This window comes from Alloacidobacterium dinghuense (genome assembly GCF_014274465.1).
Taxonomy (GTDB): Bacteria; Acidobacteriota; Terriglobia; order Terriglobales; family Acidobacteriaceae; genus Alloacidobacterium; species Alloacidobacterium dinghuense.
Genome location: NZ_CP060394.1, coordinates 749729 through 807399, shown reverse-complemented (window position 1 = coordinate 807399; position 57671 = coordinate 749729). Strand labels below are relative to the sequence as shown.

The following is a 57671-nucleotide window of genomic DNA, read 5'->3' as shown; positions in this document are numbered from 1 at the left end:
TGGTCTGGGCTAAAATTCGCACGGAGAAAGAGATAGCGCTGCTGCTGGCAACGTTTCCAGCCCTATTTGCCTCTGATATGGGGAAACCCTGATCAACGATCACAATCAGCGAAAGAGATTTGCGATATGCCAATGACGCTTCTTCCGGGTAGGCCTTACCCACTCGGCGCGAAGTGGGATGGAACGGGCGTAAATTTTGCTCTCTATTCCGAGATGGCTCAAGGAGTCGAGCTTTGCCTCTTTAATGAAGAGGATAAAGGCTGCGAAAAGATCCCGCTGAAAGAGACAACTGCTTTTGTCTGGCACGGCTATTTGCCGGGTATTCAACCGGGGCAAAAGTATGGATATCGCGTGCATGGGCCGTGGGAGCCGCAGAAGGGCCTGCGGTTCAATCCGGCGAAGCTGTTGGTTGACCCGTATGCACAGGCGGTGACGGGGCGTGTTGACTGGTCGCAGGCAATCTTTCCCTACGTCTTCGGAGGCGAGGACGCCGATTTGCATCGCGACGACCGTGACAGTGCACCGGGAATTCCGAAGAGCCTTGTGGTGAATCCTTATTTCGATTGGGAACAGGACCGCCCGCTGCGCACGCCGCTTTCGGACTCGATCATCTATGAAACGCATGTGAGGGGCTTCAGCATACAGAATCCGGACGTGCCGGAGCCTCTGCGTGGCACCTATGCGGGGATAGCATCACCGGCCAGCCTGCGCCACCTAAAACGGCTTGGCGTCACGGCTGTGGAACTAATGCCGGTCCATCACTTCATCAACGACAGTCACCTCGTTGAGAGCGGCTTGAGCAACTACTGGGGCTATAACACGCTTGCTTATTTCGCTCCGCACGGACGCTACTGCTCAACTGGCGATGGTGGTAATCAGGTTGCCGAGTTCAAGGCCATGGTGAAGATGCTGCACCGGGAAGGCATCGAGGTGATTCTCGATGTGGTTTACAACCATACAGCTGAGGGCAATCACATGGGGCCGATGCTTTCGCAGAAGGGCATCGACAACCTCACGTATTACCGGACCGTGGCGGATAATCCGCGTTTTTACATGGACTACACGGGCACTGGAAACAGCCTGAATGTGCGGCATCCGCAAGTGCTGAAGCTGATCATGGATTCGCTGCGCTATTGGGTGCTGGAGATGCACGTCGACGGATTTCGCTTTGATCTCGCCTCTGCGCTGGCGCGCGAACTGCATGATGTGGATCGACTGAGCGGCTTCTTTGACATCATTCATCAGGACCCGACCTTGGCCGATGTAAAGCTGATCGCGGAGCCGTGGGACGTTGGCGAGGGCGGCTATCAGGTGGGCAATTTTCCCGTGCAGTGGGCCGAGTGGAACGGGAAATATCGCGACACCGTGCGCCGTTATTGGAAAGGCGATGACGGACAGTTGTCGGACGTTGGCTATCGATTGACGGGATCAAGCGACCTCTATCAGCATGACGGGCGACGCCCCTACGCGAGCATTAATTTCGTCACGGCGCATGATGGCTTCACGCTGCGCGATCTGGTGAGCTACAACGACAAACACAATGAGGCCAACGGAGAAAACAATCAGGACGGCGCGAACGATAACAGCTCCTGGAACATGGGAGTCGAGGGGCCGACTGATCATCCGGAAATCAACCATGCCCGTGACCGGCAGATGCGGAATTTTCTGGCGACGCTGCTGCTTTCGCAAGGCGTTCCCATGATCTCGGGCGGCGACGAAATAGGGCGCACGCAAAGTGGAAACAACAATGCCTATTGCCAGGACAACGCGATCAGCTGGTATGACTGGACGCCAACGGAAGAAAAAGAATTATTGATTGACTTTACCTGCCGGCTGATTGCGCTGCGCAAGGAACATCCGAATTTGCGACGGCGAAAGTTTTTTCAGGATCGCGTGATTCACCACTCAGCTGCACGTGACATTGCATGGTTTGGCACCAACGGAAAAGAGTTGGGCGTGGAGGCATGGAATGCCGGGTGGATTCGCACGCTTGGCATGATGCTGAACGGCTCGACACTTGAGGCAACGGATCAACTGGGAAACTCTATTACAGACAACTCATTCCTGCTGCTTATGAATGCTTATCACCAGGCGGTGAATTTTCAGCTGCCGCCTCCTCCCCAGGATGGGATATGGCAGACGATTCTGAATACGAACAACTGCGCGACCCCGTTTAAGAAATCAACAGCGCGACGACGTGTTCGACTGGAAGGGCGCTCGCTGATTTTGCTGATGGAGCGGGAGCGTCAGAAGCCAGCCTTGGTAGAATCTCCGGATGAGCTTGCGGAGTAGCGCGCTTCGATAGAGAATGGGTGCGTCCCTCTCTGACAAGGATTCGCAACCGTGACAGATACGATTCGTGCCGGCGTTATCGGCTTTGGTCTTGCTGGCCGCATCTTTCATGCGGCCGTTATCCACGCAACCCCTGGGCTCGAGCTTGCAGCGATTGTGCAACGCACAGGAGACGAAGCAGCGAAGGCCTATCCTCAGGTCAAAATTTGCCGTTCCATCGAGGAATTGCTGGCCGATGAGAGCATTCGGCTCATCGCAGTGGGAACGCCCAGTTCTTCCCACTTTGAGGTTGCGGAACAATGCCTGCGCGCCGATCGGGATGTCGTGATCGACAAGCCGTTCGCGCTTACGTCCGATGATGCCGCGCAGTTGATTCGGCTGGCGCGCGAACGTAAGCGGCTTCTCACCGCCTATCAGAATCGGCGCTGGGATGGCGATTTCAAAACCGTAGAGAAGATGCTGGTCAGCGGATTACTCGGGCGGCTGGTCACGTTCGAATCACATTTTGACCGTTTCCGGCCTGAACCGCGACTCAGGGGCTGGCGCGAGAATGGCGGTCCTGGCGGGGGAACGCTTTTTGACCTGGGTTCACACTTAATTGATCAGGCACTCACCCTGTTCGGTAATCCGGAAAAGATTTTCGCTTCCGTGCGGATCGATCGCGACAATGGCGTAGTCGACGATGTGTTTGACATTACTTTGTTCTATAAGCGGCTTACTGCTTATCTCCGCGCTTCGACTCTCACGAAAGCGCCGGGAGCCCGTTTTACCCTGCACGGCACACAGGGCAGCTTTGTGAAGTTCGGGCTGGATCCCCAGGAAGATCAACTGAAGGGTGGCATCCTGTTTGATGCGCCTGGTTTCGGTCAGGAGCCGGAAGAGGCGTGGGGCAAGTTATACATGGAAGGAGCCGCACCTGAGAGGGTCGAAACCGAGGTAGGCGATTATCGCGGTATCTACGCGAACGTTCGCGATGCGCTGCTGGGCAAGGCAAAGCTGGTGGTTGCGCCGGAGCAAGCCTGGCGGACAACGAGGCTTATCGAACTGGCGCGCGAAAGCAGCAGCGAGGGACGCGTATTGCCTGTCGACCTCAGTAATAAGCCTTGACTCATCCGGGACCTTAGACACAGACATTGCCGTCTTCTTGGAGAAAGCCCACGGCTGGTTGACGCTCCTGCTCGCCGTCACGAATCGTATAGCGAAGATGCCGTTTGCGCCTTGCTCAGGCTTACTGGCGATAATAGTGCAGGAGCTGCGCGGCGGAAAATGCCACCAGCCATAAACCTGCTACCAGCGACCCGATGGTCATGACCCATCTGCGGGCCCTGTGCTCATCTGGGTGCAATGCGCGTTTCGTACGGGTAAAAAAGGTGTGGCCAAGAAGCCCCATACCAAGAAGAACAATGCCGATAATGAGAGTAACCACTGCCATGGCCAAACACTGTACTCCCTTTGCGTAACGATTGGAAAGTGGAGAGATGGACTCCTTCAGACGGAACGACTTATGACGACTGACGCGTTACACTGGTTGGGAATCATCCTCATCAAGGATCGGAAATGAAGCTGTTTCGCTGGCTATGGGTTGCTCTCACGCTCGGCCTACTCGCCCAGGGTTTTCGTGTGGCCATGTTTGTCGTCCCTCCGGACAGTAACCAGGGCGAAATTCAGCGGATTTTCTATTACCACGTCTCCGCCTGGTGCGGAATGAGCGTCTTTTTTGCCATCAATCTTCTGGCTTCGATCGCGTACCTCGTCTATCGCAACAGAAATTCCGTTCGAGCCATGAAAGCGGATGCGCTGGCAATTTCGACGGCAGAGATGGGCGTGGTTTTCTGCACCGTCGGGCTGATCACAGGATCACTGTGGGCGCGGCCGGTGTGGGGCATCTGGTGGACATGGGATGAGCGGTTGACTTCGACGCTGGTCCTTTACCTCATTTACGTCGCCTATCTGCTGCTGCGACGCTTTGCCGCAGGCCCGCAGATGCAGACGTTGGCCGCAGTGATGGCGATCTTTGGCTATGCCGATGTGCCCATCGTCTATATGTCGACGCGCTGGTGGCGCACGCAGCATCCCGCTCCCGTTTTCTTCGGTGGGCCGAATGCCGGGCTTGATCCCAGCATGTTGCCTGCAGTGTTTTGGAATCTGGCGGCGTGGCTGGCGTGGGGCGTCATGCTCGTCGCCTTCCGTTACGGTGTCGCTGTGCGTGATCAACTGAAAGAGCAACAGGCAGCGCTGCGCGCACTGGAAGCGGCAGGGTAACCACTATGAATCCAATGTTTCATCGCCATCTTGTGCTGGCCTATGCTGTCACCTGGGTCATCCAGCTTGGATATTTCGCCTACGTGGCGCTGAAGTGGCGATCCGGCCGGAACTAGCTCTTTCGGCGCCATTCACTCAGAGCATTTCAAAAAATATCTGAACAGCCTTCCTGCCTCCACCGTCTTTGCGTGTGAATGGGAGAGTTGAGCCAGCTTGGCAAAACGGGATGATGCGAAGTTCACGGAATGTGTCCGGCGCCACTCCCGCCTTGTCTTTCGCGTCGCGTATGCCGTGCTGCGTAATTCCCATGATGCCGAGGACGTGGTGCAGGAGGTGTTCTTGAAGCTCTACCGCGGTAATGCATGGGATGGCATGCGAGACGAAAAGGCCTATCTGGCCCGCGCGGCCTGGCGAGTCGCTCTCGATCACCTGCCGAAGCACGAGCCTGCACATGAGGTGGGCGAAATTGAGATTGAGTCCGGCCGCCCCAGCCCAGAGCAGACCGCGCTCGACGCCGACCTGCAACAGAAAGTGCATCGCCTGATCGATGGGCTGCCCGAAGAGCTTCGGCAGCCGCTCGCGCTTTCAACCATTCAAGAGTTGACCTCGTCCGAAGTTGCGCAGCTTCTCGGGATTCCGGAAGGTACAGTGCGAACGCGTGTGCTCCGCGCGCGCCAACTGCTACGGGAAAAGCTGGCTGCGCTGGAGGGAAAGAACCATGCCGCTCGACACGCCTGAATTCGAAGCCGAAGTGGAGCAGGCGATTGCCACCTACGCCGATCCCCGCGACGGCGGCCATCCCCCGGCGCTGACGGCGCGAGTTATGGCTGCGGTGGAGGCCCGACGCCGGAAGCATCGTTGGTGGCTGGGCATCGCTGTTGCTGTTCCCATGCTTAGCTGCCTGATAGCGGCGTTGTTCTACAGGCAGCAAGCTGAGACTCGGCCTCAAGTCGCAAACAATCCATCCGTTGCATCGAGCTCAACTCCCGTAGTCGTCCCCAGACAATCTTCGGCCCCAAAGTTGGAGGTCGCGCAACATGGGACGGCTCACCACAAGCCACGCGAGTTGCCTAAACTTGACCAATTCCCTACCCCTTCGGCTCCAACCGAGCAGGAGCAGTTGCTCATGCAATTCACAGCGCATGCACCGCCGAAGGCCCAGCAATTGGTTGCGAAAGCGCGAACGCAGCTCGACGAGCCTTTGCATATCGCGGAACTGAGCATTCCATATCTTGATTCAGATACCCAACCTTAAAGACAGGAGCCACCATGCGCCGAATTATCATCCTCTGCTTTGCGCTTGCCCTCTTCGCGGCACCGATCGATATGTCCGCACAACAGGAAGTAAAAACAGTGGAGAGTCCCGCACACTACTACCGGCTCACCTACTCCGTTCAGGAAGTTGGAGAGACGGGCAAAGTTACCAATAGCCGCACCTACGCTACTGCTATTGCAACTGGAAACGGTCCGTCCGCGCAGATCAGGATTGGGGACAAGGTTCCGGTCTTAACTGAGCGGGAGAAGGGTGAGGTGCAATATATCGACGTTGGCGTGAATATCGATTCCCTGCGCGCGCTGGAAGTCGACAACAAGCTCGCACTCTCAGTAACGGCTGAGATCAGCAGCACAACTAGAACCACCGAGCCAACTGCGACCACCGAGTCAACCGCGCTGCCAATCATTCGATCGAATAAGTGGTCCGCCAACGTGTTGGTTCCAATCACGAAACCTACCATCATCTTTTCTTCTGACAATCTTCAGGACAAAGGAAAGGTCCAGGTGGAGTTGACGGCGACGCGCATCGAATAATCTGCGCTGGGGCTGAAGAAAAAACAACGAGGCTACCGTCCGATAGCCTCGTTGTCCGAGGAGGGTTTGCTGCTATTCGAAGAAGCTGAGCACTTTAAAGTGTTGCCTCTCTCATAGCGAAGGTTAATCTGCTGGCGAGCTAGAAAAAAAAGCAACGAGACTATCTTTCGATAGCCTCGTTGTCCGAGGAGGGTTTACTGCTATTTGAAGAAGCTGAGCACTTTGGAGTGTTGCCTCTCTCATAGCGAAGACAGATTTTCTGAAAAAAAGTTTCGCGGAATCGAATTTTATTAATCGGGGCGCTTCCGGGTATCGCGTGAAACGGTCCGGAACAATGTGGACAGGTGACTCTCATTGCTTCCCCAACGGGGAAGTCGATACACTTGAAAGTTACAGAAAGGTCCGTCTCCATGCTCGTGGTCATGAAAGCGCAGGCAACGCCGGAGGAAATCCAGGCGGTCTGCGAACAGATTGAACAATTAGGCTTACGCCCCCATCCTCTGCCTGGTGCGCAGCGCACTGCAATTGGGATCACCGGCAACCAGGGAGAAATCGACCGCGGCAATATCGAGGATCTTTCCGGCGTCGCCGAAGTCATTCAAGTCTCAAAACCGTACAAACTGGTGAGCCGCGAGGTCAAGGAAGAGGACACGATTATCCGCTTCCCCGGCACAAATGCCACGATCGGCGGCCGCGATTTCGCGATGATCGCTGGTCCGTGCTCGATTGAAACGCGGGAACAGGCCTTTGCTGTGGCCGAGGAGGTTGCCAGCGCTGGTGCGCAGTTCTTTCGCGGCGGAGCCTATAAGCCGCGCACTTCTCCGTATGCGTTCCAAGGGCTAGGCGAAGAAGCGCTCAAGATTATGGCGGAGATTCGCGACAAATTTGGCCTGCGGATTGTTACAGAAGCCATCGACAACGAAGCGCTGGAGCTGGTCGACAAATATGCCGACGTGATCCAAATCGGCGCGCGTAATATGCAGAACTATTCCCTGCTGAAGGCGGCAGGCCGGAAGCGTAAGCCCGTTTTGCTGAAGCGCGGAATTGCCGCCACGCTCGAAGAGTTTCTCATGGCGGCTGAATACATTATGAGCGAGGGCAATTATCAGGTCATCCTGTGCGAGCGTGGGGTACGTACCTTTGCCGATCACACCCGCAATACGCTCGACCTGAGCATTGTGCCCGCCGTCCAGCGTCTGAGCCATCTGCCCATCGTCGTCGATCCAAGCCACGGCACAGGCAAGCGCAACAAGGTCATCCCTCTCGGCCGCGCCGCGGTTGCGGTGGGATGCGATGGCCTGATCGTCGAGGTGCATCACCAGCCGGACAAGGCTCTGTCTGATGGCATGCAGTCTTTGTACCCTGAGCAATATGTGCAGTTGATGAACGAGGCTGCGCAGATTGCGGCAGTGCTGGGACGCACCGTGCCGCGTGGCATTCAGATCACGGAAGGCATTGCTTCACGTTAGACGCATGCCATCCGGCCAGTCAGACCCAGCTTTTTCTGCAGATGAGATAGAGAGGGTTCGCAGTCTTCACCTTGCGAAGAAACAGCGGGCCTGTCTCATTTCTCTGCTCTTGCTGCTTGCGCCGCTGGCGTCCTGCCGCCGACGAGACTTTCCACAGTATCCGGCAGATTACCGCGAATATGCTTACGTAACCAGCGGCGGCAGCAATACCGTTACCGTTCTCGACCTGGTGAATCTGCGGCAGGACCGGGTGATTCGCGTGGGTGACAATCCTACGGGACTCGCAGCCAATCCAGTAAAGAACGAAATTTACGCCGTTAATACGAACAGTAGTTCAGTGAGCGTCATTGACGCGCAGAAGAACGCGGTTGTAGCGACGATTCCGGTTCACAGCAAGCCGTATTTCATTGATCTGGACGCGAGGGGTGAGCGCGGTTATGTTGCAAACTCCGGCTCCAACAATGTATCGGTCATTGACCTGACGAGGCGGCGAGAGATTGCACTGATCGGAGCGGGCGAAGGTCCGGGAATGGCGCGCATCTCTCCTGACGGCAAGAGTCTGGTCGTCACGAATCGAACGAGCGGAAGCGTTACCGTTGTTGACCCGCAGACCTATAAGGTTCGCAGCGTTTTCACCGGATGCCCGGCAGCAACGTATGCGGTCATTCTGCCCGATTCGTCGAAGGCGTTTGTTGCCTGCTCGGGTGGGCATCAGGTGATGGTGGTTGGCCTGGCACGGACTGACAGTCCGATTGCAATCGAGCACGCCGACCGCTTGCTCACCTTTCTTGATGTGGGCCAGACGCCAGTGCATCTGGCGTTGAAGCCGGATGGGGGTGAGATTTTTGTCTCGAACTTTGACAGCGACACAATTTCAGAAATTGCCACGCAGGCGAACGAAGTGGGCGGGGCTTATCTGGTTGGCGCGCATCCAGCGAGCGCAGTTGTAAGCGCGGACAACTCCACGTTGTGGATCAGCAAATTCAACACCGGATCCATTGAGGTGTACTCGATCGACGATGGCAAAACCATCAACACTGTCCATGTGGGCGATGGACCGGACGCGCTTGCTTTTTCAGCTGAAGGGCACCTGTTGCTTGTCGCCGATGCGAGGTCAAACGATGTTGCAGTCGTGCGCGTTATGAGCCGAACGCCGGGCGGAATCAATCGCGTTGGTACGCTCTTCACCCTGCTTCCGGCGGGCAAGCAGCCGAATGACATTGTGGTGAAGGCGTTTCATGTCAGATGACCACTTTCCCGGCTTCGGAGTGACAACTACTTCGCTTACTAACCGTTCAGCTCTTTCTCCTGCCAAGCGCATTTCCTACAAGGATGACGCATGGTGCGGACAGCGGGGAGCCAGAGGCTAAATTGCCTACAGTTGTGTGCCGGGTTTGCTCTTTTGCGGTAGCAACTTTCGAGATGATAATGCTGGGCGTTTCCGGACCGAATCCCGACGCTCTGATCTGTGCGCTAAGCCTCGCGTAGTCCGATCCCGGCATGTAGATGACCAGCGTCGCATCGGTGGGCAGTGGCCCCCAGCCGGGATCCTCAGGGCTGGCGCGATGGCCAGTGAGAAAGACGACCTTGGAAGCTAGCCGTCGATCCGTTAGGGAAGCATGGATGGTTGCCGCAGCGGCAAAGGCGGCGGTGATTCCCGGTACCACTTCAAACGGGACGGATGCGTGGTGCAGCGCGTCGATTTCTTCACCAGCACGCCCAAAGAGCATGGGATCACCGATCTTAAGGCGGACTACGCTATGACCTGCGCGTGCGTGGCGGATCAGGAGGGCGTTAATGCCCTCCTGAGTGATGGATTTGCTACCGCAGCGTTTGCCAACGTTCTGAATTGTCGCTTGCTTGTTCGCCAGTTTCAGGATCTCAGGAGCTACCAGATCGTCGTGAAAAAGAAGGTCCGCTGACTGGATCAGAGCGGCAGCGCGCACCGTCAGCAGATCCGGGTCGCCGGGCCCTCCACCTACCAGATAAACTCTTCCCTTCTCTGCTCTCTTCAACATAATTTGTCTGGCTACCCCTAACGCTGACGCGCGAGAACCAGCGTGATGTCGTCCGGCTGCTCCTGGCCGCCAATCCAGTTGCGCAGAGACTGCATCACCTGCTCGGAAATGGCATCGAGCGGCATGTGGCGATGACGCCGCACCACATCAATCAGGCGATCCTCTCCGAATTCGCCGAAGTCATTTTCCGGCTCGGTAACGCCGTCGCTGTAGGCAATGAGGATGTCGCCGCTCATCAGCCTCTCCACGCCCTGATCGTAGCTTGGATTCTCGAGCAGACCTACGACTGTTCCGCCGCAGCCCAGCTGCGTCACACTGTTATCGCAGCGCAGGATCAGCGGAGGAAGCTGGCCTCCACAGGAATATGTGAGCTGGCTGGTATGGCCGTCATAGTGTGCGAGGAAAAGCGTGGCGTATTTTTCCGGCTGGGTACTACGATAGAGATGGCGATTGAGCTGCGCGAGAATCCTTGCTGGCTTGAGAAATGGATCGCTGCCATTGCTGTTTCCGTTTGAGCCGTTGATTGCACCGATCTTTTCAGCAGCCATGGCGCTGAATTGATTTCCAACCGATACCATCTCTTCGCCGGCATAGCGATAGGCGCGCACGGCGGAGTGCAGCGTTGCCATCAGCAAGGCGGCGGAGATGCCCTTACCGCTGATGTCGCCCAGCGCAAGTCCCAGGCTGGAATCGTCAAAGGTGAGGAAATCATAATAATCGCCACTGACGGTACGCGCGGGATAGCAGGCACCGTGCAATTCGAGCATGGGAAGCGAGATGGCTCCCTGTGGAAAGAGGTTCGCCTGAACCTCCTGAGCGATGGCGAGTTCGCCCTGGAGGCGCTCTTTTTCGCGCTGCTCAGCGAGCAGGCGCTCGAGCGAGTACGACATGCGATTAAATGAGCGGCTCAGGGCCGCAAGCTGGTCGTTGCGCGTGACCTTAATGCGGTGGACAAGATTTCCTTGGTCAATTTCTATGGTCGCGTCATAGAGATCATTCACCGACCGCGTAATGGTGCGATTGAGACGCACGGCCATAATAAAGGCGATCAGCTCAAGCACAGCGAAGAAGGCGGCGATGGCGATCAGGATGTCCTGCACCACGGTGGCGATCTGCAGCGAAGTGATGAAGAGGCGCTGGTAAAGCAGTGACGGGCGCGAAGTCACAATCGTCGGCGTGTTGTGGGTTTTACCCGTCGCCCAGTCGGTTGTTCCGAGCGGGGCGTAGAAAGTAATCGGAATATCATAGAAACTCTGCGCGGAAGGCAAAGTGCCGCCTGTAATCGAGCTGGCGCGAATCTCCTCGCGAGTCAGCTCATGCTGATTGATCTTCGCCTTGATTCCCGGCGGTGATGGCTTGCTAAGGACCACTCGGGCTTGCTCACCGCCAGCAGAGGTCTCTTCACTCATAGGGAGGTTTGGCAGGACCTCGATTCTGCCGATTCCATGAGCGGCCTCATCAAGGCCCGCCTTATCGACCAGAGCGCTGGTGATCACGGTTGTCGTGTGGCCGTCGACTGTCTGCATGTTGATTGCACGGAGGTAAAGCCTTCCGTTGTCGAGGACTGCGCTGCGGAAGTGGTTCTGAGCCCACGAGGGAACTTCGGGGATGTCGGCCTGAAGTTCAGCGGGGACGATGGGAATGGCCTTGCCGTCCTGAAACGCTGCAAGACGTAGGTTGGCGTCACCCTTGCCGGGCGCTGTGCTCTCCAGTTCAGGAGGAGGCGAAATGGTCTTGCTCCCAGGATGGGTGGCAAGAAAGTGCGCTACGTGCACGCAAAAAGCGCGATTCTCGGCGCCGTAGCGTTCCATTTGCGCATCAATCGCGGATGCCGCGGCAAAGATCGCGAATTGCCCGCTGAATCCGTACAGGGCGATTAACGCCAGGAGGACGAAGAGCACCACCGGCGTCAGCCCCATCAGCAGGTAGTTAACGATGAGCCGGTTGCGCAGCTTCCAGAGAAAGCGACCGAAGATCCATCGCCAAACCAGGGGGATGCAGAACGCCAGCAGCAACAGGAGAATGAAAAAGCTGACCCACTGGAAGAAGGCTCCCGCGTTGCCGGGCAGAAGGCGCTCCGGGATCAATGCCAGATAAATGATCAGCAGCCAGAAGGCAAGGCGATGCACCTTGCTCTGAGGCGGCTCGCGATGAAGTGCGCGGAAGACGCGAGCCTCAAAATTTCTGACTTGTCCCATGGATTTATTCGCTGTTGCTTCGCCCGAACGCTCTGCTTGAGTGTAGCGCGACTGCTGTACGTTCCGGAAAAGAGCCTCAGTTTTCTGCTTTTTGCGCGGCTTCAACGTCGGCCTGGTGCGCTAAACGGAGGGTATATCTAGTCGCGGAAGATTGCGCCCCGGCAAGCAACAGCAATCCTGTGAGAAAGGCCCACATCATAAGGCTGACCGACACCGAAAAGGGTCCATAGACGGAACGCAGGTCAAGCCAGGGCAGCACCTTTACATAGATCACCTTAGCTCCTTCCCAAATGAGCCCAGTAACAATTCCTGCAGGCAGCACGGCGCTTACTGGCAGTTTGCGATTGGGCAAGACCCAGTAGATAACGAAAAATATCGCTACGCTCAGAAAAGCGGCAGAAATCTGCAAAAATGCGTGCTCAAAGAACGAATAAACGACGTTGTTTGTCTTTCCGAAGAAGAATATTCCGAGAACCCTGTTCTGCGTTGCGGTGAGTGCGATAGAAGTAATCGCCAGCAGGCCGACAGCCAGGGCCAATCCGATGGAGACCAACTGATTCATCCAGTAGGACCGATTCTTGTTGACACCCCATACTCGATTCAGAGCCACTTCCAGCGGCAGAAAAACGCCTGTAGAGGAAATAAGCAGCATGACAACCGAGGCGATCTGCACATTTCCACGTGGATTGACCAGGAGGCTCATATTGCGCACGACAAAGTCCTGATTTGCCGGCAAAAAGTAGCGCAACATGTCTCCAATGACGTCGACCATGGCTTGGGAGTGGAAGACGCGACGCGCAACCGTGAACATCATTACGATGAATGGGAAAAGCGACAGAATGGCATTCGCCGCGACACTGAAAGCGTAGGTGTGCACTTCGGTCTGCGTCAAGTACTTCACCAGTGAGGTAATCTGCTTCCAGAGGAGCGATCCAGAGAATACCTTGGCGAGCGACCCGGCCGAGGATTGAGTGTCCTGTTGTTTGATTTGAAAGGCTGGGGGCATATATCTTGCTTATTGCGAGACTACCAAACCTGGAGGGGTACAAGTTCGGCCCTGTCCTACCCTTCATCGGCCCGTAGAAGATACTTTTGGTTACCGCGGTACATTGTCCTCTCGTAACAACGTGCAACTCCTGCATTTACAACACATTTTTTACTTGCTTCCAAAACTGTTTCCTGCCATAACATAGGGACGATTAGACCGATTTTCGGCCGAATCGTTATCTGTTGGAAGGCCATTTTGTTTGTTTTGTGGTTTTACTCTCCAGGAAATCAGTGTCAATGCGTTGAGCTGCCGATGCAGTAACGGCGGCTCTTGGTGTTTACAGGGGTATTTCTGGAGCAAAAGCGGAAAGGAGTAGATGTGAAAGAGCATGGTGTTGTGAAGTGGTTCAATGGAGCTAAGGGCTATGGGTTTATCCAGCGTTCGACCGGAGAGGATGTTTTCGTTCACTTCTCTGCGATTCTGGACAATGGATACAAGACGTTAAATGAGGGTGAAGCAGTGGAGTTCGAGTGCCAGCAGGGGCCAAAAGGGCTGAACGCGGCCAACGTAACACGCAACGCCTAGACTCTACACAACTTCTTCTGCAAACGGCTCCCTGCTCACGATCCAGGGAGACCGTTTGCTACTCTTCGCGCAGCACCACCATCGGATCGACTGTAGCTGCCTGGCGGGCAGGGATGAAGCTGGCGATAATTACGATCACAGCCAGACACACCAGTGACGCACCGAGCGTCAGCGGATCATGCGCCTTCAATCCATACAGCATGGAAGCAGCAGCCACGCCGGCTGCCAAAGCGAGTCCAGTTCCAATCACCGCACCAATCGCCAGCAGGATCAGCGATTCCCTCAAGACCATCAGCAGAATTCGCGTCCGTGCAGCGCCAAGCGCCATGCGAACGCCAATCTCATTCCGGCGACGAAGCACCATGTAGGAAATCACCCCGTAAATCCCTATCATGGCGAGAACGATCGCCAGCACTCCGAAGAAGCCTGTGAGCGTGGCCATCAGCCGCTCTCCCATCAAATCATCCCGCACCTGAGCCCTGAACGTCGAAAAGTTCAGCACCATTGCCGGATTCATCGCCTGCGCAACGCGCTTGACTTCGGCAACAAGCGACTCCGTCAACTCGTTCGAGCGAATCACAAAAGTCTGCCCTTCCCCTGGCTCCTTCTCCTGTGAAGTGGCGACAAAGATGATCGGCTTGAAGTCCTCCCGCAGCGTGTGGTACTTCATGTCCTTCACCAGGCCGACAATCTGGTAAGTCTGGTCCGGCTTACCCGCATCGTCGACCACCTTGCCAACGGGATTGGCGCCCGCAAAAAATTTCCTGGCAAACGTCTCATTCACAATGGCCACACGCGGCGAATTGGGCAAGTCGGACTCGTTGAAATCGCGCCCCGCGAGCATCGGCACCCGCATCGTTTGAAAGTAGCCTGCTGAGACCGAATTGAATTGTGTGTCCTGCCGCTGCGGACCGCCGGGAACGTCAATGTTGTTGTCCCATCCGCTGTGACTGATCGGTACGATGAACACTCCGGCCACCGATTGAACACCCGGAATCGCGCGCATGCGCTCGTTCAGTTCCCGATTGAAAGCCGCACGCCGCTCCATCGGAATTTGTAGTGGCGAAAAGTCAAAGCCGGCGACGAGAACATGATCCTGCTCAAAGCCTGTGTCCACCGTCATCAGATTGCGGAAGCTTCTGGCAAACAGCAGCGCTCCTACCAGCAACACCAAAGAGAGCGCCACCTGCGACACAACCAGGAAACGGCGCAGGGCAAAGTGATGGCGCCCCGACGTCACGCCGCGGCCATTCGCTTTCATGGCAGATCCCGGATCCGTATGCGATGCTTGCAGCGCCGGAGTCAGTCCGAAAAGAATACAGGTGAAGATCGCCAGCCCCGCAGCAAACCCGAACACGCGCCAATCAGGCGTCATGTCGAGGAAAATGCTGTTCCCACTCGAAGTCAGCATGGAGATCAAACCGCGGCTCAACACTTGCGCAAGACACACGCCCACTAAAGTCCCAAAGATTGCCAGCAGCAGGCTCTCCGCCAGCACTTGCCGCATCAGACGCGCACGCGATGCCCCCAGCGTGAGCCGCAGCGCCATTTCCCGCTGCCGTGCGCTGGCGCGCGCCAGCAGAAGATTGGCGAGATTGGCACAGGCAAGCAGCAGAACCAGACCCGACAACCCCATCAGAATCGTCAGCGGGTCGCGCTTACCGCCGCGGAGAGACGACACGCCGTTATCCGCGCACAACGCGCCAAGCTGGAAACGCAGGTACTCCTTCTTGTCAATTGGGTCGAACTGCGCAGGCAAGGTCGCCGCAAAAATCCCGGGAGAGATCGTCTTCAGCTGCGCCGATGCGCTCTCGATTTTCCACCCCGGTTTGAGTCGGCCAATCACAGCAAGCCACCATGTTTGTGAGCTGTCAGTCCACGAGTCCTTTCCCGAGAACACTGGCTCAGAGCACATGGCTATGGCGACATCGAAGTCCCTGCCCACATCCACACCATGAAATGACGGCAGCGTCACGCCAATCACCTGGAATATCTGCCTGTCGAGCGTGATCTTCGAGCCCAGCACCGAGTCATGGCCACCATACGCCCTCTGCCAGAAGCCGTAGCTGAGAACCGCTCCCTGCGCGCCACATCCACGATAGTCATCCGATGGTGACAGCAATCTCCCGATGAGCGGTTGAAGACCCAGCATCGGAAAGAAATCACCGCTGACCATCAACGTATTCGCGTTGCGCGCCTCGCCTCCCTCGCTAAGATTGCGCCCAGCTGACGACCATGCCGCAATGCTTGAGAATCCCGCCTGCTGCGCGCGCAGCAGATTCCAGACGCCAAACGTCAGGTCCGCATGGTCCGACTGGAAGTTTCCAGTCCGACCGTTAGTTGCGTTCGTGATGCGCACCGCAACCAGTTGCTCCGGATGCTTTACCGGCAACAGACGCAGACGCACCGCGTCGAGCAGCTGAAAGACAGCCGTGTTCGCGCCAACGCCTAGCGCAAGCGAGAGGATGGCGACAATCGCAAATCCAGGGCTTTGCCTAAGCTGGCGCATCGCATAGCGCAGATCTCTGCCGATGCCGCCAAGAAACTTCGCCTGCCCGGTGCTTCCTGCAGCCAATGGCTCGCGCTCTCGCGCTACGGTGCTCGCCAGTCCTTTCAACAGTCGCCTGTCTTCAAGTTCGGAGTGCAGCGTTTGATACGCCTGATTCGCATCTACTCCCTTCGCCAGCATTTCCTCATAACGGTCGCGCAGGTGCTGGCTCAGCTCTTCAACAACATCGGCTTCGCGCGTTGGCTCAAGATTGAGCCCGGCAATGGCAGCGCGTATTTCCTTCGGCCAATCAGGCATTTTCCGCCTCCGTGATGCGGTGGATTGCGTTTACGAAATCGAGCCAGGTTGCCCGCTGTGTTTTCAGTACTTCCTTCCCCTGCGCCGTCAGGCGGTAATACCGCCGACGGCGCTGGCCCGCTTTTTCCACCCAACGTCCTGCAATCAGGCCGCGCTCCTCAAGCCGATACAGCAACGGATAAAACGAAGCGACGTTGAACTTAAGCACACCGCCCGAGCGCTCTTCAATCAACTTGCTGATCTCGTAGCCGTGCCTCGCTTTGTGCTCAATCAAAGAAAGAATCAGCAACTCGGCGCTTCCCTTTTTCAGCTCACGGTCGAAGACTTGCGCACCCATATATGTCATAGCAACATATGCTAGCGCTACATGCGGATCTGTCAAGCGACAAGAATATTGACCCGTCACTTGCGATAATGGGTCAAATGCCTCCCCCAAAAGACGAATATCTTTCGCGAATCAATAACCTCGCCACCGCCATCGCGCGTCATGAACAGCGCGACAGGCTCCTCGCAGGCGCGAAACTCACAGTCGTCTCTATCACGGTCATCCTTACCGTTTGGCTTGCGAAATATCACACCACCCAAATTGCCTACGTCTTCATCCCGATCGTAGTGCTTGTAGCGGTGTTTGTGTGGCACGAGCGCGTACTTCGCTCACTGCGCCGATGCACGCGTCTGCGAAGCTTCTACGAACAGGGCGTTGCGCGTCTCGAAGACCGCTGGGCCGGCACCGGACAGACGGGCGAGCAATATCTTGATCCCTCACATCCCTATGCGCGCGATCTCGACATCTTCGGCAAAGGCGGCCTCTTTGAACTGCTTTGCACGGCGCGCACCCGCGCAGGCGAGAGCACGCTCGCCGCATGGCTGCTCGACCGAGCTTCGCTCGAAGAGATCGCGCTGCGCCGCGAGTCCATTCAGGAGCTTGCTCCCAAGCTTGATTTCCGCGAGTGCCTGGCGCTCGCAGGCGAAGACGTTCGCGTCGGAGTTCACCCCGAGTCGCTGATTGCATGGAGCGAATCGAAAACGCGCCTCGAGGCGTATCGGGCTCTTCGAATCGTTCTGCCATTGCTGGCCGCGTGCTGGATTGCGAGCATTGCCGCCTGGTTTCTATGGGACTGGGGGATTGCGGCACTCACAGTGAGCCTGCTGAATCTCGCCATCACCTACAAGCTTCACCCGCGAGTAAAGCTTGCCATTGGCAAAATCGATGAGGCATCTCACAATCTCGATATTCTGGCCTCGGTCGTAAAGGAAATCGAAGCCGCGCAATTTACCTCACGTCAGCTCACAGATCTGCAAAAAGGACTGCGCTCGCATGCGATGTATCCATCGCATGCAATTCGCCGCCTGAGCAAGCGCGTCATCTGGCTCGATTCGCATGAGCACTGGATGGTCAAGGTCCTCGACCTCTTCGTCTTCTGGACACCGCAATGGGTGCTCGCCATCGAAGCGTGGCGTGCCCTGCACGGAGCCAATGTTCGCCGATGGATCGAAGTCACGGGCGAGGTGGAAGCTCTAACCTCCCTCGGTTGCTACGCCTACGAACACCCAGCGGATATTTTCCCGGAGTTCGTCGAGCAGGGACCGTTCCTTCACTCTGAGGCGATGGCGCATCCGTTGCTGCCGCGAGGCAAGAGCGTCGCAAATGATCTCGCGCTCGACCACAATCTGCAACTGATCGTCATCAGCGGGCCGAATATGGCGGGCAAAAGCACCTTCATTCGCTGCGTTGGAATCAATGTGGTTCTCGCCCAGGCGGGAGCGCCCATATGCGCGCGCCAGCTGAAACTCTCGCATCTGGCAGTTGCAGCATCGATCTGCATACTCGATTCGCTGCAAGGCGGCCTTTCGCGCTTTTACGCCGAAATTCTGCGGCTGAAAACCATCGACGAAATGACTGAAGGCGGCGTGCCGATTCTCTTTCTGCTTGATGAGCTGCTCTCTGGAACAAACTCCCATGACCGCCGCGTCGGCACCGAGTCGTTCGTGCGTCATCTACTGGCGCGGGGAGCGATCGGCCTCATCACCACGCACGATCTGGCGTTGGCCAAGATCGCTGACGACATGGCCGATCACGCTGCAAACTACCATTTTTCGGATCATCTTGAGGATGGACAGCTGCGTTTCGATTACAAGCTGACCCCGGGCATCGTGCAGACGACAAACGCCCTGAAGCTGATGCGCTCGATTGGCCTCGAAGTTTGAAATCAGAGACCGCCGTCGCCTTGTCAAGCCCCTGACAAGAAACAATTCTTCTATCCCCTGCCTTATCAATCACTTCTAAGGCTCTGTATTTGGCGTGTTTTTCTTCCAGATCCGCTATCCTGAATATAGGGGCTAATTTCCTCTGAGGGCGTTTAAGAAATGCTCTTCCGCAACCGGCGAATAAATAATAAGCTATTTAGAATCGCGAATTTAGAAAATAATCGATTGATTCTAAATAACTTACAACCATGCTCCGCGTAAGTAATTGAAAATGGCGAATTTAGAAAAATAGGGGGAGGGTTTGAACTCTCTTAGTTCCGGCCTTCAATCCGCCGAACAGCCCACGAAGCCGCCTCCGCCAGAACCCGATCATCGCTGGACTGCCATTCGCCGAGCTTCGGCAGAAATTGCCGCAGGCCGCTGTTCCCCATAGCAATGGCAACATTTCGCCGCAGCCCTTCAAACTTGGCCCGCTTAATGGGTGACCCGAAAAAGAGTCGCCCAAAACCCTCCTGGTCGAGTTCGGCAAGCCAATCCAACGCCGGGTTGACCAACTCGGTCCGGGGCTGCAATTCGGGATCGGAGGCGATGGGCGCCTTCCGGTTCCATGGACAGACGTCCTGGCAGATATCGCAACCGAAGACCTGCCGTCCGATTCCCTCTCGCAATTCGAGCGGAATGAGCCCACGTTTTTCAATCGTCAGGTAAGAGATGCAAAGGCTCGCATCCATCTGGCGCGGGGCCGTAAGCGCTCCCGTGGGGCAGGCGTCGATGCAACGCGTGCAGCTTCCACAACGGTCGGCGGCAAGCTGCGGATGCTGGTCGGCGGCAATTTCAAGTGAAGTGAGGATCACGCCCAGAAAAAGCCATGAGCCTAATTCTTGATTAAGAAGGCAGGTATTTTTTCCGATCCAGCCGAGTCCGGCATAACGCGCGTAGGTGCGCTCTACTATCGGCCCGGTGTCAACGTAACACTTCGACTCAAACGGCCCGAGTTCGCTTTTGAGCGCTGCATCGAGTCGCTCCAATCTCTTTAGCAGAACTTTGTGGTAGTCGCTCGGCGCTAACCCGCCATTGATGCTTTGCTGTCCTGTCCAGGCATAGCGTGCCACCCAGCCCGTTCCTTCGGGAGCGTGATCGATCGAAAGCGGCTTCGGCGCGTTGTAATTTGTAACACAGACGATGACAGATTTGACCCACGGAATGGCCACACGCAACGATGAGCGCACAAGTTCGCCCGACTCGTTGCGGCGCTTGAGATATTCCATCTCGCCAGCGCTTCCCTGCTCGACCCAGTCAGCAAACGCCTGACGATCGCTCTCATCTTCAGGAGATCCGAGTTCGGGAACAGCGGCTATGCCCGCGGCAGCGAAGCCGGCTGTCTTCGCTGCTGCCGTGATGAGCGAGTGCAGAGATGCATGTTGCATGAAAATTGACCGCTATCGATATGGTAGTCGAGCGCCGGCTCATGGATGCAGATAGACTAGGGCCTTACAGAAACGAGACGATGACTACCGCTAAACCAGCTCTATTCATAAGTGAAGTTCCGCGTCGCCGCTGGAGAATAGCCTTCCTGCTCGGCCTGGGTGTCCTCGTCAATTACTTCGACCGCGTGAACCTGTCGGTATCGCATAACGATCTCTACGCGACCTTCGGTATTTCAGACATCACCTTCGGTTATCTGCTTGCCGCTTACAACTGGAGCTATGCTCTCTGCCAATTGCCGATTGGGGTATTGCTGGATCGATTCGGAGTGCGACTGGTAGGACGCATCAGCACATTCGTGTGGAGTTTGGCGTCGTTCGCCGCTGCTATCACTCCAAGTATTGGCGGATTTTTTGCGGCGCGCCTTCTTTTGGGGATCGGAGAGGCACCGACGTTTCCTGCTAATGCCAAGGCGATTGGCTATTGGTTTCCCCCAAGGGAACGCAGTCTGGCTACGAGTATTTTCGATTCGGCTGCCAAATTTGCACCGGCGATTGGGGTGCCTTTGATTGGAATTCTGCTCCTGCATGTGGGCTGGCGGCTTAGCTTCGCTGCGACGGGCATGATCAGCTTTCTTTATTTTCTGCTGTTCTATTGGATCTATCGTGATCCTAAAGACGACCCGGAATTGAGCGCTGAAGAGCTGGCTTATATTCGCTCGGAAGATACGCTAAGGAACGTTGAGGTAGGAGACGCCGAGCAGGCTTCTCTAGGCTATTTGCTGGGAAAGCGGAAAGTGATCGGTCTGGCGCTTGGATTTGGATCTTACAATTACGTTTTTTATTTGCTGCTCACGTGGCTGCCGAGTTATCTGTCTCGCTCGTTGAATATCGATCTACTGCATTCTTTTCTCTACACCGGCGTGCCATGGCTTGTTGCGACTTTCACCGACCTGATCGTCGGGGGTTGGCTCGTGGATGCGCTTATTCAGCGAGGATGGAATGCAAGTTTGGTGCGCCGCGTGGTTTTAATTGGAGGGACCGCTCTTGGACTGGGGATTTTGGGCGCCGCGGATGCACATACTCCGATACAGGCGCTGTTTTGGATCAGCCTTTCGATTGGCGGACTCTCAGCGGCGGCTCCGGTTGGGTGGTCAATTCCATCTCTGATCGCGCCGAGAGCGAGCGTTGGTACGCTTGGCGGCATTCTTAATTTTGCGAATCAGATTTCCGGCATTGCGGCTCCGATTTTAACGGGCTACCTGGTGACCGCTCAGCATTCATTTGGGTTGGCGTTTGGTGTCGCAGCTGTCTACCTCGCGATTGGAATCGCTGGCTACGTATTTCTATTGGGAGATATACAGCGTATTCCGGGAGAATCTCATCTGGCGCTGTAGGATCTGCTGGCACCCGTGCGCGAATTTAGCACAGAGAAACTACCGTCCTCCATGGCCGTCAGTTCCAGGTCATTGCCGCTGTCGGGGCCTTGCGAATTGGCAATGTATGCGTCCTGGGTGTTGAGTGACGGGCCGCCTTCTTCGGAGTAGTGCAGTTGCCAGAGCGTTTCAAGGCCGGGAACATTCTTGAAGCTCTCAAGCGTTGCCTTCGAACCGCCCTTCTTGGCTCCGTTGTCCATAATGGCGACCTGCGGGTGAATGGCGTCTACTAGAGCCGGGCTGGAGCTTTGATACAAGCCGTGATGTGAGACGACAAGGATATTCACATGGCCGAGTTTGTTGGTGGGACACATGAGTTGCATTTCTTTGTCCCAGGTAAGATCGCCAAGATCAAGAATTCGCAGCTTTCCGAAGGTGATCAGCACACCGAGAGAGCGCGCATTTTCTGACTGATCCGCGGCGCGGGTTTCCGATGTCTTGCAGTAGTTGTTTGCTTCTCCTTCACCGGCAAGTGCGTGGTTAATCAGATTCCCGTCTGCACTGATGACCAGCGCATTGAAGCCTTTAATTGGAAGGGTATCGCCGGGCTTCGCCACGATGTGCTGGTATTTTCCAGTAGCGAGCAGCTTTTGATAGGCCTCATAGCCCTGCTCCGTGGAAGTGTCGGAGGTCTCGCGGTTTGGACCATGATCGATGAATGTACCGACGGGAATGCGTTCAACGAGTTGAGGCACACCTCCGACATGATCCATGTGGAAGTGAGTGATCAGAACATAGTCGATCTTGCTGATGCCGGCCTTTTTTGCTGCAGCAACAATGCGCTTGGCATCACGTCCATTGTTCCCCGGCCAACCTGTGTCGATAAGTAATGATTCACCTGCTGGCGTAACGAAGAGGGTAGCCTGTCCGCCTTCAACGTCAACGAAATATATCTGCAGTTTTTCTTTGTTCTGCGCACCCGCTGCGGCACTGACACAGATCAGAATGAGGCACAATATCCAGCTTTTGGCTTTGCTCATTTTTTTTCCTTTTGCGACACGGTGGCACGCAAGGCTCCCGTTGAAATGCCGCCGTCGACGAGGAGAGTCTGACCAGTAACGTAACGGCTTGACTCGGAGGCAAGGAAGACGATGGCTCCGTCCAGGTCATTCGGTTGGCCCGGTCTCTTGAGAGGAATGCGCTCCACGAGATATTCCACCCATCCTTCGTCTTCGTACATAACTCTGTTCTGCGCGGTTTTGAACCAGCCTGGCGCGAGGCAATTCACGGTGATGCCATGCTTGCCCCAGTCGGCAGCAAGGCTCATGGTGAGTTGCCTGATGCCGCCGCGGCTGGCAGTGTACGGGCCCAGGCCCGCGTAGCCAGCAACGCTCGTGACTGATCCGATATTGATGATGCGACCGTAGCCGTGGTGGATCATTCCGCGTGCAACGGATTGCGCGACAAAAAAGCTGCCGCGCAGGTTCGTGTCGAGCACGAGGTTCCAGTCGTCCCATGTCACATCGACTGCTGGCTTGCGAACGTTGCAGCCGGCGTTGTTCACAAGTATGTGGATTTGACCGAAAGCCGTTTCGGCTTCCGCTGCCATGCTCCTAATACTGGCTTCGTCGCGCACATCGAGTTCGAGTGAGACGACGCAGCGTCCGAGCGCTTTCATTTCTGCTTCAAAAAGCGCCAGGGTTTCAAGCTTGCGGCTGGTGAGGATCAGATCGGCTCCGGCATTGGCCAGAGCGCGGGCGAAGTACTGGCCTAGTCCGCGGCTGGTGCCGGTGACGAGCGCAACCTGACCTGTGAGATCGAAGAGTGGATTGCTCATTGGATAACCTTTGATTCCTGTGGCGCAAGGACGATCTTCATCAGGTTGGGCTCACCCGCATGCAGACGGTCGAACCAGTTCGGTCCTTCATCCAGTGGAGCGACGGCTGTGATGAGCGGCTTGACGCGAATCTTTCCAGAGGTCATCAACTCGATGGCCTGCGGATACTCGCCCGCAGATGCTGCTGTGCCCTGCAAGCGAATCTCGCGTGACACGACTTTCTGAAGTGGGAGCGTTATCTCAGGCTTTATGTTTCCGATCAGCGTTACGGTTCCGCCCTTGCGGACACAGTCAATTGCGGTAGAGATGGTCTCGTTGCGCCCTACAGCCTCTAGCACGACATCAACTCCTTTGCCTGCCGTGAGCCGCATTACTTCCGCGATCAATTCCGCTCCCGAGAGATGCAGCGCATCATCGGCGCCCATTTCTTTGGCCAGTTTGAGGCGTGTCGCGTCGAGGTCGGTGATCAGAACGCGTGCCGCTCCGGCGGCTCTCGCTGACTGGAGCGTGAGAAGCCCAATCATGCCTGCGCCGATGACGAGTGCGGTTTCACCGCCGCGCATTTCAGAAACGCGAACCGCGTGCAACGCCACGGAAACGGCTTCGAGCATCGCTGCCTCGGGAAAGGAAAGTGCATCAGGTAACCGGTAAACGATGCGTTGCGGGACGACGACATACTCAGCGAATGCTCCATACCGGCGATAGTCTCCGCATGAAACGCCGACGACCTGACGGAAATCGCAGAGATTAACTTGGCCGCTGAGACAGTAGTCGCATTTGCCGCAGTAGACCGTGGAATCAAAGGTTACACGATCGCCTTTCTTGAACGCGCTGACACCAGAGCCTATCTCCGCAACGGTGCCTGCCGCTTCGTGGCCCATGACGATTGGGGGAATGCGGCGGCCTGAGGTCCCGTCATAGCCATGAACGTCGCTACCGCAGATGCCGCATGCTGCGACCTGCACCAAAATCTCGTCGGGCCCAGGTGTGGGGCGTGGGAGATCCGCGAGTTCGAACTTCTTATATTCGGAGAGCAAAAGTGCCTTCATCGGGAGGTTCCTGTTCCTATTCGTTTTATTCCTTCACCGTTGCGTCGCGCAAAAAATCATAATTGCCGGAGGGAGAAAGATGTAGATTCTGGAGGCGACGGCTGTGCACCAACACTGTGTCGAGATACCAAAGATTAATGGCCGGCATGTCGTCGGCGAGAATCTTCTGCACTTCAGCATAGATTGATTGCTGCTGCGATCGGTCTGCAGTCGAAGCGGCGTCGGTAAGCAACTGGTCTACCTTAGTGTTCGCGTAAAAGCCACGATTTGCGCCGTGCGGAGGGAAGCTTGCCGTTGTAAAAGAGTAGCGGAAGATGTCCGGAGCTTCGTTGCCCCCGATCCAGCGCGACGGGGCGATTTGAAAAACACCGCGGCTGATGTCTGAATAGAAAGTCGCAAATTCGAAACTGCGCACGTCTAAAGCAATACCGACTGCGGTAAGCTGCTGCTGCACGACCATCGCTAACAAACGGCTGCCCTCATCGGTTGAAGTTTTCATGCCGAGGTGAAAGCGGTAGGCGTCCGCTTTGCGCGAATACCCTGCTTGATCGAGCAACGTGTTTGCTGATACAGGATCGTAGTTGTGACGCGCAACATTGCCATTCCATGCCCAGTGCTCCGGGGGCAAAGTGCTTTCTGCCAACCTTGCCTCGTCACGATAGAGCGAGTGGATGATCAACGGGCGGTTAATGGCGAGCGCGATGGCGTTGCGTACTCGCGCGTCGCGCAGAATTGGATCACGTGTGTTGAAAGTTAGATAGACGAGCGTAGTGCCAGGGCCTGAGTCGATCTGCAGGTTGGCGTCTCGTCGCAAAGCATAGACGGTGTCTGCTGGCAACGCGTTGATCGCAGCATCAGCGGAACCTTTTTGCAATTCCAGCGCTCGGGTGGTGGCATCGGGGACTACGGCGAAACGCAGACTTTGGATGGATGGTAACGGCTGCCAGGATTGCGCGGCGCGCATGAGGATTACGTCCTTGTCCTGTTCCTGACTGACAAATTGGAACGGGCCGCTGCCGATGGGATGTTTCCAGAAGTCGCGTCCGCTGCCTGCGGGAACGACGCCGAAGCCGCCGTCGCTGAGATTCCACAGCAATGCCGGGTCTGGCTTCTTGAGATGGATGACGAGGGTTTGTGCATCGGGTGCGTCCACACGATCGATGGTCTGATATGCATTCGCTTTTACGCTGATGACCTTGCCTTGCATGATGGTGTCCAGCGTGTACTTTGCGTCGGCCGCTGTGAGGTGTTTTCCATTGTGGAAATGGACGTCGTTGCGAAGATGAAAAATGTAGGTCAACGTGTCGGGATTATCCCAACTAGAAGCTAGCCACGGTTGTAAGTTGAAGTGTTCGTCTTTGCGGACCAGGGAGTCGAATATCAAAGAATCGATACGCTCGGATTGCGCGTCCACGCCGATGCGCGGATCGAGGTTCGTGGGGCTGCTTTCGATCAGGACGGTAACAGTGTTGGCCGATTCTCGTTTGTGCCGGCAGCCGAGTTGGAGGCAAGTGACGCCTATCGACAGAACGATCAACGCAAGCTTCTTAGGCATGAGTGATCTGACCTAGGATTGCTGGTCGCTTCGCTCCAGTTGCGGATGGAACGTTTGCCGGACGTCGATGCCATGTGTAATAGGCAAGCAACGCAAAGGCCATGGCCTCCTTTGCGTCTACCGGAATGCCGGCATCGGAGCTTTCCAGAAGATTGCACCCCAACGGTTCTAGCCTTTGCTGGAGCATCGCCATCAACGTTTTATTTTTTGCTCCTCCACCGGAAACAATGTAGTCGACAGGGATATTCGATTTGAGCCTTGGCTGGACAAATTCCTTGAATGCACGGGTGATGCTATCGGCCGTGAGAGCAGTCGCGGTTGTGATCGCATCTTCGTTGCTGCCACCGAATTCTTGGCAAAGCTGCAAAAGCCTTTCAGCAAAAGCTGCACCGAACTCCTCGCGCCCTGCAGATTTCGGTGGCTTTGCCCTGAAAAACGGATGCTTCAGAGTCGCCGACAGTACGCTTTCTATGACGTGGCCTCGGGAGGCAATTTTGCCACTGCGATCATAGGACTTCTGGAATAGCTGCTGCATCAGTGCGTCGATCACCATGTTTCCCGGACCAGTATCGAAGGCGATCAATTTGTTGATGCCAGAGGCTGGAGGTATCAACGTTAGATTCCCGATGCCTCCAATGTTCTGGAGAACGCGTGCACGCTTGTTGTCGGCGAACTGGACGTAGTCCAGCAGAGGCACGAGCGGCGCGCCTTGTCCGCCAGCGACCATATCGGCGGGACGGAAATTGCTCACGATGGGAACGCCCAGTTCCGCGGCAAGGAGCGCAGGCTCACCGATCTGCCATGTGCAGGCAACTGTGCGGCCTGCATACATGGCAGTCGCACCCTGGTGGTAAATTGTCTGTCCGTGACATCCGATGAGTTGCAGGTTGACGGGATGGCGCTTCACCGTTGCGCGAAGCGCTTCCACATAGGCCTGCCCGAGCCGCCAGTTGAGCCTCGCCAGGTCGGCCGTGGACGTGGATTTTGCGTCCATTGCAGACAAAATTACCTTGCGCAAAACAGGCGTAAATGGAAATGCCTCATGACCGATCAGCTCTAGTTTCAGGCCATTACCTTTGGGCCGGATTTGTACGAGCGCCACATCGATGCCGTCGGCGGAAGTGCCGCTCATAACACCTGCGACTGTCATTGGGACGAAAGGAACAGGCCTGGAACTGGAATGGGCTTTCGGGCTGCCGCGCAACAATTGGTCCTCTGATCTTTAGCCCTCATTGTATGTCCTTGCTGCGACAATTTCCGTCCAGGCATGTGACGAGCATGCTATTGAGGCGTTTGAACTGAATGCGCTCGACTATCTGCTGAAGCCGTTCGATGAAGATCGTTTGCAGCGTGCCCTTATCGCGCGCGCGAACGGCTTGCTTCGGACGGGCAGCAAGAAATCATAGCGCAATTGGAGAAGCTGGTTGCGAATTACCGTCCGGCTGGGCCGGAGCGGTTTGTTGTTCGGAAGACGAATCACCACGAGTTTGTTTCAGCAGACTCGGTGAACTGGATCGAATCGGCGGACAACTATATTGAGTTGCATTGCGGAAACAAAACCCATCTGCTGAACGAGACGATGAGCAGGATCGAGCAGCGGCTTGATCCTCATAAGTTCTTGCGGATTCATCGGCGGCATATTGTGAATGCCAGCCGGATTCTTGCCGTGCATCCCTTGGCTGGCGGCACCTATGAGATCGAGATGCAACATGGTGTGCGTCTCACTTCCGGACGGAATTTCACGCAGGCAGTCCGGTTGTTGATCGGGCGCTAAAATCGGAGGAATGCGAGCCGCTGTCCTTTATCAACCTGCTCCGATTGAACAGAATCCACTTCATCTTGAAAACCTGCCTGTACCGGAGCCGGGACCGGGCCAGGTTCTGCTTCGCGTCGAGGCTTGCGGCGTTTGCCGGACGGATCTGCATATCACCACTGGTGAGTTGAAGCCGCTGCTGGCGGCGGTCACTCCGGGGCATCAGATTGTAGGGCGTGTCGAAGAATTGGGTGCAGATGTCTTCGGAATGAAGATTGGTGAGCGGCTTGGCGTCTCCTGGCTTGGTGGCGTCGATGGGACTTGTCTGCTGTGCCGCAAGGGGATGGAAAATCTCTGCGACCATCCCACGTTTACCGGTTACTCGGTGAATGGCGGCTACGCCGAGTATGTGATTGCGCGCGCAGACTTCTGCATTCCATTGCCGGAAGAGGCCGCAGCGAAGGATCTGGCCCCGCTGCTGTGTGCGGGGATTATTGGGTTTCGGAGTCTGCTTGTAGCGGAGGTTGAGCCGGGGGATCGTGTTGGGCTGTTCGGGTTTGGGGCTTCGGCGCATCTGGCTATCAATGTTCTGAAGCATTGGGGTTGCGAGGCCTACGTGGCTACGCGCGGTGCTTCGCATCAGAAACTGGCGCACGAGTTGGGAGCTGTCTGGGTGGGCGAGGCTACGGAGCGGCCTCCCGTGCAGCTTGATCGAGCGGTTACGTTTGCTCCCAGCGGCGATGTGGTTCTTGCGGCGCTCGCTTCCCTGAGGAAGGGCGGGATTGTTGCGATCAATGCTATTCATCTCGATCGGATGCCTCAGTTTGATTACGACTCACTGCTTTGGGGCGAGCGGCAGCTGCGGAGCGTGGCGAACATGACGCGGCAGGATGCGCGCGACTTCGTCAAGCTGGCTACTGAGATTGGAATTCTGCCTCGGACTACATTGTTTTCGCTCGATCAGGTCAATGAGGCTTTGGCTGCGGTCTATCACGACTCGATTGATGGCGCTGCGGTTGTGCTCTGCTCTTAACTCCGTCGTACTTACGACTTAAGCATAGGGTTCTCGCTTTCCCACCCTGACTTAGTCAGGATGGAACATCTCTTTTCGTACCACTTCTGAGGCAAAGCAGGTCCTTCCACTTCACTCCGTTCAGCGTCAGGATGACAAGTCTCTCTAGTAGAATGGTTATGAGGAAATCTATGCCGGAAATACAGCGCAGGAAGACCGTCACGGTCAGGATCGGCCATGTTCGGGTCGGTTCGGACGTGCCGGTTATCGTCCAGTCGATGACCAATACCGATACCGCCGATGTTCAGGGGACGATTCAGCAGGTAGCGGCGCTCGCCGCGGCTGGGTCGGAGTTGGTGAGGGTGACGGTCAACAATGACGAGGCGGCCAAGGCTGTTCCTTACATTGTGGAAGGACTGGCGAAGCTGGGCATTCATGTTCCGATCATTGGCGATTTCCATTACAACGGGCACCTGCTGCTGAAGAAGTATCCGGACTGCGCGAAGGCGCTGGCCAAGTACCGCATCAATCCCGGTAACGTTTCGATTGGACGCAAGAACGACGACAACTTCCGCACGATGATTGAGTGCGCGATTGAAAACAACAAGCCAGTCCGCATTGGCGTGAACTGGGGCTCGCTCGACCAGGCGCTGCTGACGCGCTTGATGGACGAGAACTCGAAGCGGCCCGATCCGCTCGACGCCCGCGACGTAATGATGGAGGCGATGTGCCGCAGCGCGCTGGATTCGGCTGCTGCTGCCGAGAGCTATGGTCTCGGGCACGACAAGATCATCATCAGCGGCAAGGTCAGCGGCGTTCGCGACCTGATTGATGTTTACGAGATGCTCGCCAGCCGTTGCGATTACCCGCTGCATCTGGGCCTGACCGAGGCCGGGATGGGGATGAAGGGTATCGTCGCCTCCACTGCCGGGCTTTCGCCCCTGCTGCTCAAGGGCATTGGCGATACGATTCGCGTTTCGCTGACTCCGAAACCAGGCGGCGACCGCACGGAGGAAGTGCTTACGGGACAACAGATTCTGCAGTCGCTGGGCATCCGGAGCTTTACGCCGCAGGTGACGGCTTGCCCTGGCTGCGGGCGGACGACTTCGACCTTTTTCCAAGAATTGGCCCAGCAGATCCAGAACTATCTGCGGGACTCGATGCCTTCGTGGCGCGAGCGCTATCCGGGGGTTGAGGAGCTGAAGCTCGCCGTCATGGGCTGCGTGGTCAACGGTCCGGGTGAATCGAAGCATGCCAATATCGGCATCTCGCTTCCGGGGACGTTTGAGGAACCAAAAGCACCGGTTTACGTCGATGGGCGATTGATGACGACGCTGCGTGGCGATACGATTGTTCAGGACTTCCAGAAGATCCTCGACGAGTATGTGAAGACTCGTTACGGCAAGGGTTCGCCGAAAGAGGAACTGGTCGGAGTTCGGTGATCTTGGGCTTGGTGGGGCATGCAGTTCGCCCTGCCACCTCCCCCTCTCCCCCTCCCTCCAGGAATCGCCTTCTTTTATTTTCAATCGTTTACGAGGGGATCATCCCCTGCTATGCCGCTGATTCTAATCGGGTTAAGTGGTTTCTAGTGTTTTCAATAACTTAGCGGGGATCCTCTCTCCCGGAAATGAAAAAGCCTGCCGCAGGGCAGGCTTTTTCTTCTTATATTTAGAATAGCAGCTTTCGCGAAATAACACGCCAATTTTCGGTTGCTTTAAGTGGTTTGTTGTCTGTGGCTTGCAAAGTATTTTTGCGATTGCCCTCTTGACAGGGGGAAACGGCCCGGGGCTAAAGCCCCTTTTCTTGAACCCGTGACGCGGGGCTGAAGCCCCGCTCTTTCACCACCGCCGTCCTGCTGCGCAGGACAATCGGTATGCTCTGGGCTCCAGCATAGGAAGGAAGGTCGATTTTCTTGCTTCAGTAGGCGTTTTAGAGCAGGGCTTAGGAAAAATGTTGCGCGAAAGGGCTGTTTAAGGGAACAATTTGTGTCATTTTCGCGGGTCTTAGCGCATTTTCTTGACCTGTCTTTTCGCGCCTCTGCCTTTCGTAATCTTTTCCTCTTTTGGCGCTTGACCTAACTTGGCTTATCGGGAAAATGTTCATACGAACGCTCACTCTGTGTCTGGCCGTTCTGTGTCCGGTAGCTTCGTGGGCCGGAAAAACTTGTTATTCGCCGGAAGACGCGCTGGCGCACCAGAACAAAGACATCTGCGTATCTGCGCACGTTTATGACGTGGTGGAGCTGGCGGATGGGACGCGGTTTCTCGATGTCTGCAGTCCTGAGACGCCGGATGACAAGTGCCGGTTTACGGTGATGAGCGCGAACGGGGACCGAAAAACTGTTGGCGATCTGAATCAGTATCGGGAGCGGGATATTCAGGTTCGCGGCGTGGTTCGGCCTTTTGCCGGACGGGCGGAGATTCTGTTGAGTGATGCGCGGCAGTTTCATGGGGGCGCGGAGAAGTTTCGGCCCAATCCGGCGCTGTTACATGGATTCTCGGCGGAGGATGGGCGGACGGCATTCACTGATCCGGCTTTGAAGAGTGGGAAGCATCGGAGTGTGTTTCAGACGGCGCATTGAGTGGTGCTGCTTCAAGCCCTGCGGGATCTCTGCCTCGTAAGCACACGCTGCATCACGAAAGAAGCCACAAAAACTCCAATGAATGTAAGCCCACACTCGAGGGAGTGAACTACCTGAGCACTACGCACGGTTAGATACGGGTATGGGTAGGCTTTATGCGGAGCGAAGTAGAAATGATTGAATGATTCTGTAGCGATCTGGAGAAGCACACAGATTGCCGACAGGAGCGCCAGAACAAAAGCTATAACTGACTGTTTTGCTTTTGATTTGGGCCACGGCACGACTCCAATCCTCTCACGCAGCCACTACCGGAACAAATATTCAATACTTCGACATACTGCTCTCCCACCCTTCGCTTTGCGAAGGATGGGGCACCCGTTTCCGTGCCTCTGCTGGCAAAGACGGGCCTTGCTTTGCAAGGCTTCGCACGCACTTTGTTTGTGCGGGTCCTTCGACTACGTTTCCTTCGGTCACTTCGCTCAGGATGACGGTGGTTGTCTTAACGCTGCGGTCTCCCACCCTTTCGCAAACTGCGCGAAAGGATGGGGCACCCCTACTGATTTCTCTTTCTTGGCTGAAGATTGCTGGGTGTAATCGTAACTTGCGGGCATCGTATGGATTCCTCGCGCGGATTGCGCGCTCAGAATGACGGCTGGGTTGGGGGTGTGCTTTCCCACCCTTTGCTTCTCACACCATCACGCGAAACCCGCGCGTGCCGGGGACCCGATTTGCAAAGGATGGGGCACCCTTTTTCGTCCTGATGCTGCCGAAAGACGGGCCTTGCTTTGCAAGGCTTCGCACGAACTTTGTTCGTGCGGGTCCTTCGACTTCGTTTCCTTCGGTCACTTCGCTCAGGATGACGGTGGTTGTCTTAACACTGCGGTCTCCCACCCTTTCGCAAACTGCGCGAAAGGATGGGGCACCCTTTTTCGTGCCTCTGATTAGAAGCCGCAGGTCCTTCGACTGCGCTATGCGCTTCGCTCAGGATGACATCTTTAGGGGCGGAGTTGATGGTGATGGCAAAGTTCAGCGCAGGGGGCCGGCGTTTTTGCGGAGTTCGGCTAGGGGGTAGAAGGTGCCTCGCCAGACGATGCCGCGGCGGACCAGGGTAACGATCATTGACCGCCACATCATGTAGACGATGATGCAGGTTGCCACGGGAAGCAGGAGCACATAGACGGGGGAGATGCCGCTGATGTGGCGTTCGCAGCAGCGGTAGATTCCGAGGGCAGCTTCAAGGGCGAGGAGGCTGGCGGCGATGGTTTGCCATGGGCCGAAGAGTCCGCAGAATGGGGTAAGGCAGAAGGTGGCAACAAAGAGGCTCGCGGCGAGGAGCAGTGCAGGCTGGAAGCGGAAGGCGGCGAAGACGTTTTTCGTCAGGTTGCGGACGATGCCGAAGGCGCCGGAGGCCCAGTGCACGCGGGCCAGATCGCGTCCCAGGACGACGTGCTGGCGGTAGCCGTTGCGCTTGACCTGGTAGCCGAGTTTGAGATCTTCGCAGACCTCCATGCGATGGCCTTCATAGCCTCCGATGCCGCGGTAGACGTCGCTGCGGATGAGGTTGAAGGCTCCGATGCCAACGGCCTCGCGACTTTTGGTATCGCGGGTTTTCCAGGGGCGCGTTGCCAGGAAGGAGAGCGCCTGAATGGCGGAGAGCATCATGCGCTCGCCGAATGTTTTGTGAATGAGCGTCGGGATGAGGATGACGTGGTCGGCTTCCCTTTCCGCATAGAGGTGGGCGCGGCTGAGGCAGTCCTCGCGAAAGAAGATGTCGCCGTCGGTGAAGAGCAGCCAGGGCGCGGAGGCCTGGCGCGCGGCGAGAGCCATGGCGTGGGTTTTGCCGAGCCATCCTTCTGGCAGTTCCTTGATGTGGATGATGCTGATGCTTTTGTTCTGTGCGAGGCCTTCGGCGGCGATGCGGTCCATGATCTCGCCAGTTCTATCGGTCGAGCGGTCGTTGACGGCCAGGATTTCCAGGGTGATGTTCTGCTGTCCGAGCAGTGAGCGCAGGGTTTGCTCGATGGCTTGGTCTTCGTTGCGGGCGGGGACGATGACGGTGATCTGCGGGGTTGTTGCTGGTTGGTTCGAGTCGGACTCGTTGAGTAGGTTGGGGAGCTTGGGGAGATTGCGGCGGGCGGTTGTGGAACGCCATGTCCAGATAAGGGCGATGAGCCAGTTGAGGAGGATGGCGATGATGCGCATTCTTTTCAGTATCTATGAATGGGAGGGTTTTCGTTGGGTGGTTGTCATTGTGGCTCATGTCATCCGCTGGGATTCTTCGTCGCGTTCCACCCCGTCACGCGAAAGGCGCGCGTGCCGGGGGGCCCCGGTGCTGCTCCTCAGAATGACGGCTGGGTTGGGGGTGTGCCTTCCCACCCTGACTTCGTCAGGATGGGGCACCCGTTTTCGTGCTGATGCTTAAGGGAAAAGCAGCCTTGCTCTGCAAGGCTTCGTTCCCTTCGGTCACTTCGCTCAGGATGACAGCATCTGGACGCTCGCGTCGATGGTGGCTAGTGAATTGGTGAGAGTTGACGGGTGTCTTCGCTTTCGGGCAGGAGCGGAGCGAAGTGCGAGCCGGTGAAGAGGATGAGGCTGGCGATGGCCAGTGAGACGAGGGTGGCGCCGAGACCGATGCGTAAGGATGAGGTCCTATCCGATATATGGCCGATCAGGCGCGGCGAGAAGGCGTCGCCCAGGCCGTGGATCATGAAGAGATTGATGGCGAGAGCGGTAGAACGGATGGGGGCGGCCACCGAATTTACGAGGCATGCGTTCAGAGGTCCGTTGTTGAGGAAGAGAAGAAATTCGGCGAGGAAGACGGCGGGAATGAGGAGAGATCGCGGGCCGAAGATTGCGGCGGCAGCGGCGGGGATGGCGATGAGCATGCTCCACGCGGAGAGGAGATAGAGGCCGCGATGATTCTTGCGGAGCCAGCGCTGGCCGAGCCATCCGCCGGCGACTGTGCCGAGGAGACCGTCGATGGCAGTGATGGCGCCGCTGATCAATCCGGCTGATGCGAGGGAGTATCCGGCGAAGCGGACGAAAAACGTTGGCAGAAAGGTGGAGATGCCTCCGACGGTAAAGGTCCACATCGCCATGCCGAGGGTTGCTGTCCAGAATGCGGGGTTGTGGGCAAATCCGGAGATGGTTGCGCGGTTGATGGTGGGCGCGAGTTCGTCGGCGGCTCCGCGCGCGGGCTCTTTGACGAAGAACCAGAAGGCGGCGGCGATGAGCACGCCGGGCGCCGCGGCAACGTAGAAAGGCATGCGCCAGCCATAGTACTGGCCGAGTACGCCTCCCATTAAATAGCCAAGGGCGGCTCCTACCGGAATGGTGATGTAGAAGATGCTCAGGACGCGGTTGCGGTCGATTTCCGGGTAGTAGTCGGCGAGAAGCGCCGGCGCGTAGATGCTGAAAGTCGCTTCGCCGATGCCGACGATGGCGTGGCGGAAGAGCAGCGTGTCATAACTATGGACAGTTGCGGTGAAGAGAGTGGCGGCGCTCCAAAGAAGCGTTCCGGCGACGATGAGCGGGCGGCGCGGGAAACGGTCGCCGAGCCATCCGGTGAGCGGCGCGGCGATCATGTAGGTGAAGAAAAAGGCCGAGGTGAGCAGGCCCATCTGTGCGTCGTTGGCGTGGAATTCTTTTTGCACGAGCGGCTGCACGCCGGGTAGGACGTAGCGGTCGATGAAGTTGAAGAGATTGAGGCAGGTGAGCAGGAACAGCGCGATGCCGGCGGTTTGAGCGGCTGAGGGATTTGCTCGCTGAAGATGCGCTGTCATGCGGTGTGTCGCATGATATCAGCTTGATGGTGGTTTGGGCGGTACCTTGCTTTCCCACTCTTTCCTTGCGACTGGGTCCTCGACTTCGGTCGCACTGCTCCTCAGGATGACGGCTTATTTAGAGTTGTGCTTTCCCACCCTGATTTCTTCAGGATGGGGCACCCGTTTTCGTGCTGCTGGAAGAAAGCAGGTCCTTCGACTCCGCGCTTCGCGCTCCGCTCAGGATGACAATTCTTTTTATAGCTGGTCGGTTTTCGGGCGGGGCCAGCGGGCTTCGACCGTGGTCGAGATGCCGCCGCGTGGGCGGAAATCGCCTTTGACTACGGCCCAGATGGGATCGCAGGCTTTCACAACGTCGTCGAGGAGCTGGTTGACGACGTTCTCCTGAAAGATGCCGAGATGGCGATAGCTGAAGAGATATTCCTTGTAGGACTTGAGTTCGAGGCAGAGGTCGCGGGGCATGTAGCGCAGCGTGATGACGCCGAAGTCGGGCAGGCCGGTCTTGGGGCAGACAGAGGTGAATTCGGGATCGTCGATCAGGATTTCGTAGCCGGGAAACTGGTTTTTCCAGGTCTCGATTGCGGGAAAGGAAAAGTCGAGCCCGGCTTTTGCGTGCTCGTCCGTGTATCTTTCAGAAAGTGCCATGCATTTATTGTAGGGCAGCGTGCGCGAGCGTCCGCTGGATGCGGGCATATTTCCTGATGCGGATGTACATCTCATTGAGTCTTATATACTGACTCACGGTTGCAGGATGGCAAGAGCAGGAACAACGACGAATCGTACGAAGTGGATCTGGATGGGAGCGGCGGTGGCGGTGGCGCTGGTCTTCTATCTTGTGCATCTGGCTACGCGCACGACGCTGCCTATACGCGCCGCTGAGGTGGAGCGCAGCAGCCTGAAGAGCACGACGTCGACGAATGGCAAGGTTGAGCCGGCTTCGTATTTTGAGGCTCATGCGCCGTTTCCGGGTATCGTAAAGTCGATTTACGCGCATGAGGGTGACAAGGTCACCCAAGGCAAGCTGCTGTTGCAGATGGATGACACGGATGCGCTCTCAAAGCTGGCAACAGCGATTGCCGCGCTCAGGGGCGCGCAGGCCAGCTATGATGCAACGATGAATGGCGGCACGCAGGAAGAACGGTTGTCGCTGAACGGTGACCTGACGAAGACACAGATGGATCGGGACCAGGCGCAGCGCGATGTGGCCGCTCTTGAAAAGCTGCAGGCGCAGGGGGCGGCTTCGGCGGCGGAAGTGGCTGCAGCGAAGGATCGCCTGACTGCGACGAACAATTCGCTTGCGCTGCTTGAGAAGAGGAAGTCCGGGCGTTATGACTCGGCAGACATTGCCCATGCCAAAGCCGCGTTGGCGGATGCGCAGGCTGGATATACCGCAGCACAGGAAGTTGTGAACCAGGCAAACGTAAAGGCTCCGTTTGCAGGGACGCTGTATTCAATTCCGGTTTCGAAGTCTGAATATGTGCAGTCTGGAGACAAGTTGCTGCAGATGGCTGACCTGACCAAGATGCAGGTGCGCGCATATTTTGATGAGCCGGAGATTGCTAAGATCCGCGAGGGGATGCCGATCGCTATCCGCTGGGACGCAATCCCGGATCGAGAGTGGCATGGTCACGTGGAGCGCGTTCCTTCGACGATCATCACCTATGGAACGCGCAACGTGGGGCAGGTGCTGATCTCGATTGACGATGCGGACGGCAAACTGCTGCCCAATACAAACGTAACTGTCGCGGTGACAACTTCAGATACGCCGGATGCACTGAATGTTCCGCGCGATGCGCTGCACACGGAGCAGGGAAAGTCGTATGTGTATCGGGTGATCAATGGAACGCTCCGTCGCACGCCTGTGACGGTGAACGCGCTGAACCTGTCGCAAGTTGAGATCGTCTCCGGCCTTCACGAGGGCGATGTCGTTGCTCTGGGGTCAACAAACGGACAGCCAATCAGCGAGGGTGTCGCTGTGAGGATTGTGCGGTAATGCACGTGGTTGCTCGAATCGTATTGTTTGTTCTTCTCGGAGGTGCGACTGGCGTGGCCTGCGCCAATGTGCCACCTTCGCAGCTTCTGGAGGCAGTCCGCGGCGACCTGACGCAAGGACGCGCCGATCATGGCCTGCAGGCGCTGGGACAGGTGCTGGCACAGGATCCGCATAACGCGGAAGCGCACAACCTGCAATGCCGGATTTATCTGCAGGAACAGCGCTGGAGCGACGCGATCAAGGCATGCCAGGCGGCGGTGAAGCTGATGCCGGATAACAGCAGCTATCACCTGTGGCTGGCGCGGGCGCTGGGGGAGAAGGCGGATCGTGTGGCGTTCTTTACCGCTTTCAAGATGGCGAAGCAGATTCACGTGGAATTCGAGACGGCGGCGAAACTGGACCCGCACAATGCCAATGCTCTTTCGGATCTTGGCGAGTTTTACGTCGACGCACCGGGAATCGTAGGCGGCGGGCTGGACAAGGCCGTAGGTGTCGCACAGCAACTGGATGCGTTTGCTCCGGATCGAGCTCACTATATTCGCGCGCGGATTGCCGAGAATCAGAAAGATTATGCGCGGGCTGAAGAGGAGTACAAGGCTGCGATTGCCGGATCGAGGGATCCTGCCGATGCGTGGATGGATCTGGCATCGTTCTACCGCAAGCGCCAGCGCTATGAGGACATGATTCAGGCAGTGCATAGAGGGGCGGCCCTGGATACGGAGCATGGCGTGGCTTCCGCGGATGGGGCGTCGGTGTTGATCCGCGCCAACCGCGATCTGCCTTTTGCGCGGCAATTGCTGGAGCAGTATCTGGCTTCATCGAATAAGTCAGAAGATGCGCCGGCATTTCAGACGCATGTTCAGCTTGGGAAGCTGTTGACCACTCTGGGCGATGCTGCTAACGCACAACAGCAATTTGCAGCCGCGGTGGAACTGGCCAAGGATTACCAGGCTGGTTCGCAGGCAGCTACAAACAGCGGCAGGTAACAGAGAAACTGAAATTCGTTCCGGTACGAATAGAATCAGGGTTTGCAGTTTATTGCGAGGTGGTTCGGGGTGAGCCGACTACACGGCAGATGGATGGCTCTGAGCGCTCTTGGCGTGCTCTCTTGCTTGAGCGCGGGCGCGCAGGTCTCACTCTATACGGTGGTTGATCTGGCGCTGCGAAACAGCACTTCGGTGCGCATGGCGCAAGCGGATTTGATGCGGGCTGCCGCCGGGCTGACGGAATCGAAAGACGCCTACATTCCAAACCTCAATTTCGGCTCAAGCCTCGGGTATTCTTACGGTTTCCCTCTCGGCGAACCCTCGGTTTTCAATGTGAGTTCACAGTCGCTGCTGTTCACGTTTTCGCAGCCGGACTATATCCGCTCGGCCCGCGCGGCAGTGCACGCCGCAGAGTTTAGTCTGAAGGACGCCCGCCAGGCGGTGATTCTGGATACTGCGCTCGATTACATCCGGCTGGATCGAGCGCAACAGACGGTGGCCGCCCTCGACCAGGAAAAGCAGGCTGCCGAGAAACTGGTAAGCATTGAGGAAGAACGGGTGCTGGCCGGAGTAGAAAACCGGATGGAATTGACCAGGGCAAAACTGGCTGCCGCGCAAATCGATCTGAGGCGGATTCATTCGCAGAATGATGCTGAGGTCGTGCGCGAGCAACTGTCCCATCTGACCGGCCTTCCGGCGACGAGCTTTGTCACCAGCTCGAATAGCATTCCTGCGATTCCTCAAAACCCCACGGAGCCGGCAGCCAGCCCAGTGATGATGCAGAATGCAAGCGTACAGGCAGCGCAGGCCAATGCGGTTTCCAAGCAGTATGTTGCCTTTGGCGATTCGCAGCAGATCTACCGTCCACAATTCTATGCTGGGGGCAACTACAGCCTGTTTGCAAAATTCAATAACTACAACGAGTACTATCAGCACTTCCAGTACAACAACTTCGATATCGGCATTCAGATCAAGGTCACGCTTTTTGACGCTGCGATCAAGGCCAGAGAGCGGCGTTCCGCCGCCGATGCGGCGCATGCAGCAGCGCAGGCCGACCAGGCGCGGGATCTTGCAAGCGAGCAGATTCACCAGTTGCAACAGAGCATGAACGAGTTGACAGCGCAGCAGCGGGTGGTGCAACTGCAGGCGGAGCTGGCGCAAGAGCAACTGGACGCGATTACGACACAGTTGAGTAATGGGAGCGGCTCGCCCAACGCCCCTATCCTGACACCGAAGGATGAACAGTTGGCGCGCATCCAGGAGCGCGAGCGGTATGAGGATGTGCTGGATGCAAACTATGCGGTTCTGCGGACTGAACTCAGTCTGCTGCGGTCAACTGGTGGCATTGAGGACTGGGCGAAATCGGGGCCAAAATAATCGAACCCGAACGCATTTTTCGCCATCTTTGTAAGTAATTGCTTTCTTTGAGTATACCTCGTGCGCAGGCTCCGCAGGGTATCTGCAAGAGCACCCTGGAACGGCTAAAAGCTGCTCCGGATGTTACACTTAGGTATACGCAAATGCCTCTAAAAACACTATTTCTAAACCCGCCTTCCTTTGAGAATTTTGATGGTGGCGCCAGCTCTCGCTGGCCGGCCACGCGTGAGATTGAGTCGTACTGGTACCCGGTATGGCTGGCTTATCCGGCCGGCATGCTGGAGGGGTCGCGGCTGCTGGATGCGCCTCCGCACCACGTTTCGGCCCAGGAAACGATCGAAATTGCGAAGGGCTATGAGTTTCTCGTGCTGTTCACCAGCACACCGGGCTGGACGGGTGACCAGAAGCTGGCGGAAGCGATCAAGCGCGCCAATCCTTCGATCCGCATTGCCTTTGTCGGACCTCCGGTGACGACTTCGCCGGACCGCGCTCTGAATGAGTGCGAGGTGATCGATTTTGTGTGCCGCCGCGAGTTTGATTTCGCGACCGTGGAATTTGCAAATGGCAAGCCGCTCAACGAGATACTGGGTATCAGCTATCGCAAGGATGGCAAGGTCGTGCACAATCCCGACCGCCCGCAAGTAGACAACCTGGACGCGATGCCGTGGGTGACAGATATTTACGCGCGCGACATGGATGTGACGAAATACAACGTGCCGTTCCTGCTGCATCCATATGTTTCGCTGTACTCGACGCGTGGATGCCCGGCGCAGTGCACCTTCTGCCTGTGGCCGCAGACGCTTTCAGGCCATGCATGGCGCAAGCGGTCTACAGATGATGTGGCGGCTGAGATGGCGCATGCGAAGGCGCTCTTTCCGCATGTGAAGGAATTCTTTTTTGACGACGACACCTTCAACATTCAGAAGGCGCGCACGATTGAGCTTTGCGCGAAGCTGAAGCCGCTGGGTCTGACGTGGTCGTGCACATCGCGTGTGACGACGGACCGTGAGACGCTGAAGGCCATGCGTGAGGCCGGTTGCCGCTTGCTGATTGTGGGCTACGAGTCGGGCGATCCACAGATTCTGAAGAACATCAAGAAGGGCGCCACAGTGGAGCGTGCGCGCGACTTTACGCGCGACTGTCATGATCTTGGGCTGACGATTCACGGCGACTTTATTCTTGGATTGCCGGGCGAGACGAAGGAATCGATTCGCAACACAATCAATTTTGCGAAGGGTCTGGATGTCGAGACGATTCAGGTTTCGATTGCGCACGCGTATCCGGGCACGGAGTTTTACGAGTTCGCAAGAGAGAACGGCTTCATCATCAACAATGGCGCGATGGTGGACGATGAGGGCCACCAGCTTGCGCACATTGAGTATCCGGGGCTGCCGACCGAGTATGTGCTGGAGATGGTGCACCGCTTCTACGACGAGTACTACTTCCGTCCGAAGGCTGCATGGCGCGTGGTGAGCAAGGCGATTGTGAATCGCGATGTGCCGCGTCTGTATCAAGAGGCGAAGTCGTTCCTGAAGCTGCGTTCACAGCGAAACAAGATTGTGAAGCAGAAGAAGCAGGAGAAGGCAAACGACACGGTCAAGCCTGTCGGCGCTGAAGTTTAATCGCTGGTTCTAATAGAGCTAGAGTTCAACGGTAATTTCCGGCCAGCCGCTCGCTGGCCGCTTTCTCTTCTATGACGCGAAGCACCATGACATTCCGGCGATACATGGTGCTGGCGTTTGTCTCTGTCTCTGCTCCTCTGGGTGACACGCTTCTTGATGTTGGCATGAAGAGGATTGGGCCGGTTTCGCTGGCTCACATCTCGACACTGTTTCATGCAGTGAGCACGCCATGGGTGGCGTCGGGGATTGTGCTGTTGATTGGATTTTTTGCGTCGTATCTGACGGCCCTGTCGTGGGCTGATCTCACCTTCGTTCTCCCTGCAACTTCTTTTGGCAACGTGATTGTTGCCCTGCTGGCGCGCTTCTGGCGGCATGAGCAGATTTCGCTTTCGCGATGGGTTGGAATTTTTTTGATTACGGCTGCAGTGGGGTTCGTTACGCGTGGGCCGTCGTACACCGAGCATGAGAAGCCTATAACGACGCCCGATACAGCGGAGGTTTGCCAGTGAGTCCGCTGCATCATTCGGGAGTGGCAAATGCGGCGATGATTGCCAGCATTGTGGTGGCGGCTACGGTAGGCGACGTGCTGATTGCGTCAGCAATGCGGCAGATCGGCGACCTCGATGAGATCAAGGCCGAGTCGGGGCTCGCGGGGGCGATCAAGGCGGTTGTCACCAACACCCGCTTCTTCACCGGTGTGGCGGCGATGGCGGTGAGCTTTTTTTCGCTTCTGTTCGCTCTGAGTCATGCAGATTTGAGCCTGGTAGCGCCGGCTTCCGCATCCTTGACCGTGGTGACGAACACACTCGCGGGCAAGCTCTTTCTCAAGGAAAACGTGGACAGACGGCGGTGGCTGGCTGCGCTGTGCGTGTGCGTTGGCGTGGTGCTGCTGGCGCGGTAAGTGCCTCGTCAATGCCAAGCTGCGTTATCCCTTCCACTAAACGCGCGGTCCAGATAGGTTGCGGCGCTGATCAATGCCAGATGGCTAAATGCCTGTGGAAAGTTTCCCAAGTGTTGTCCGCTGCTTCCGAGTTGTTCTGAATACAGGCCCAGATGGTTTGCATAGCCTAACATCTTGTCGAAGAGCAGACGCGCCTTCTCTAACTGATGTGAGCGAGCGAGGCATTCAATGAACCAGAAAGAACAGGCGATGAAACTGCCTTCAGTGCCTTGCAATCCATCGATGGCACTCCTCTTTGTGTCATAGCGATAGACGAGGCTGTCTTCGGTCAGGGTTTTCTCGATGGCATCCATGGTGGAAAGCCAGCGTGGATCAACCGGGCTGATGAAGCGCATGAGCGGCATCAGTAGAGAAGACGCGTCGAGGCTGCTGGAACCTTGATATTGCACGAATGATTTCTGTGATTCATCCCAGAAGTTGGTGAAGATGTCGTCGGAGATGGCGTCGCGTATGGTGAGCCACTCTACAATCGGGCCAGCCAGCGAACGTTGGCGGCCCAGCCGAATAGCGCGATCGAAGGCTACCCAGCACATGAGACGTGAATGCAGGAAATGGCGGCGACCGCCGCGCACTTCCCAAATGCCTTCATCTGGGCGGTTCCAATTTTTGCTCAGCCATTTGAGGATACGGTGCACTGCCTGCCAGTCGTCGTGTGAGATGCCGTCGCCGTACTTGTTGGAGAGATAGATGGCATCCATGAGCTCGCCGTAAATGTCGAGTTGCAGCTGGTTCGATGCGGCGTTGCCAATGCGGACGGGTCGCGAATCCTGATATCCCTTGAAGTCTTCGAGAATGGATTCTTCCAGTTCCTGATCTCCATTGATGCGATACATCACCTGCAGTGGCCCATGTTCTGCGTCATCGTGCAGGCGATCGCGCAGCCAGTTTGCAAATGCCTGTGCTTCTTCCACGAAGCCGAGCCGCATGAAGGCATACAGGCTGAAGGCGGAATCGCGCAGCCATGTATAGCGATAGTCCCAGTTGCGCTCGCCCTTGATTTTTTCCGGCAGGCCGAAGGTTGGGGCGGCGATCAGAGAGCCGTATTCCTGGCTGCAGAGCAGCTTCAACATGAGCGCAGAACGATCGACCATCTCGCGCCATCGACCGGAATAATTGGAGCGGCCGATCCAATCGCGCCAGTAGCGCGATGTTTGATTGAAGTGGTTTTCAATCGCTTTCGGCCGGAGGATTTTTACGTCGGGCGACGCCTCGCCGAATATGAATGTTGCGGTCTCGCCGGATTTTAGCGTGAAGCTGGCGGCAGCATCCACGCCTTCCAAGGCCACGGGGACAGTTGCGTGCAGCATCATCCCGGGTAGGTCGGCGCTCTCTGGTTCGAAGAGGACGCCGCCGGACTCTGCCCGCGCAATATGGCTACCGCGTGCATAGTTGAACCGAGGAGCGCAACGCATGCGGAAGCGTATCTCTCCTTTAATGACGCGTACCATGCGGATGATCTGGTGGGCGTAGATGGCGCCTTTTTTCCCGGCGAGGATCGGCATGAAGTCGGTGATTTCGGCGACGCCGGACTCAGAGAGGAAGCGCGTGACAAGGATGTTGGTGTCGGGGAGGTAGAGTTGCTTGGTGCGCTGGTTTTCAAGCTCGGCCCAGATGCAGAAAGAGCCACCGTGTTCGTTGTCGAGCAATGCGGCGAAGACAGTGGGTGAATCAAAACTCGGGAAGCAGTAGAAATCGATCGAGCCTTCCATGCTTACCAGCGCAATCGAACGCATATTCCCGATGACGCCGTAGTTTTCAATCGGCTGGGGGGCCATCATCACCTCAGGTGTTACATGGCTTAGATGTTCCCAGGCGCGAAAGTGATCACTTAAAGAGACGCATCAAGTAAAGAGACGCATCAAGCCGGAAGGGGGCAGGTCAGGCTGCAGGAATTTTTCCGGCCTGCCGGCGGCATTGCTCAGCGCTTCTGCGGCGAGGAAGCCGCTTCGCGCCGCGCCTTCCATGGTGGCGGGCCAGCCTGTGGCGGTCCAGTCTCCGGCAAGGAAGATGTTAGGCCAGGGGCTTTGCGCAGTCGGCCGGATCTTGTCGATTCCCGGAGGAACGGAGAACGTGGCGCGGACTTCTTTTGTCACCGCACCTTTTAGGAGTTTGGCTTCGCGCACGGTGGGGAAAAAGAGAGCCAGTTCTCGCACAGCGAGGTCGATGAGTTCCTGACGCTGCATCGGGATCACGGAGCGTAGGACACTGATGACAACTTCAATGTAATGGCCTTTCTGGCCGTGGCGCTGCGGTTGTAGTTTTGATTTATTGAAGAGCCATTGGATGGTGGTGTCGAGCATCGAAGCGTGTTCGAGATCGGTGATTTCGCGGTCGAACCAGAGATGGATGGCTGCAATGGGTGCGTGACTGAATTGGCTTACGTGCGCGGTAAGCGCGTCTTTTCCCGGCGCGGCAGGAAGCGTTGGCAGGAGCCTTGCCATTGCTTCGAACGGCACCGCGAAGATGACTGCGTCACTGATGAAGCGCTCTGCTTCGGTTTCGATGGCCCATTGTTGGGTCTGGTCGTCTTGTGCGATGCGCGTGACGCTGGCTCGCAGATTGATGTCGGCTCCGCGCATTTTGAGAGATTGCAATGCGTGGCCGTACAGGTCGCTTAATGGGACCGAAGGAATGGCCATGCGGCCCGCTTCGGGGGAGCGGAGGAAGAGTTCGCGGCAAACTTTTGCGGCGTAGTGAACGGAGGTCTTGTCCAACTCTTCGTTGAGTGCGGCGAAGAGAACCGGCTCCCAGAAACGTTTTATGGCTGCTTGAGTTTGTTTATGACGAATGAGCCAGTGGTAGAAGTTCTCTTTCGTATCTTCGGGGATCCCGGTGATGAAGGTGTTGAGGCCGCGCGCTATGGCGATCTTGTCGGCGAGCGAGAAGGCGTGGGCCTTGAGAAACCCGGGGCTCGCGTGCCAGGGTGCTGGTAGAGCGGAGGGGCTTAGCACGGTTCTGCGGCCACCGGGTTCTATCATGGTAATGGCGTCGAACCAGTGGAGTTTGTCGAGTGCGCCGATGCGGCGGTAGAGATCGATGAGGTTGGTGCAGCAGCCGAAGAGCAGGTGCTGGCAGTTGTCGATGATCTCGCCAATGCCAGGATGTTCGTAGGAAGACGCGCGGCCGCCGACATAGGGACGACGCTCGATGAGACGCACTTTGTATCCGGAATCGGAAAGCGCCTGCGCGGCAGCGAGTCCCGCAACTCCTCCACCGATGACTGCAACCGATTCGATCTGACGATTTCCTTCTGACATCAACTTAGCTTTTGCCTCGCAAGCGGTTGACGAGTGTGCGAACCAGTCCACGCGCGAGTATGGCTAACTTTGCAGTCGTCGGGACAGAAACTCTCTCGGTAAATACATCGAAATTTCTGTCTTCGATACGACAGAGCAGGCGGTGATAGATGGTGATCAAAACCCAGAGCGCCGGACGAGCATCGGCTGCAATCAGCGGCAATAAGGCTTCACCCGATTTGTAATAGTGCTCGGCACGCTTTGCTTCGAACTCCAGAAGCTCGCGCTGATTCAGAGTGAGATGATGACCGTTCGTGAGCTTCCGGATTTCGTCGATGGATACGCCGAAGCGTTCCATGTCTTCGAGAGGCAGATAGATGCGGTCGCGCTCCGCGTCTTCGCGTACATCGCGGAGGATGTTGGTCAACTGGAAGGCTATGCCTGTTTCCTCCGCTAATTTTTCGGCATGCGCATCCGTGTATTCGAAGATACGGATGCAGACCAGGCCCACGACGGACGCTACATAGTAGCAATAGCGATAGAGGTCTTCGAAGGTGGCGTAGGTGTCGAAGCGCAGCGGGTGCACTGCTTCGCTGCCGGGAGAATGATGATTGGTGTGTGCTGGATGCAGGTCCATCGCAGTTCCCTGCACCAATTGGTCCAGAAGATCGGTGGTGATGTGAAAGCGCGACTGCGCATCGCGCAATGCGATGAATACCGGGTCGTCCGTTGCTTTTCCCTGCGCGGCGTCATGCCAGGTTGCGAGCCACCTGTCGAGATCGTTGCGACGCTCCCCTCGCGACTTGGTTTCGTCGTCCGAGAGGTCATCCGCGTGGCGCATGAATGCGTAAACTGCGCAGATGGCGTCGCGCTTGGCCTTAGGGAGCGCGACGAAGGCGTAGTAAAAGTTCTTGGCCTCTCGGCGTGCGATCTGTCGGCAGATCGCGTACGCCTCATCGATACTTACGGTCACGCAACGCTCCGCCCAAAGAACTTGCCACTTAATGCGCGGAAAAGCAGCGCGACTTTCTTGCCTTTCGAGATGGCGGGGCGCGCTCGGAGCACGTTGTAGTCCTGCTGCTCGATGGCGTTGAGAATTTCAAGGCCGCCACGGCTGAAGAGGTCGAGGTCGACGGCGAGTTCGCGGTCGACCATCTGGATCAGCGGCATGCCTTTCGTGAACAATTGGCGCGCATACTCGACTTCATACTGCATGAGTTCACGAAATTGTGGCGTAAAGTTTCGGTTCGCGATGGTTGCTTCGTCAACGCCAAAGCGGCGCATGTCTGCAAGTGGGAAGTAGATGCGATCTTTGTCGTAGTCGACGGTTACATCCTGCCAGAAGTTGGCGAGTTGCAGCGCCGAGCAGGTGTGATTGGATAGCGCGAAGCGCTCGGCATCGCGATATCCGCACGCGTAAAGGACAAGATGGCCGACTGGATTTGCCGAGTAATGACAATAATGAAGGACGTCATCCATCGTCTCGAAGCGCGTGACGGTCTGGTCCTGACGGAAGGCTACGAGGAGATCGGCGAAGGGATCCTTCGGGATATCGCAGATGCGAATGGTCTCGGCGAGCGCAACGAATACCGGGTGCCGAGCTTCTCCGCGATAGCAGGCATCGAGTTCTTCCCCCCAGAGATTGAGCAGCGCCAGCGCCTGCTCTCGATTCCCTACTTCGTCGCCGAGGTCGTCGGATATACGGCAGTAGGCGTAGATGCTGTGAAAATGGCGGCGCAGGCGCTTGGGCAGAAACCACGAAGCTACATGGAAGTTTTCGTAATGTGTTTCCGCGAGGCGCTGGCAATAGGCGCGAGCTTCCTCAATCGTCGGAGCCTTCTCGGGTATGCGATATTCCGCTGGAAGCGCGGCCCAGCCTTTTTCGATCAGTTCACTTTGTGCAGTATTTGCGGTCATCGCTTTCAGTAAATGGTAGTTAATCCTGAGGTTGAATCAAGATTGGAGCCCCTACATCGCTGAGATTCTTCCTCCCGTTGGTCGTCAGAATGACGGTGCCACTGAGAATCATCGGTGCGAACGATTCTTTCAGTTTACGGGATGATGGCCGTTTTAATGTCGCTCGATCGGTCCATCAGCTTGCGGAAGACTTCATCGAGGCGCGATAGTGGCGCGCGGCCCGTAATGTATTCACGGCAATTGAACTGCCCGCTGGTGATGAGTTCGAAGGCTCTGCGTGCGGTTGCCGGAGTGTGATGAAAGCTGGCCTTGAGCGTGATGTCGTTGTAGTGCAGACGATTTGTGTCGAGCTCAACCTTGGTGCCAGCGGCGCATCCGCCGAAGAAGTTGACGACTCCACCTTTGCGCACCATTTCGACGGCCTGCTGCCAAGTCGCCGGCGTGGCAACGGCTTCAATGGCTACGTCGACGCCGCGGTTGTTCGGCGTGAGGCTGCGGACTGCTGCAACGACGTCTTTTACCGCCGTGGTTTGAACGACTTGTTCCGCACCGAAGACCTTGGCCGCTTCGATCTGCTCATCGCGCTTTACGACTGCAATGACGTGCATGCCAGCTAGCTGCGCAGTATTGATGAACATGAGCCCGATCGGGCCCGCTCCGATGACCACGACTGTATCGCCAGGCTGGGCGTTGGTCTCTTCAAGGCCGCGCACGACACATGCCAGGGGCTCAGTCAGAGCGGCGTGTTCGAATGGGACGCCGTCGGGAACGTGCAGCGTGTTTTTCTCGACAATGCGTGCGGGAATGCGAATGTACTCGGCATACGCTCCATTGTTGAAGAGCAGGTCGTCGCAGAGATTCTGTTGATGGTGCTTGCAGTAGTAGCACGCGTCGCAGGGGGCGGAGTTGAGCGCGACGACGCGGTCGCCAACGCGGAAATCGGTCAGGCCTTTTCCAGCTTCTACGACAACTCCCGCCAGCTCGTGTCCGAAGGCGATGGGCGGCTTCAGCATTTTTGCGTGATAGCCGCGACGGTAGACCTTAAGGTCAGTTCCGCAGGTAAGTGCTGCGGCCACGCTCACGACGATCTCACCGGGTCCGGCCGATGGTACGGGCACCTGCTCGATACGCAGGTCTTCTTTCCCGTAGAGCACAGCGGCCGTCATTTGATTCGCCATATCTTTTCTATTTTCTCAGATTCGGCTGAATAAAAACTTTCATCGACGCAGCTGTTGGATTGGATGCGACTTCAATGGCTTCGACGGCTTCCTCCAACGGGAACCGGTGCGAAATGAGCCGGGTCAGGTCGAATCCGTTGCGGTAGCCGTCGAAGACTAATTGTGCGCCCTCATCCTGAATTTCAACTGAAGCGCTGTAGGAGCCAAGCAGCGTCTTCTCGTCCATGCAGACGGCTGCCGGATCAATCATAGCCTCACTGTGCTGGGTTTGCGCGAAAAGTAATACGCGGCCGCCGGGACGGGCCGCGTCCATGGCGGTGCGGATGAGGGCGTTGCCGCCGACGGCGAGGATGACGGCGTCTGCTCCGCGGCCTTCGGATTCGCGTTTCGCGACTTCGATGACGTTCTCCTTGCCCGCGTCGATGGGGTGATTGAGACCGTAGGCTGCGGCGATGGCGTGGCGCTCAGGGTAGAGATCGGATGTCAGGATTTTGGCTCCAGTGCGCGCGGCGAGCGCGGCCAACATGATGCCGATGGGTCCCTGGCCGACGACCAGCACGGTTTCGTCGAGGGCGAGGTTGAGATTCTTAATGGCTTTGAGGCAGGTGTTGATGGGCTCGACGAAGGCAGCCTGCTCGAAGGGGACGCCGTCGGGGATTTTGAGCACGCCGCCCATGGAGACGATCCAATCCATGACGCGGATGTATTCGGCGAAGCCTCCGCCGGAGGGTTCGAAGCCAGCGGTGCAGCCGACTTTCTTGTAGGTGGCGCACTGGGCGAAGGTCTTTTTGCGGCAGTAGTAGCACTTGCCGCAGGGGATGTGGTGGAAGACCATGACGCGGTCGCCTACGGCGAAGTTGCTGATGCCTTCGCCGGTCTTGACGATGGTACCGGAGGTTTCGTGGCCAAAGATGCGCGGGGCCGAGTGCGAGCCGGTGTGAATCTTCTTGAGGTCGGTTCCGCAGATGCCACAGGAATGAACGCGGATGAGAATCTCACCGGGGCCGATTTCCGGTACAGGGATGGTTTCAACGCGCACGTCGTTGACGGCACGGTAGACGACGGCCTGCATGAATGCGGGGATGGTTTCGCTCCCAGTAGCGGGAGCGTCGGTGGTAAATGTCGACATGACTGTTACTACCAGATTACAGCGTCTTGCCAAGAGTCTCAGAGGCTAGGGTCGCGAGGTTGCGGGCTGCATCGTTACTTTGTCTGCCTAGCTGCAAAAGCGCGGACCAGTATTTCGGGTGGAGCAAAGAATAAGCGATGAAGGCTGACATCTGCAACTGGCCGTCTCTTCCGAGAAAGCGGTTGAAGTCGGGCAGGTTGTCGGTGTAGCCGTCGGAAATTCCTTTGAGGCAATAAAAGGGAATATTTCTGGCGGCAGCAACACGGGCAACGGCCGCGGCTTCCATGTCGACGAGCGGAGCCTGGTATTTTTGCGCGAGAGCACGCTTCTCGTCGGGCCGAGCAACATGGTCGAGCGTCAGAAGACGCTGGCCTTCGCTCGACGCGGTGCGGAATTGCTCATTGGTGCGGCTGTCGATGACTTCGGCGATGACGCAAGCTGTTGGTGGCTTCAGTCCGCAGGAGAGCGCGCCGGACCAGCCATAGGAAACGAGTGCGTCGAGTTTACCTTCGGCCAGGACCAATTCACAGGCTCGGGTTGCGGCTTCGGCACCCATTCCGCCTGCGGTGGCGAGGTATTCGGTTTCGCCGGCCTCTCCTTCGTTTACCTGGCCAATGTGGATCCGGCCGCGCTGCTGCCAGCCTTTTACCAGCGGCTTCAATTCTCCGGGGAGGGCTGCGATGATGCCGATGCGCTTCATGGAGCGTACCCGTTGGCGCGGAACCATTCGATGGCGGCGCGCAGTGCCGGGTATACGGGAATCTGGCGGAAGCCGAGATCGCGTGTTGCCTTGGCTGACGAGGCGAACATCTTCTTTTTGCCCATGCGGACCGCTTCTACGGTCGCGCGCGGCTCTTTGCCCAGAATGCGGCCGGTGATGGTTTCGTCGAAGAAGGCGAAGCCCATGGCTACCGCGTGCGGGACTTTCGTTGTGGGCGAAGGCAGGCCAGTGATGGCGGACATCTTGTCGAGGATCTGCTTCAGGGTCAGGTTTTCACCACCGAGAATGTAGCGCTCGCCGGGGGTTCCTATGTCGGTTGCGCAAACATGGGTGCGGGCGACTTCTTCTACGTCGACCAGGTTGAGGCCGGTGTCGACATAAGCAGGGAACTTCTTATTGAGGAAGTCGACGATGATGCGGCCAGTGGGCGTGGGTTTGATGTCGCCGGGGCCAATGGGGGTGGTGGGGTTGAGGATCATTACTTCCTGACCATCATAGGCGGCTTTGAGAGCTTCCTGCTCGGCGAGGAACTTGGAGCGCTTGTAGTGGCCGACCATGTCGGCCAGGGAGACGGGCGTGTTCTCGTCGACGATGGTACCGTCGGTCTTAAAGCCCATGGTCGCCACGCTGGAGGTGTAGATGACACGGCGCACGCCCTCTTCGCGGGCAACGCGGAGCAGTTCGCGCGTGCCGTCCACGTTGGCGGCGTACATCTGCTTCGGGTCGCGGACCCAGAGGCGGTAGTCGGCGGCTACGTGGAATACGAAGTCGCAGCCACGGATACCGGGACGGAGCGACTCGGGGTCGAGGAGATCGCCTGTGATGGTGTCGAACGACGTTGGAGCGGCCATTCCTGAGAGGTTCGATAGATTGCTGGACTTGCGGATGAGGAGACGGAGGTCTGCTCCCTGGCAGGCAAGGAACTTGGCTACGTGACTCCCGACGAATCCTGTGGACCCTGTGACGAAGGCTTTCATTCTGGTTGCAATTTCCGGAGGGTACCCCCTCCGCTATTTTGTACGGAGATCTTTATTTTCAATCGCCTACGCGATAACTATCGCTAAATTACCCACTTTCAAAGATTTATTGACGTATCTATCATCTAGCGGATGAAGAACAAACCGCATGCATCCGCATTTGGGCAATAAATGATTCCCTATATTAAGAATACCTGATCCGGAAGAAATATACGCCAAATCGGAAGTGACGGAAGTGCTTCTTAATGAGATGGTTAGTGGAAATCTTGGCAACCGGGGGCCTGACAAATTCTTGATCTGTAAAAGCGTTACTGAGGCGAGAGTCAAGAGCACTTTTGTGGTTTTAAAACCCAGGTCTCAGAATCGAGACCTGGGGCACCCGTGTTCGTGGCTTGGCTACTGCGTTGACCAGGGAGTGAGCTGGTCGGTGATTTTCGACTTGTCGCCTACGACTACGATGGTCATCTGGTCTGGTTTCAGGTAGTTGGCGGTCATTTTCTGGACGTCGGCTGGAGCTACGGCGTTCACTTTTGCGACGTAGGTTTTCAGGTAGTCTTCGCCGAGGCCCTGGAAATCGACGTATTGCAGCTGGGTGATGAGGGCTCCGCGGCTGGAGTTCTGGATGATGAAGAGGCCGGAGAGATAGTTCTGGATTCCCTTCAACTCGGGATCGGCCGGTGGCGCGCCTTTGAGGCGGTCGATTTCGCCGAAGATCTCCTTGATCGACGGGCCGGTGAATTGCGTCGTGACGTCGGCGTTCTCTGCCCAGTAGGCGTCGTGGTAGCGGCGCGAGATGGTGCTGAAGGGCGAATAGGTGTAGCCCTTCTGTTCGCGGATGTTGGCGGTGATGCGTGAATTGAAGGATCCGCCAAGCAGGGCGTTGGTAACCAGCAGCGGGATCGCATCCGGGCTATTAGGCGGAGGCACTGGCAAACCGATGATCAGCGTCGACTGTGGTGCGCCGGGACGATCGGTTACATCGAGAGTGTGACCGGACTTCGGCGAGGGGACGTCCGGCTTCCATGGCGCTCCGCCCTTGGGCCATTTGCTGAAGCTCTCCGAGATGGCCTTTTTCACTGCGCCGGTTTCGAATTTTCCGGCGACATAAAGATGGGATCTTTCGGGATTGAAATTCGTATTGAAGTAGGTCTTCACGTCATCGAGGGTGATGGCCTTCACTTCGGTATCGGATGGGAGGACGACCGAATAGGGGTGGTCGCCGTAGATGATCTTGCGGAAGTGCATCTGCGCGATGACTTGTGGACGGGACGATCCAAGGGCGATCTGACGGAGTAGGTCGGTCTTGAGGCGCGGCAACTCGGAATCGGGCAGGCGGGGGTGTTGGAGAACGTCTGAGAGCAGGCGCACGGCATCAGGGCCAAATTCAGAAAGGATATCGAGCTCTGCGATGGTCTGATCGTCGGTGGCGGTGACGCTGACCGTACTGCCCATGCGGGCGGCTTCGTCGGCGAGCTGCTCGGGAGTCAGCTTCTCGGTTCCCTCTTTGAGCAGTTCGGATGTGATGCTTGCGACTCCGCCGTGATTGCTGCCTTCGTTGATGCTGCCCGCGTTCACAGCCAGGCTGACGGTGACCTTGGGAATGATGCCGTAGGGTACGAGCGTGATCTTCAATCCGTTGGGCAGGGTGTAGCTTTCATGCGCCGGAACGGTGAATGCCTTGGGCGGCGCGCCTTCAGGCGGCGTCTGTTTTTGCGCCAACGCGGTTGTGGAAGCTGCTGCGGCGAGGATGAGCGTGGAGATGGTGATCTTGTTCGTCATATTCATCATTGGGGTTCTCCTCTCCTACGGCTTCTGCGCCGGCGCGGCGGCTGTGTTCTTGGGTGCGGGTTGCACGATGACGACGGTGCGGTTGGTCTTCCGCAGGTATTCCTGAGCGGTTTTCTGGATCAGCTCCGGCGTGACCTTGTCGAACTCCGGCACGATGGAATTGACGTGCGACGGATCATCGTCGAAGAGGGCGAAGCTGGAGAGCAGGTCCATGAGGCCGAAGCCGCCAAATTGCGTCATGGTGTCGTAGAGACTGGAGCGCGCCTTGACGCGGGCGCGGTCGAGCAGTTGCTTGTCCACAGGCTTTTCGAGCAGCGGGTTGATGGCGGTGTCCATGGCGGCGAGGATCGTGTCCGATGTAGTGGTGGGGTCGTAGCGAACGTCGGCGGAAAGCAGCATGGGGCCGGCGTAGTCGAACATGTTGCCGAGGAGATTGATGCCGCCCTCGATCGAGTCAGTCAGGCCCCGCTTCTGGACGAGTTCCTTGTAGAGCAGGCTGTCATTGCCTTCGATGAGCATCTGTTCGATGAGGCCCATCGCGTAGTACTCGGGCGTATTGCGGTCGGGCATGTGGTAGGCGATGGCGAGCGCGGGGCGCGGCGCCAGCGGGTCAGTCTTGGTGATGACTTTTTCCTTTTCCTGGCGCGGCTCGGTGAGGTCGGGTTGCGGAGGCAATTGCGATGGCTTGATGGAGCCGAAATATTTTTCGACGAACTTCTTGGCGTCAGCCGGTTCGAAATCGCCGACGATTGCCAGTGCTGCGTTGTTGGGCGCGTAGTAGGTGTCGAAGAATTTCTTTACTTCATCGAGCTTGGCGGATTCGATGTCGCTCAGATCGCCGTAGAAGTTGTGGGCGTTGTACCAGTTGGTATTGGCGGCCATGGGCAGGTCAATCCATGGGAAACCGCCATAGGGACGGTTGAGGACGTTGACCTTGACTTCGTTGCCGACAACGCCCTGCTGGTTCTTGAGGTTGTCTTCGGTGACGGCGAGGCCGCTCATGCGGTCGGCTTCGGCCCACAGGATGGTTTCGAGTTTGTTCGATGGGACGACTTCAAAATAATTCGTGAAATCAAAACGCGTGGAGCCGTTGAGGATGCCGCCGTTGGACTGGATGAGCTTGATGAACTCCATTTTGCCGAGATTGGCTGAGCCCTGGAACATCATGTGTTCGAAGAGGTGCGCGAAACCGGTCCGGTCCTTGGGTTCGATGCGGAAGCCGATGCGGTAATAAACGCCTACGCAGACCGTAGGCGCAGTGTGGTCGGGTGAGAGCACCACGCGCAGGCCGTTGGGCAGCTTGTAGTATTCGACGGGCACGTGGAACTCGTCGGCTGACGCCGCGAGTAGTCGCAGATTGAACGTCAAGGCAATGAACAATAGAAAGAACAGACACACTCGTCTTGCCTGCTTGCTTCGCATGACTCCTCCTGGAGGAACTCTTCCCGGAATTTTAGGGACTGAAGAATGCTATGCCGAGATTCCGCGTTCGTCAGAAACACTATACCTACGACGGTTGGCTTCGCACTACGTCAAATTCGAGCTGTGGTGGACATATGTGTCGAGACGACTATCTGCCGGGACAGAAAGTTGGACCTTAGGCGAGTCGGTGCCATGTTCACGGTTCGGGTTGAAGAATGAGCCGACTGGTCACCCACTCCATTGGTCGAGATTCTTTCACACTCAGGCGCAAAGGTTTGGACGACATGGTACTACGCGATGTTCCATAGCTGCGAGGTGGTGCTATGAGTTGGACACAGGCGATCGAAGACAATCGCGCAATTGACGCGTTGCTCGAATCCGGGCGGTTTCTGCTGGCGTTGCCCATGGTGATTTTCGGTGTGCAGCATTTTCTGTTTGCCACCATTGTGGCGACGATTGTGCCGCCATGGATTCCGTGGCATTTTTTCTGGGCTTACTTTGTGGGCATTGCGCTGATCGCTGCCGGCGTGGCGATCACGGTGAAACGCGAGGCGTGGCTGGCCGGCTTTCTGCTGGGGGTAATGATTCTTTCGTTTGTGCTGTTGATTCACTCGCGGTTGCTGGCGCAATGGCCGGGTGACGTGTTTGCGATGGATCCGATCTTTGGGGCTTTTCCGGGTCGTCTGCACAACGCGTGCAAGGACCTGGGGCTGAGCGGAGCGGCGTTTCTGTTTGCAGGGACGCAGTCTGAGGTATGGAAGGATTCGGGCAGGGACAAGGTTTTTACTACAGGACGCGTGCTTTTCGCCATCGCGGTCGCCACGCTGGGCGTGCTGCACTTTGTCTTTCCCGCGTTTGCGCCCGGGGTGCAGCCGATGTCGGCTGCCGTGAAGTTTCCGCTGCCGGGGCAGCCGATGTGGTCTTACTTTACCGGCACTGCGTTTCTTGTGGCGGCGCTTGCGATTTTCCTTAACAACAAGGTTCGGCTGGCCGCGACATTGCTGGGGATTCTGATTCTGCTCTTTGGGTTGATTGTTTGGGTGCCGTGGCTGGCGGCGCATCCGGAGGACCTTGTGGGTGGAAATTATCTGAAGGACATGGGGCTGGCGGGGGGTGCTTTGTTATTAGCCGGCGCGCTGCCCAAGCGGGATGGATGATCGCCTGCACTGGTGACGAGAATTTGACAAATCTGACATAAAAGCCGACATCCAATGGGCAGGAGAAATTGCACATGGTCAAGTATTCAATTTGGGCGGAAGTTCATGCGAAGCCGGGTAAAGAGGCTGAGGTAGAAGCGTTTTTGAAGTCGGCACAGCCTTTGGCAGAGCAGGAACCAGGCACGTTGACGTGGTACGTGGTGCGGCTCGGGCCGTACGGTTTCGGCATCTTTGACACCTTTGCGGATGAGGCGGGGCGCGATGCACATCTGAATGGCGAGATTGCGAAGGCGCTCTTCAGCGAGCAGACGAAGGCGCTGTTGGCGAAGGATCCGAACGTGAGCAAAATCGATGTGATCGCGGCGAAGGGGCCGGGGGCTTAGTTCTCAAACACCTCAGCGGCTAAAGCCGCGCTGGTCTCTTGATACAGTGGTGCGCGGGTTAAAACCCGCGCCTACCTGTATGGATCCCGACGTTCACTTGACTGCGTTGTGCGCTACTGAAAGACTGCTGCCACTGCATCATGGCCTACTCGATCAAGGTGGAATATGCGGCGCAGCGGAAGATGCGCGAGCGCAATACGCGGCTGTATCGGCTGGCGCACTGGCCGATCTGGATTTGGGTTTTCTTTCTTGCTCCCGGGTGGCTGACGTTTGATCTGTTTGCCGCGGGCGGAAGCGCGCGGAATCTATTGTGGCTGGGCGCGGTGCTTGTCGGCACTGGCATTGCTGCGTATCGCGGCAAGCTGCCGGGGGCGGAGCCTGCGCCTTACATTCTGCGCTTCGATGAGGACAGGCCGAATCCGCTGTACCGCAAGGTCTGCTACACCTTTGCGTGGAATGCGGTGTTGAGTTTTGCGCTGCTGAATTTGGCCGGGCTGGTGGATGCGGTTGTGAATCGGCGCTGGCACATGATGCAGATTTATCGGTATGGCTACTTCCCTCTTTGCGCTTTGATTCTGCTGCTCGGGTTGGTGGGTGTGTTGCCGCGTGTGCGGCGCTCGACCAAAGGTGAAGGCACGGAGCGGCGGTACTTTTATGGTTCGGTGTGGGCGGTGACGCTGGCGCAGACGGTGTTGTTGATTCTCTGGAAGACTTTGCCTAAGAATCACGCTACGGACCTGGTGAAGCTGGTGATTTATGTTGGCGTGCTTGCTGGGGTTGGGATCGCGGCTGCGTTTGGGTTGCTGCCGCGGACGCGGCCGATTCTGCCGGGTGAGTTGATGGTGGCGGATTAGGTGAGTCTTCTACCTCCAAGGACCGCGAGACTTCTGAGATTTCCAGTCTAAGTGATGTGCTTTCCCACCCTATCGCAAACTACGCGATAGGATGGGGCACCCAGGTTTATTCAATGGTTGAGAAACAGCAGATCCTTCGCTTCGCTCAGGATGACAGCGTTAAGAACTGATTCGCAGAAGTCCAGGCTCTTTCAGTTTCGATAGCAGATACAGAAAAAAATCCTTCTTCGTTTACTTGACATATATTCCTATATAGGAATATACATTTCTTGACATGGCAAGAGCGGCTACCACCACCGATGTCTTCAACGCGATTGCTGAGCCGCGGCGGCGGGAGATTATCGGCATGCTTTCTGATGGTGGGGAGCATGCGGTGGGGGATGTGGTGCTGCGGTTGCGGATGCCGCAGCCGACAGTGTCGAAGCACCTTGGCGTGTTGCGCAAGGTGGGCGTGGTGACGGTGTCGAAGCGCGGGCAGATGCGCTACTACCGCCTGAACGCGAAGGAGCTGAAGCCTGTGCATGACTGGGTGAAGGTGTTTGAGCGCTTCTGGACGCACCAGCTCGACCGCATCAAGATACGCGCCGAGCAGAAGATGGCGGAGCGGATAGCCCGCGAAAATCAGACCGATCGGAATCGGGAGGAGAAATGAGCGTGAAGATGACCGAGCAGGTCGAAGTTCTTGAAGTAACGCGCGAGATCGAGATTGCGGCGACGATCGATGTCGTCTGGGAGACATTACTTGAGAACATGGGGCCGCTCAATGAGGCTCCCGACAAGACGCCGCACAATTTGACACTGGAGGCGTGGCCGGGCGGACGCTGGTATCGCGACTTTGGCAGCAACACCGGTTATTGGTGGGGCACAGTGCAGGCGATCAGGCCTCCTGAGCTGCTCGAGATGCACGGGCCGATGTTCATGTCGGCGCCTGCGGTGAATCACGTGATCTTTCGGCTGAAGAAAGAA

52 protein-coding genes (2 of these 52 running past the window's edge) are annotated in these 57671 nt (G+C 56.9%); 27 read left to right on the top strand and 25 right to left on the bottom strand.

Features of this window, described 5'->3' with window-relative positions:
- From H7849_RS03335 to H7849_RS03325, 3 genes are all read left to right on the top strand, one after another.
- Positions 1-36 carry the end of a PleD family two-component system response regulator gene (locus H7849_RS03335; protein WP_186744124.1) on the top strand. Its footprint begins 765 nt before the window's first position, so 36 of the gene's 801 nt are visible here — the last part of the coding sequence; its start codon lies beyond the left edge, outside the window; it ends in the stop codon at positions 34-36.
- A 90-nt stretch (positions 37-126) separates the two neighbouring features.
- Positions 127-2292: a glycogen debranching protein GlgX gene (gene glgX / locus H7849_RS03330; protein WP_186744122.1), complete on the top strand. Its 2166-nt coding sequence runs from the start codon at positions 127-129 to the stop codon at positions 2290-2292.
- 51 nt (positions 2293-2343) lie between these two features.
- Positions 2344-3399, top strand: coding sequence for a Gfo/Idh/MocA family oxidoreductase (locus tag H7849_RS03325; protein ID WP_186744120.1), 1056 nt, complete (start codon positions 2344-2346; stop codon positions 3397-3399).
- 121 nt (positions 3400-3520) lie between these two features.
- On the opposite strand, the gene H7849_RS03320 is transcribed toward H7849_RS03325, so the two are convergent.
- Entirely contained in the window at positions 3521-3724 is a 204-nt protein-coding gene (locus H7849_RS03320) for a hypothetical protein (RefSeq protein WP_186744118.1), read from the bottom strand.
- A gap of 125 nt (positions 3725-3849) precedes the next feature.
- On the opposite strand from H7849_RS03320, the gene H7849_RS03315 reads away from it, so the two are divergent.
- The 6 genes from H7849_RS03315 to H7849_RS03290 all read left to right on the top strand — a co-directional run bounded on the left by H7849_RS03315 (position 3850) and on the right by H7849_RS03290 (position 9081).
- Positions 3850-4554 carry a cytochrome c biogenesis protein gene (locus H7849_RS03315; protein ID WP_186744116.1) on the top strand — a complete coding sequence of 235 codons (705 nt, stop codon included), beginning with the start codon at positions 3850-3852 and terminating at the stop codon, positions 4552-4554.
- Positions 4555-4767: 213 nt separating this feature from the next.
- Positions 4768-5292: an RNA polymerase sigma factor gene (locus H7849_RS03310; protein WP_186744114.1), complete on the top strand. Its 525-nt coding sequence runs from the start codon at positions 4768-4770 to the stop codon at positions 5290-5292.
- On the top strand, positions 5273-5809 hold the full coding sequence (locus tag H7849_RS03305) for a hypothetical protein (RefSeq protein ID WP_186744112.1): 537 nt from the start codon (positions 5273-5275) through the stop codon (positions 5807-5809). Before H7849_RS03310 ends, H7849_RS03305 begins: the two co-directional genes overlap by 20 nt.
- A gap of 14 nt (positions 5810-5823) precedes the next feature.
- Positions 5824-6363, top strand: coding sequence for a hypothetical protein (locus H7849_RS03300; protein WP_186744110.1), 540 nt, complete (start codon positions 5824-5826; stop codon positions 6361-6363).
- A 383-nt stretch (positions 6364-6746) separates the two neighbouring features.
- On the top strand, positions 6747-7832 hold the full coding sequence (gene aroF / locus H7849_RS03295) for a 3-deoxy-7-phosphoheptulonate synthase (protein ID WP_251106584.1): 1086 nt from the start codon (positions 6747-6749) through the stop codon (positions 7830-7832).
- Positions 7819-9081 carry a YncE family protein gene (locus H7849_RS03290; protein WP_251106583.1) on the top strand — a complete coding sequence of 421 codons (1263 nt, stop codon included), beginning with the start codon at positions 7819-7821 and terminating at the stop codon, positions 9079-9081. The genes aroF and H7849_RS03290 overlap by 14 nt, the downstream gene beginning before the upstream one ends.
- Before the next feature lie 46 nt (positions 9082-9127).
- Here the strand turns inward: H7849_RS03290 and cobA are convergent, their stop codons facing one another.
- From cobA to H7849_RS03275, 3 genes are all read right to left on the bottom strand, one after another.
- Complete coding sequence (cobA, locus tag H7849_RS03285) at positions 9128-9850, bottom strand: uroporphyrinogen-III C-methyltransferase (protein ID WP_186744109.1); 723 nt, start codon at positions 9848-9850, stop codon at positions 9128-9130.
- Positions 9851-9867: 17 nt separating this feature from the next.
- Complete coding sequence (locus tag H7849_RS03280; RefSeq protein ID WP_186744107.1) at positions 9868-12048, bottom strand: PP2C family protein-serine/threonine phosphatase; 2181 nt, start codon at positions 12046-12048, stop codon at positions 9868-9870.
- Between the two features lie 76 nt (positions 12049-12124).
- Positions 12125-13054, bottom strand: coding sequence for a YihY/virulence factor BrkB family protein (locus H7849_RS03275; RefSeq protein ID WP_186744105.1), 930 nt, complete (start codon positions 13052-13054; stop codon positions 12125-12127).
- A gap of 360 nt (positions 13055-13414) precedes the next feature.
- Here H7849_RS03275 and H7849_RS03270 point away from each other — a divergent pair, with 360 nt between their 5' ends.
- Positions 13415-13621, top strand: coding sequence for a cold-shock protein (locus H7849_RS03270; protein ID WP_186744103.1), 207 nt, complete (start codon positions 13415-13417; stop codon positions 13619-13621).
- A gap of 58 nt (positions 13622-13679) precedes the next feature.
- Here the strand turns inward: H7849_RS03270 and H7849_RS03265 are convergent, their stop codons facing one another.
- Both H7849_RS03265 and H7849_RS03260 read right to left on the bottom strand, forming a co-directional pair.
- On the bottom strand, positions 13680-16427 hold the full coding sequence (locus H7849_RS03265) for an ABC transporter permease (RefSeq protein ID WP_222439759.1): 2748 nt from the start codon (positions 16425-16427) through the stop codon (positions 13680-13682).
- Positions 16420-16773: a PadR family transcriptional regulator gene (locus H7849_RS03260; protein WP_251106582.1), complete on the bottom strand. Its 354-nt coding sequence runs from the start codon at positions 16771-16773 to the stop codon at positions 16420-16422. Before H7849_RS03260 ends, H7849_RS03265 begins: the two co-directional genes overlap by 8 nt.
- Positions 16774-16850: 77 nt before the next feature.
- On the opposite strand from H7849_RS03260, the gene H7849_RS03255 reads away from it, so the two are divergent.
- Positions 16851-18635: a MutS-related protein gene (locus tag H7849_RS03255; protein WP_186744101.1), complete on the top strand. Its 1785-nt coding sequence runs from the start codon at positions 16851-16853 to the stop codon at positions 18633-18635.
- Positions 18636-18946: 311 nt separating this feature from the next.
- Here H7849_RS03255 and queG read toward each other — a convergent pair whose 3' ends face one another.
- Positions 18947-20062 carry a tRNA epoxyqueuosine(34) reductase QueG gene (queG, locus tag H7849_RS03250; RefSeq protein ID WP_186744099.1) on the bottom strand — a complete coding sequence of 372 codons (1116 nt, stop codon included), beginning with the start codon at positions 20060-20062 and terminating at the stop codon, positions 18947-18949.
- 80 nt (positions 20063-20142) lie between these two features.
- Here queG and H7849_RS03245 point away from each other — a divergent pair, with 80 nt between their 5' ends.
- On the top strand, positions 20143-21456 hold the full coding sequence (locus H7849_RS03245) for an MFS transporter (protein ID WP_186744097.1): 1314 nt from the start codon (positions 20143-20145) through the stop codon (positions 21454-21456).
- Here H7849_RS03245 and H7849_RS03240 read toward each other — a convergent pair.
- Genes H7849_RS03240 through H7849_RS03220 form a run of 5 tightly spaced genes read right to left on the bottom strand, consistent with a single transcriptional unit; the run spans position 21441 to position 27008 of the window.
- Positions 21441-22475: a ComEC/Rec2 family competence protein gene (locus tag H7849_RS03240; RefSeq protein WP_186744096.1), complete on the bottom strand. Its 1035-nt coding sequence runs from the start codon at positions 22473-22475 to the stop codon at positions 21441-21443. The genes H7849_RS03245 and H7849_RS03240 overlap by 16 nt on opposite strands.
- Complete coding sequence (locus tag H7849_RS03235; protein WP_186744094.1) at positions 22472-23272, bottom strand: SDR family NAD(P)-dependent oxidoreductase; 801 nt, start codon at positions 23270-23272, stop codon at positions 22472-22474. The genes H7849_RS03240 and H7849_RS03235 overlap by 4 nt, the downstream gene beginning before the upstream one ends.
- Positions 23269-24321 carry a zinc-dependent alcohol dehydrogenase gene (locus tag H7849_RS03230; protein WP_186744092.1) on the bottom strand — a complete coding sequence of 351 codons (1053 nt, stop codon included), beginning with the start codon at positions 24319-24321 and terminating at the stop codon, positions 23269-23271. Before H7849_RS03230 ends, H7849_RS03235 begins: the two co-directional genes overlap by 4 nt.
- A 25-nt stretch (positions 24322-24346) precedes the next feature.
- Positions 24347-25876: an ABC transporter substrate-binding protein gene (locus H7849_RS03225; RefSeq protein ID WP_186744090.1), complete on the bottom strand. Its 1530-nt coding sequence runs from the start codon at positions 25874-25876 to the stop codon at positions 24347-24349.
- Entirely contained in the window at positions 25869-27008 is a 1140-nt protein-coding gene (locus H7849_RS03220; RefSeq protein WP_251106581.1) for an anhydro-N-acetylmuramic acid kinase, read from the bottom strand. Before H7849_RS03220 ends, H7849_RS03225 begins: the two co-directional genes overlap by 8 nt.
- A 279-nt stretch (positions 27009-27287) precedes the next feature.
- Here H7849_RS03220 and H7849_RS03215 point away from each other — a divergent pair, with 279 nt between their 5' ends.
- The 4 genes from H7849_RS03215 (at position 27288) to H7849_RS03200 (ending at position 31222) form a co-directional block, all read left to right on the top strand.
- Positions 27288-27650, top strand: coding sequence for a LytR/AlgR family response regulator transcription factor (locus H7849_RS03215; RefSeq protein WP_186744086.1), 363 nt, complete (start codon positions 27288-27290; stop codon positions 27648-27650).
- 10 nt (positions 27651-27660) lie between these two features.
- Positions 27661-28662, top strand: a complete 1002-nt coding sequence (locus tag H7849_RS03210; RefSeq protein ID WP_186744084.1) for a zinc-dependent alcohol dehydrogenase family protein — start codon at positions 27661-27663, stop codon at positions 28660-28662.
- Between the two features lie 170 nt (positions 28663-28832).
- A complete protein-coding gene (gene ispG / locus H7849_RS03205) occupies positions 28833-30083 on the top strand; it encodes a flavodoxin-dependent (E)-4-hydroxy-3-methylbut-2-enyl-diphosphate synthase (protein WP_186744082.1) in 1251 nt (416 codons plus the stop codon).
- Between the two features lie 653 nt (positions 30084-30736).
- On the top strand, positions 30737-31222 hold the full coding sequence (locus H7849_RS03200) for a hypothetical protein (protein ID WP_186744081.1): 486 nt from the start codon (positions 30737-30739) through the stop codon (positions 31220-31222).
- Positions 31223-32248: 1026 nt separating this feature from the next.
- Here H7849_RS03200 and H7849_RS03195 read toward each other — a convergent pair.
- The 3 genes from H7849_RS03195 to queF all read right to left on the bottom strand — a co-directional run bounded on the left by H7849_RS03195 (position 32249) and on the right by queF (position 35649).
- Positions 32249-33424, bottom strand: a complete 1176-nt coding sequence (locus H7849_RS03195; RefSeq protein WP_186744080.1) for a glycosyltransferase family 2 protein — start codon at positions 33422-33424, stop codon at positions 32249-32251.
- A 308-nt stretch (positions 33425-33732) separates the two neighbouring features.
- The gene (locus H7849_RS03190; protein WP_186744079.1) at positions 33733-35004 is read right to left on the bottom strand and encodes a spinster family MFS transporter; all 1272 of its coding nucleotides are present in this window, start codon (positions 35002-35004) and stop codon (positions 33733-33735) included.
- A 237-nt stretch (positions 35005-35241) separates the two neighbouring features.
- Complete coding sequence (gene queF, locus H7849_RS03185; RefSeq protein WP_186747146.1) at positions 35242-35649, bottom strand: preQ(1) synthase; 408 nt, start codon at positions 35647-35649, stop codon at positions 35242-35244.
- Between the two features lie 106 nt (positions 35650-35755).
- Between queF and H7849_RS03180 the strand changes: the two genes are divergently transcribed.
- From H7849_RS03180 to H7849_RS03155, 6 genes are all read left to right on the top strand, one after another.
- Complete coding sequence (locus tag H7849_RS03180; protein WP_186744078.1) at positions 35756-36997, top strand: efflux RND transporter periplasmic adaptor subunit; 1242 nt, start codon at positions 35756-35758, stop codon at positions 36995-36997.
- A complete protein-coding gene (locus H7849_RS03175) occupies positions 36997-37983 on the top strand; it encodes a tetratricopeptide repeat protein (protein WP_186744077.1) in 987 nt (328 codons plus the stop codon). The genes H7849_RS03180 and H7849_RS03175 overlap by 1 nt, the downstream gene beginning before the upstream one ends.
- 69 nt (positions 37984-38052) lie before the next feature.
- Positions 38053-39360 carry a TolC family protein gene (locus H7849_RS03170; protein WP_186744076.1) on the top strand — a complete coding sequence of 436 codons (1308 nt, stop codon included), beginning with the start codon at positions 38053-38055 and terminating at the stop codon, positions 39358-39360.
- A 143-nt stretch (positions 39361-39503) separates the two neighbouring features.
- Positions 39504-40982, top strand: coding sequence for a hopanoid biosynthesis associated radical SAM protein HpnJ (gene hpnJ / locus H7849_RS03165; RefSeq protein ID WP_186744075.1), 1479 nt, complete (start codon positions 39504-39506; stop codon positions 40980-40982).
- Between the two features lie 86 nt (positions 40983-41068).
- Complete coding sequence (locus H7849_RS03160; protein ID WP_186744074.1) at positions 41069-41491, top strand: DMT family transporter; 423 nt, start codon at positions 41069-41071, stop codon at positions 41489-41491.
- The gene (locus H7849_RS03155) at positions 41488-41883 is read left to right on the top strand and encodes an EamA family transporter (RefSeq protein ID WP_349627453.1); all 396 of its coding nucleotides are present in this window, start codon (positions 41488-41490) and stop codon (positions 41881-41883) included. The genes H7849_RS03160 and H7849_RS03155 overlap by 4 nt, the downstream gene beginning before the upstream one ends.
- A gap of 8 nt (positions 41884-41891) precedes the next feature.
- Here the strand turns inward: H7849_RS03155 and H7849_RS03150 are convergent, their stop codons facing one another.
- The 10 genes from H7849_RS03150 to H7849_RS03105 all read right to left on the bottom strand — a co-directional run bounded on the left by H7849_RS03150 (position 41892) and on the right by H7849_RS03105 (position 54311).
- Positions 41892-43721, bottom strand: coding sequence for a glycoside hydrolase family 15 protein (locus H7849_RS03150; protein ID WP_251106580.1), 1830 nt, complete (start codon positions 43719-43721; stop codon positions 41892-41894).
- Between the two features lie 63 nt (positions 43722-43784).
- Positions 43785-45200: a hydroxysqualene dehydroxylase HpnE gene (hpnE, locus tag H7849_RS03145; RefSeq protein ID WP_186744073.1), complete on the bottom strand. Its 1416-nt coding sequence runs from the start codon at positions 45198-45200 to the stop codon at positions 43785-43787.
- A gap of 4 nt (positions 45201-45204) precedes the next feature.
- Positions 45205-46152 (bottom strand): phytoene/squalene synthase family protein, encoded by a 948-nt coding sequence (locus H7849_RS03140; protein ID WP_186744071.1) that lies wholly within the window; start codon positions 46150-46152, stop codon positions 45205-45207.
- Positions 46149-47096, bottom strand: coding sequence for a squalene synthase HpnC (gene hpnC, locus H7849_RS03135; protein WP_186744069.1), 948 nt, complete (start codon positions 47094-47096; stop codon positions 46149-46151). The genes H7849_RS03140 and hpnC overlap by 4 nt, the downstream gene beginning before the upstream one ends.
- Positions 47097-47230: 134 nt before the next feature.
- Complete coding sequence (locus tag H7849_RS03130) at positions 47231-48274, bottom strand: zinc-dependent alcohol dehydrogenase (RefSeq protein ID WP_186744067.1); 1044 nt, start codon at positions 48272-48274, stop codon at positions 47231-47233.
- Positions 48275-48281: 7 nt separating this feature from the next.
- Entirely contained in the window at positions 48282-49403 is a 1122-nt protein-coding gene (locus tag H7849_RS03125) for a zinc-dependent dehydrogenase (RefSeq protein WP_186744065.1), read from the bottom strand.
- A 16-nt stretch (positions 49404-49419) separates the two neighbouring features.
- A complete protein-coding gene (locus tag H7849_RS03120; RefSeq protein ID WP_186744063.1) occupies positions 49420-50103 on the bottom strand; it encodes a phosphorylase family protein in 684 nt (227 codons plus the stop codon).
- Positions 50100-51101, bottom strand: coding sequence for a hopanoid-associated sugar epimerase (gene hpnA / locus H7849_RS03115; RefSeq protein WP_186744062.1), 1002 nt, complete (start codon positions 51099-51101; stop codon positions 50100-50102). Before hpnA ends, H7849_RS03120 begins: the two co-directional genes overlap by 4 nt.
- Before the next feature lie 396 nt (positions 51102-51497).
- Entirely contained in the window at positions 51498-52889 is a 1392-nt protein-coding gene (locus tag H7849_RS03110) for a M16 family metallopeptidase (protein ID WP_186744061.1), read from the bottom strand.
- Between the two features lie 15 nt (positions 52890-52904).
- Positions 52905-54311: a M16 family metallopeptidase gene (locus tag H7849_RS03105; RefSeq protein ID WP_186744060.1), complete on the bottom strand. Its 1407-nt coding sequence runs from the start codon at positions 54309-54311 to the stop codon at positions 52905-52907.
- A 323-nt stretch (positions 54312-54634) separates the two neighbouring features.
- On the opposite strand from H7849_RS03105, the gene H7849_RS03100 reads away from it, so the two are divergent.
- From H7849_RS03100 to H7849_RS03080, 5 genes are all read left to right on the top strand, one after another.
- Positions 54635-55468: a DoxX family protein gene (locus H7849_RS03100; RefSeq protein ID WP_186744059.1), complete on the top strand. Its 834-nt coding sequence runs from the start codon at positions 54635-54637 to the stop codon at positions 55466-55468.
- Between the two features lie 74 nt (positions 55469-55542).
- Complete coding sequence (locus H7849_RS03095; RefSeq protein WP_186744058.1) at positions 55543-55851, top strand: putative quinol monooxygenase; 309 nt, start codon at positions 55543-55545, stop codon at positions 55849-55851.
- A 140-nt stretch (positions 55852-55991) separates the two neighbouring features.
- Positions 55992-56705, top strand: coding sequence for a hypothetical protein (locus H7849_RS03090; protein ID WP_186744057.1), 714 nt, complete (start codon positions 55992-55994; stop codon positions 56703-56705).
- A 274-nt stretch (positions 56706-56979) separates the two neighbouring features.
- The gene (locus tag H7849_RS03085; RefSeq protein ID WP_186744056.1) at positions 56980-57357 is read left to right on the top strand and encodes an ArsR/SmtB family transcription factor; all 378 of its coding nucleotides are present in this window, start codon (positions 56980-56982) and stop codon (positions 57355-57357) included.
- Positions 57354-57671, top strand: partial view of an SRPBCC family protein gene (locus tag H7849_RS03080; protein WP_186744055.1) — the 5' portion only. It continues 144 nt past the right edge of the window; only the first 318 of its 462 coding nucleotides appear in the window; its start codon is at positions 57354-57356; its stop codon lies beyond the right edge, outside the window. Before H7849_RS03085 ends, H7849_RS03080 begins: the two co-directional genes overlap by 4 nt.

Excerpts from the sequence above, each read along its gene's own strand:
- H7849_RS03255 (WP_186744101.1), top strand. The coding sequence starts at position 16,851 with ATGCCTCCCCCAAAAGACGAATATCTTTCGCGAATCAATAACCTCGCC.
- hpnE (WP_186744073.1), bottom strand. The coding sequence starts at position 45,200 with ATGTCAGAAGGAAATCGTCAGATCGAATCGGTTGCAGTCATCGGTGGA.
- H7849_RS03090 (WP_186744057.1), top strand. The coding sequence starts at position 55,992 with ATGGCCTACTCGATCAAGGTGGAATATGCGGCGCAGCGGAAGATGCGC.
- H7849_RS03105 (WP_186744060.1), bottom strand. The coding sequence starts at position 54,311 with ATGCGAAGCAAGCAGGCAAGACGAGTGTGTCTGTTCTTTCTATTGTTC.
- H7849_RS03275 (WP_186744105.1), bottom strand. The coding sequence starts at position 13,054 with ATGCCCCCAGCCTTTCAAATCAAACAACAGGACACTCAATCCTCGGCC.
- H7849_RS03195 (WP_186744080.1), bottom strand. The coding sequence starts at position 33,424 with ATGCGCATCATCGCCATCCTCCTCAACTGGCTCATCGCCCTTATCTGG.
- H7849_RS03085 (WP_186744056.1), top strand. The coding sequence starts at position 56,980 with ATGGCAAGAGCGGCTACCACCACCGATGTCTTCAACGCGATTGCTGAG.
- H7849_RS03260 (WP_251106582.1), bottom strand. The coding sequence starts at position 16,773 with ATGACATATATGGGTGCGCAAGTCTTCGACCGTGAGCTGAAAAAGGGA.
- hpnC (WP_186744069.1), bottom strand. The coding sequence starts at position 47,096 with ATGACCGCAAATACTGCACAAAGTGAACTGATCGAAAAAGGCTGGGCC.
- H7849_RS03280 (WP_186744107.1), bottom strand. The coding sequence starts at position 12,048 with ATGGGACAAGTCAGAAATTTTGAGGCTCGCGTCTTCCGCGCACTTCAT.
- H7849_RS03190 (WP_186744079.1), bottom strand. The coding sequence starts at position 35,004 with ATGACAGCGCATCTTCAGCGAGCAAATCCCTCAGCCGCTCAAACCGCC.
- H7849_RS03110 (WP_186744061.1), bottom strand. The coding sequence starts at position 52,889 with ATGATGAATATGACGAACAAGATCACCATCTCCACGCTCATCCTCGCC.
- H7849_RS03220 (WP_251106581.1), bottom strand. The coding sequence starts at position 27,008 with ATGAGCGGCACTTCCGCCGACGGCATCGATGTGGCGCTCGTACAAATC.
- H7849_RS03230 (WP_186744092.1), bottom strand. The coding sequence starts at position 24,321 with ATGAAGGCACTTTTGCTCTCCGAATATAAGAAGTTCGAACTCGCGGAT.
- ispG (WP_186744082.1), top strand. The coding sequence starts at position 28,833 with ATGCCGGAAATACAGCGCAGGAAGACCGTCACGGTCAGGATCGGCCAT.
- H7849_RS03235 (WP_186744094.1), bottom strand. The coding sequence starts at position 23,272 with ATGAGCAATCCACTCTTCGATCTCACAGGTCAGGTTGCGCTCGTCACC.
- H7849_RS03210 (WP_186744084.1), top strand. The coding sequence starts at position 27,661 with ATGCGAGCCGCTGTCCTTTATCAACCTGCTCCGATTGAACAGAATCCA.
- hpnA (WP_186744062.1), bottom strand. The coding sequence starts at position 51,101 with ATGAAAGCCTTCGTCACAGGGTCCACAGGATTCGTCGGGAGTCACGTA.
- H7849_RS03245 (WP_186744097.1), top strand. The coding sequence starts at position 20,143 with ATGACTACCGCTAAACCAGCTCTATTCATAAGTGAAGTTCCGCGTCGC.
- H7849_RS03200 (WP_186744081.1), top strand. The coding sequence starts at position 30,737 with ATGTTCATACGAACGCTCACTCTGTGTCTGGCCGTTCTGTGTCCGGTA.
- hpnJ (WP_186744075.1), top strand. The coding sequence starts at position 39,504 with ATGCCTCTAAAAACACTATTTCTAAACCCGCCTTCCTTTGAGAATTTT.
- H7849_RS03100 (WP_186744059.1), top strand. The coding sequence starts at position 54,635 with ATGAGTTGGACACAGGCGATCGAAGACAATCGCGCAATTGACGCGTTG.
- queG (WP_186744099.1), bottom strand. The coding sequence starts at position 20,062 with ATGCAACATGCATCTCTGCACTCGCTCATCACGGCAGCAGCGAAGACA.
- H7849_RS03120 (WP_186744063.1), bottom strand. The coding sequence starts at position 50,103 with ATGAAGCGCATCGGCATCATCGCAGCCCTCCCCGGAGAATTGAAGCCG.
- H7849_RS03240 (WP_186744096.1), bottom strand. The coding sequence starts at position 22,475 with ATGAGCAAAGCCAAAAGCTGGATATTGTGCCTCATTCTGATCTGTGTC.
- H7849_RS03125 (WP_186744065.1), bottom strand. The coding sequence starts at position 49,403 with ATGTCGACATTTACCACCGACGCTCCCGCTACTGGGAGCGAAACCATC.
- H7849_RS03160 (WP_186744074.1), top strand. The coding sequence starts at position 41,069 with ATGACATTCCGGCGATACATGGTGCTGGCGTTTGTCTCTGTCTCTGCT.
- H7849_RS03150 (WP_251106580.1), bottom strand. The coding sequence starts at position 43,721 with ATGATGGCCCCCCAGCCGATTGAAAACTACGGCGTCATCGGGAATATG.
- H7849_RS03175 (WP_186744077.1), top strand. The coding sequence starts at position 36,997 with ATGCACGTGGTTGCTCGAATCGTATTGTTTGTTCTTCTCGGAGGTGCG.
- H7849_RS03225 (WP_186744090.1), bottom strand. The coding sequence starts at position 25,876 with ATGCCTAAGAAGCTTGCGTTGATCGTTCTGTCGATAGGCGTCACTTGC.
- H7849_RS03300 (WP_186744110.1), top strand. The coding sequence starts at position 5,824 with ATGCGCCGAATTATCATCCTCTGCTTTGCGCTTGCCCTCTTCGCGGCA.
- glgX (WP_186744122.1), top strand. The coding sequence starts at position 127 with ATGCCAATGACGCTTCTTCCGGGTAGGCCTTACCCACTCGGCGCGAAG.
- H7849_RS03265 (WP_222439759.1), bottom strand. The coding sequence starts at position 16,427 with ATGCCTGATTGGCCGAAGGAAATACGCGCTGCCATTGCCGGGCTCAAT.
- queF (WP_186747146.1), bottom strand. The coding sequence starts at position 35,649 with ATGGCACTTTCTGAAAGATACACGGACGAGCACGCAAAAGCCGGGCTC.
- H7849_RS03315 (WP_186744116.1), top strand. The coding sequence starts at position 3,850 with ATGAAGCTGTTTCGCTGGCTATGGGTTGCTCTCACGCTCGGCCTACTC.
- H7849_RS03305 (WP_186744112.1), top strand. The coding sequence starts at position 5,273 with ATGCCGCTCGACACGCCTGAATTCGAAGCCGAAGTGGAGCAGGCGATT.
- cobA (WP_186744109.1), bottom strand. The coding sequence starts at position 9,850 with ATGTTGAAGAGAGCAGAGAAGGGAAGAGTTTATCTGGTAGGTGGAGGG.
- H7849_RS03320 (WP_186744118.1), bottom strand. The coding sequence starts at position 3,724 with ATGGCAGTGGTTACTCTCATTATCGGCATTGTTCTTCTTGGTATGGGG.
- H7849_RS03180 (WP_186744078.1), top strand. The coding sequence starts at position 35,756 with ATGGCAAGAGCAGGAACAACGACGAATCGTACGAAGTGGATCTGGATG.
- H7849_RS03095 (WP_186744058.1), top strand. The coding sequence starts at position 55,543 with ATGGTCAAGTATTCAATTTGGGCGGAAGTTCATGCGAAGCCGGGTAAA.
- H7849_RS03130 (WP_186744067.1), bottom strand. The coding sequence starts at position 48,274 with ATGGCGAATCAAATGACGGCCGCTGTGCTCTACGGGAAAGAAGACCTG.